General features: G+C 58.2%; 51 protein-coding genes (1 of these 51 running past the window's edge). 27 read left to right on the top strand and 24 right to left on the bottom strand.

Annotated features, from left to right (window positions below):
- The 5 genes in view from HBA26_RS02695 to iolB are tightly spaced (at most 12 nt apart) and all read left to right on the top strand, a layout consistent with a single transcriptional unit that may run on beyond the window.
- On the top strand, positions 1 to 656 hold the 3' portion of the coding sequence (locus tag HBA26_RS02695) for an ABC transporter permease (protein ID WP_010433895.1). Its footprint begins 373 nt before the window's first position; the window shows 656 of its 1029 coding nt (coding positions 374–1029); the start codon falls outside the window, past its left edge; the stop codon is at positions 654 to 656.
- Positions 657 to 664: 8 nt separating this feature from the next.
- On the top strand, positions 665 to 1798 hold the full coding sequence (locus HBA26_RS02690; protein ID WP_126345908.1) for a Gfo/Idh/MocA family oxidoreductase: 1134 nt from the start codon (positions 665 to 667) through the stop codon (positions 1796 to 1798).
- A 12-nt stretch (positions 1799 to 1810) separates the two neighbouring features.
- On the top strand, positions 1811 to 3715 hold the full coding sequence (gene iolC, locus HBA26_RS02685; RefSeq protein WP_063437010.1) for a 5-dehydro-2-deoxygluconokinase: 1905 nt from the start codon (positions 1811 to 1813) through the stop codon (positions 3713 to 3715).
- Positions 3716 to 3726: 11 nt separating this feature from the next.
- Positions 3727 to 4617, top strand: a complete 891-nt coding sequence (gene iolE, locus HBA26_RS02680) for a myo-inosose-2 dehydratase (protein ID WP_047368083.1) — start codon at positions 3727 to 3729, stop codon at positions 4615 to 4617.
- A 9-nt stretch (positions 4618 to 4626) separates the two neighbouring features.
- On the top strand, positions 4627 to 5451 hold the full coding sequence (gene iolB / locus HBA26_RS02675; RefSeq protein ID WP_126345909.1) for a 5-deoxy-glucuronate isomerase: 825 nt from the start codon (positions 4627 to 4629) through the stop codon (positions 5449 to 5451).
- An 89-nt stretch (positions 5452 to 5540) separates the two neighbouring features.
- Here iolB and HBA26_RS02670 read toward each other — a convergent pair whose 3' ends face one another.
- From HBA26_RS02670 to HBA26_RS02660, 3 genes are read right to left on the bottom strand one after another with little or no spacing between them, the layout of a single operon-like run.
- A complete protein-coding gene (locus tag HBA26_RS02670; protein WP_049136743.1) occupies positions 5541 to 6284 on the bottom strand; it encodes an alpha/beta hydrolase in 744 nt (247 codons plus the stop codon).
- Between the two features lie 11 nt (positions 6285 to 6295).
- Positions 6296 to 6763: a DUF6130 family protein gene (locus HBA26_RS02665; RefSeq protein ID WP_126345910.1), complete on the bottom strand. Its 468-nt coding sequence runs from the start codon at positions 6761 to 6763 to the stop codon at positions 6296 to 6298.
- A gap of 49 nt (positions 6764 to 6812) precedes the next feature.
- The gene (locus HBA26_RS02660) at positions 6813 to 8042 is read right to left on the bottom strand and encodes an MFS transporter (protein WP_126345911.1); all 1230 of its coding nucleotides are present in this window, start codon (positions 8040 to 8042) and stop codon (positions 6813 to 6815) included.
- A 97-nt stretch (positions 8043 to 8139) separates the two neighbouring features.
- Here HBA26_RS02660 and HBA26_RS02655 point away from each other — a divergent pair, with 97 nt between their 5' ends.
- Positions 8140 to 9030 carry a LysR family transcriptional regulator gene (locus HBA26_RS02655; RefSeq protein ID WP_045631007.1) on the top strand — a complete coding sequence of 297 codons (891 nt, stop codon included), beginning with the start codon at positions 8140 to 8142 and terminating at the stop codon, positions 9028 to 9030.
- On the opposite strand, the gene HBA26_RS02650 is transcribed toward HBA26_RS02655, so the two are convergent.
- Positions 9027 to 9197 carry a YfgG family protein gene (locus HBA26_RS02650; RefSeq protein ID WP_166720753.1) on the bottom strand — a complete coding sequence of 57 codons (171 nt, stop codon included), beginning with the start codon at positions 9195 to 9197 and terminating at the stop codon, positions 9027 to 9029. The two genes, HBA26_RS02655 and HBA26_RS02650, sit on opposite strands and share 4 nt — an antisense overlap.
- Positions 9198 to 9568: 371 nt before the next feature.
- On the opposite strand from HBA26_RS02650, the gene HBA26_RS02645 reads away from it, so the two are divergent.
- The gene (locus HBA26_RS02645) at positions 9569 to 11809 is read left to right on the top strand and encodes an EAL domain-containing protein (RefSeq protein ID WP_126345912.1); all 2241 of its coding nucleotides are present in this window, start codon (positions 9569 to 9571) and stop codon (positions 11807 to 11809) included.
- Between the two features lie 4 nt (positions 11810 to 11813).
- On the opposite strand, the gene ppx is transcribed toward HBA26_RS02645, so the two are convergent.
- The 4 genes from ppx to purM form a co-directional block, all read right to left on the bottom strand.
- Positions 11814 to 13352 (bottom strand): exopolyphosphatase, encoded by a 1539-nt coding sequence (gene ppx, locus HBA26_RS02640; RefSeq protein WP_028014034.1) that lies wholly within the window; start codon positions 13350 to 13352, stop codon positions 11814 to 11816.
- A 3-nt stretch (positions 13353 to 13355) separates the two neighbouring features.
- Complete coding sequence (gene ppk1 / locus HBA26_RS02635; RefSeq protein ID WP_028014033.1) at positions 13356 to 15416, bottom strand: polyphosphate kinase 1; 2061 nt, start codon at positions 15414 to 15416, stop codon at positions 13356 to 13358.
- A 183-nt stretch (positions 15417 to 15599) separates the two neighbouring features.
- Positions 15600 to 16241, bottom strand: coding sequence for a phosphoribosylglycinamide formyltransferase (gene purN, locus HBA26_RS02630; protein WP_028014032.1), 642 nt, complete (start codon positions 16239 to 16241; stop codon positions 15600 to 15602).
- Positions 16238 to 17275, bottom strand: coding sequence for a phosphoribosylformylglycinamidine cyclo-ligase (gene purM, locus HBA26_RS02625; RefSeq protein ID WP_008501643.1), 1038 nt, complete (start codon positions 17273 to 17275; stop codon positions 16238 to 16240). Before purM ends, purN begins: the two co-directional genes overlap by 4 nt.
- A 266-nt stretch (positions 17276 to 17541) precedes the next feature.
- On the opposite strand from purM, the gene HBA26_RS02620 reads away from it, so the two are divergent.
- From HBA26_RS02620 to HBA26_RS02605, 4 genes are all read left to right on the top strand, one after another.
- Positions 17542 to 18972 carry a 6-phospho-beta-glucosidase gene (locus HBA26_RS02620; RefSeq protein ID WP_126345913.1) on the top strand — a complete coding sequence of 477 codons (1431 nt, stop codon included), beginning with the start codon at positions 17542 to 17544 and terminating at the stop codon, positions 18970 to 18972.
- Positions 18973 to 19189: 217 nt separating this feature from the next.
- On the top strand, positions 19190 to 19816 hold the full coding sequence (gene upp, locus HBA26_RS02615; RefSeq protein WP_008501641.1) for a uracil phosphoribosyltransferase: 627 nt from the start codon (positions 19190 to 19192) through the stop codon (positions 19814 to 19816).
- A gap of 82 nt (positions 19817 to 19898) precedes the next feature.
- Positions 19899 to 21188, top strand: a complete 1290-nt coding sequence (uraA, locus tag HBA26_RS02610; protein ID WP_017692944.1) for a uracil permease — start codon at positions 19899 to 19901, stop codon at positions 21186 to 21188.
- A 96-nt stretch (positions 21189 to 21284) separates the two neighbouring features.
- Complete coding sequence (locus HBA26_RS02605; RefSeq protein ID WP_211438414.1) at positions 21285 to 21986, top strand: DnaA inactivator Hda; 702 nt, start codon at positions 21285 to 21287, stop codon at positions 21984 to 21986.
- An 86-nt stretch (positions 21987 to 22072) separates the two neighbouring features.
- On the opposite strand, the gene HBA26_RS02600 is transcribed toward HBA26_RS02605, so the two are convergent.
- From HBA26_RS02600 to celB, 3 genes are read right to left on the bottom strand one after another with little or no spacing between them, the layout of a single operon-like run.
- Complete coding sequence (locus HBA26_RS02600) at positions 22073 to 23491, bottom strand: leucyl aminopeptidase family protein (protein ID WP_126345925.1); 1419 nt, start codon at positions 23489 to 23491, stop codon at positions 22073 to 22075.
- Complete coding sequence (locus HBA26_RS02595) at positions 23491 to 24447, bottom strand: N(4)-(beta-N-acetylglucosaminyl)-L-asparaginase (RefSeq protein WP_126345914.1); 957 nt, start codon at positions 24445 to 24447, stop codon at positions 23491 to 23493. Before HBA26_RS02595 ends, HBA26_RS02600 begins: the two co-directional genes overlap by 1 nt.
- A gap of 3 nt (positions 24448 to 24450) precedes the next feature.
- Positions 24451 to 25770, bottom strand: coding sequence for a PTS cellobiose transporter subunit IIC (gene celB / locus HBA26_RS02590; RefSeq protein WP_045261167.1), 1320 nt, complete (start codon positions 25768 to 25770; stop codon positions 24451 to 24453).
- Between the two features lie 147 nt (positions 25771 to 25917).
- Between celB and HBA26_RS02585 the strand changes: the two genes are divergently transcribed.
- Entirely contained in the window at positions 25918 to 26742 is an 825-nt protein-coding gene (locus tag HBA26_RS02585; protein WP_126345915.1) for an XRE family transcriptional regulator, read from the top strand.
- Here HBA26_RS02585 and arsC read toward each other — a convergent pair.
- Together arsC and bepA are read right to left on the bottom strand one after the other, a co-directional pair.
- Positions 26739 to 27095, bottom strand: a complete 357-nt coding sequence (arsC, locus tag HBA26_RS02580) for an arsenate reductase (glutaredoxin) (RefSeq protein ID WP_063155449.1) — start codon at positions 27093 to 27095, stop codon at positions 26739 to 26741. The two genes, HBA26_RS02585 and arsC, sit on opposite strands and share 4 nt — an antisense overlap.
- 13 nt (positions 27096 to 27108) lie before the next feature.
- Complete coding sequence (bepA, locus tag HBA26_RS02575; RefSeq protein ID WP_126345916.1) at positions 27109 to 28572, bottom strand: beta-barrel assembly-enhancing protease; 1464 nt, start codon at positions 28570 to 28572, stop codon at positions 27109 to 27111.
- A 221-nt stretch (positions 28573 to 28793) separates the two neighbouring features.
- On the opposite strand from bepA, the gene HBA26_RS02570 reads away from it, so the two are divergent.
- Entirely contained in the window at positions 28794 to 29858 is a 1065-nt protein-coding gene (locus HBA26_RS02570) for an AI-2E family transporter (RefSeq protein ID WP_028014023.1), read from the top strand.
- A gap of 95 nt (positions 29859 to 29953) precedes the next feature.
- Here HBA26_RS02570 and bcp read toward each other — a convergent pair whose 3' ends face one another.
- Entirely contained in the window at positions 29954 to 30424 is a 471-nt protein-coding gene (gene bcp / locus HBA26_RS02565) for a thioredoxin-dependent thiol peroxidase (RefSeq protein ID WP_014171119.1), read from the bottom strand.
- A complete protein-coding gene (locus HBA26_RS02560; protein WP_028014022.1) occupies positions 30424 to 30993 on the bottom strand; it encodes a glycine cleavage system transcriptional repressor in 570 nt (189 codons plus the stop codon). The genes bcp and HBA26_RS02560 overlap by 1 nt, the downstream gene beginning before the upstream one ends.
- Before the next feature lie 145 nt (positions 30994 to 31138).
- On the opposite strand from HBA26_RS02560, the gene dapA reads away from it, so the two are divergent.
- The 6 genes from dapA (at position 31139) to ypfH (ending at position 37593) form a co-directional block, all read left to right on the top strand.
- Positions 31139 to 32017, top strand: coding sequence for a 4-hydroxy-tetrahydrodipicolinate synthase (dapA, locus tag HBA26_RS02555; RefSeq protein WP_028014021.1), 879 nt, complete (start codon positions 31139 to 31141; stop codon positions 32015 to 32017).
- Positions 32018 to 32033: 16 nt separating this feature from the next.
- Positions 32034 to 33068, top strand: a complete 1035-nt coding sequence (gene bamC, locus HBA26_RS02550) for an outer membrane protein assembly factor BamC (protein WP_028014020.1) — start codon at positions 32034 to 32036, stop codon at positions 33066 to 33068.
- Positions 33069 to 33177: 109 nt separating this feature from the next.
- A complete protein-coding gene (gene purC / locus HBA26_RS02545; RefSeq protein ID WP_023332985.1) occupies positions 33178 to 33891 on the top strand; it encodes a phosphoribosylaminoimidazolesuccinocarboxamide synthase in 714 nt (237 codons plus the stop codon).
- Positions 33892 to 34011: 120 nt separating this feature from the next.
- Positions 34012 to 34878 carry a neutral zinc metallopeptidase gene (locus HBA26_RS02540; protein ID WP_028014019.1) on the top strand — a complete coding sequence of 289 codons (867 nt, stop codon included), beginning with the start codon at positions 34012 to 34014 and terminating at the stop codon, positions 34876 to 34878.
- Positions 34878 to 36824, top strand: coding sequence for a GNAT family N-acetyltransferase (locus HBA26_RS02535; protein WP_126345926.1), 1947 nt, complete (start codon positions 34878 to 34880; stop codon positions 36822 to 36824). The genes HBA26_RS02540 and HBA26_RS02535 overlap by 1 nt, the downstream gene beginning before the upstream one ends.
- Before the next feature lie 73 nt (positions 36825 to 36897).
- A complete protein-coding gene (gene ypfH, locus HBA26_RS02530; protein ID WP_028014017.1) occupies positions 36898 to 37593 on the top strand; it encodes an esterase in 696 nt (231 codons plus the stop codon).
- Between the two features lie 38 nt (positions 37594 to 37631).
- Here ypfH and HBA26_RS02525 read toward each other — a convergent pair whose 3' ends face one another.
- The 3 genes from HBA26_RS02525 to HBA26_RS02515 are packed head-to-tail and all read right to left on the bottom strand — an operon-like array spanning position 37632 to position 39338.
- Positions 37632 to 37826 (bottom strand): YpfN family protein, encoded by a 195-nt coding sequence (locus HBA26_RS02525; RefSeq protein ID WP_094084945.1) that lies wholly within the window; start codon positions 37824 to 37826, stop codon positions 37632 to 37634.
- A gap of 24 nt (positions 37827 to 37850) precedes the next feature.
- Positions 37851 to 38978, bottom strand: coding sequence for a succinyl-diaminopimelate desuccinylase (dapE, locus tag HBA26_RS02520; RefSeq protein WP_028014016.1), 1128 nt, complete (start codon positions 38976 to 38978; stop codon positions 37851 to 37853).
- Between the two features lie 3 nt (positions 38979 to 38981).
- Positions 38982 to 39338 (bottom strand): ArsC family reductase, encoded by a 357-nt coding sequence (locus HBA26_RS02515; RefSeq protein ID WP_045261161.1) that lies wholly within the window; start codon positions 39336 to 39338, stop codon positions 38982 to 38984.
- 387 nt (positions 39339 to 39725) lie between these two features.
- On the opposite strand from HBA26_RS02515, the gene ypfM reads away from it, so the two are divergent.
- Entirely contained in the window at positions 39726 to 39785 is a 60-nt protein-coding gene (gene ypfM / locus HBA26_RS02510) for a protein YpfM (RefSeq protein WP_015572204.1), read from the top strand.
- A 108-nt stretch (positions 39786 to 39893) separates the two neighbouring features.
- Here the strand turns inward: ypfM and acrD are convergent, their stop codons facing one another.
- Both acrD and narQ read right to left on the bottom strand, forming a co-directional pair.
- Positions 39894 to 43007 (bottom strand): multidrug efflux RND transporter permease AcrD, encoded by a 3114-nt coding sequence (acrD, locus tag HBA26_RS02505; RefSeq protein ID WP_048999955.1) that lies wholly within the window; start codon positions 43005 to 43007, stop codon positions 39894 to 39896.
- 142 nt (positions 43008 to 43149) lie between these two features.
- Positions 43150 to 44844, bottom strand: a complete 1695-nt coding sequence (narQ, locus tag HBA26_RS02500; RefSeq protein WP_100169913.1) for a nitrate/nitrite two-component system sensor histidine kinase NarQ — start codon at positions 44842 to 44844, stop codon at positions 43150 to 43152.
- A gap of 236 nt (positions 44845 to 45080) precedes the next feature.
- On the opposite strand from narQ, the gene nudK reads away from it, so the two are divergent.
- Together nudK and HBA26_RS02490 are read left to right on the top strand one after the other, a co-directional pair.
- Entirely contained in the window at positions 45081 to 45671 is a 591-nt protein-coding gene (gene nudK / locus HBA26_RS02495; RefSeq protein WP_041908784.1) for a GDP-mannose pyrophosphatase NudK, read from the top strand.
- Between the two features lie 109 nt (positions 45672 to 45780).
- The gene (locus tag HBA26_RS02490) at positions 45781 to 46824 is read left to right on the top strand and encodes a DUF1176 domain-containing protein (RefSeq protein WP_048959908.1); all 1044 of its coding nucleotides are present in this window, start codon (positions 45781 to 45783) and stop codon (positions 46822 to 46824) included.
- 23 nt (positions 46825 to 46847) lie between these two features.
- Here HBA26_RS02490 and tkt read toward each other — a convergent pair whose 3' ends face one another.
- The gene (gene tkt, locus HBA26_RS02485; protein ID WP_028014010.1) at positions 46848 to 48836 is read right to left on the bottom strand and encodes a transketolase; all 1989 of its coding nucleotides are present in this window, start codon (positions 48834 to 48836) and stop codon (positions 46848 to 46850) included.
- A 19-nt stretch (positions 48837 to 48855) separates the two neighbouring features.
- Positions 48856 to 49806, bottom strand: a complete 951-nt coding sequence (gene tal, locus HBA26_RS02480) for a transaldolase (RefSeq protein WP_028014009.1) — start codon at positions 49804 to 49806, stop codon at positions 48856 to 48858.
- A gap of 246 nt (positions 49807 to 50052) precedes the next feature.
- Between tal and maeB the strand changes: the two genes are divergently transcribed.
- Positions 50053 to 52332: an NADP-dependent oxaloacetate-decarboxylating malate dehydrogenase gene (maeB, locus tag HBA26_RS02475; RefSeq protein WP_126345918.1), complete on the top strand. Its 2280-nt coding sequence runs from the start codon at positions 50053 to 50055 to the stop codon at positions 52330 to 52332.
- Between the two features lie 64 nt (positions 52333 to 52396).
- Here maeB and hemF read toward each other — a convergent pair whose 3' ends face one another.
- Together hemF and amiA are read right to left on the bottom strand one after the other, a co-directional pair.
- A complete protein-coding gene (gene hemF, locus HBA26_RS02470; protein WP_041908789.1) occupies positions 52397 to 53296 on the bottom strand; it encodes an oxygen-dependent coproporphyrinogen oxidase in 900 nt (299 codons plus the stop codon).
- Positions 53296 to 54171: an N-acetylmuramoyl-L-alanine amidase AmiA gene (amiA, locus tag HBA26_RS02465; RefSeq protein ID WP_028014006.1), complete on the bottom strand. Its 876-nt coding sequence runs from the start codon at positions 54169 to 54171 to the stop codon at positions 53296 to 53298. The genes hemF and amiA overlap by 1 nt, the downstream gene beginning before the upstream one ends.
- Positions 54172 to 54383: 212 nt before the next feature.
- Between amiA and HBA26_RS02460 the strand changes: the two genes are divergently transcribed.
- From HBA26_RS02460 to HBA26_RS02445, 4 genes are all read left to right on the top strand, one after another.
- A complete protein-coding gene (locus HBA26_RS02460) occupies positions 54384 to 54809 on the top strand; it encodes a GNAT family acetyltransferase (RefSeq protein WP_003861292.1) in 426 nt (141 codons plus the stop codon).
- Positions 54796 to 55245 carry a DUF2919 domain-containing protein gene (locus tag HBA26_RS02455; RefSeq protein WP_041908792.1) on the top strand — a complete coding sequence of 150 codons (450 nt, stop codon included), beginning with the start codon at positions 54796 to 54798 and terminating at the stop codon, positions 55243 to 55245. The genes HBA26_RS02460 and HBA26_RS02455 overlap by 14 nt, the downstream gene beginning before the upstream one ends.
- Before the next feature lie 63 nt (positions 55246 to 55308).
- A complete protein-coding gene (locus tag HBA26_RS02450) occupies positions 55309 to 55884 on the top strand; it encodes an RpoE-regulated lipoprotein (RefSeq protein WP_028014004.1) in 576 nt (191 codons plus the stop codon).
- Between the two features lie 92 nt (positions 55885 to 55976).
- A complete protein-coding gene (locus tag HBA26_RS02445) occupies positions 55977 to 56876 on the top strand; it encodes a Dyp-type peroxidase (RefSeq protein ID WP_126345919.1) in 900 nt (299 codons plus the stop codon).
- The last annotated feature ends 210 nt before the right edge of the window (positions 56877 to 57086 follow it).

The following is a 57086-nucleotide window of genomic DNA, read 5'->3' as shown; positions in this document are numbered from 1 at the left end:
CGATGGGCACGGCGATTGGCTTCCTGCACGGCCTGGGCGTCACCCGCCTGCGTCTGCCGCCGTTTATCGTCACCCTCGGCGGGATGACCATCTGGCGCGGCCTGACGCTGGTGATCAACGACGGCGCGCCGATTGCCGGTTTCGACCCTGGCTACCGCTGGTGGGGACGCGGGGAGTTGCTCGGCATCTCCATTCCGATCTGGATCTTCGCCATCGTCGCCATCGGCGGCTATCTGGCGCTGCATAAAACCCGCTGGGGCCGCTTCGTCTACGCCATCGGCGGCAACCCGGAGGCGGCGCGCCTGGCGGGGGTTAACGTCAAGCGCGTGCTCGTCAGCGTCTACGTACTGATCGGCTGTCTGGCCGGGCTGGCGGGCTTCATCCTGAGCGCGCGTCTGGGTAGCGCCGAGGCGGTGGCCGGGATCTCCTTTGAGCTGCGCGTCATCGCCTCGGTGGTGATTGGCGGCACCTCGCTGATGGGCGGCTACGGGCGCATCGGCGGCACCATTATCGGCTCCATCATTATGGGCATTCTGATTAACGGCCTGGTGCTGATGAACGTCTCGGCTTACTACCAGCAGATTATCACCGGGTTAATTATCGTTTTGGCGGTGGCGTTTGATACCTACGCCAAGAGCCGTCGCGGCGCACTGTGAGGATCGTGATGAAAGAGGTTCGTATTGGATTGATTGGCACCGGGTATATCGGCAAGGCGCACGCTATCGCCTATGCCCAAGCTCCGACGGTGTTCAACCTGCGCGGCAGGCTGGTGCGCGAGATGGTGGCGGAAGTCACGCCGGAGCTGGCGGCAGAGCGCGCCCGGGCGTTTGGCTTTAACCGTTCAACGGGAGACTGGCGGGCGCTGGTGGCCGACCCGGCCATTGACGTGGTGGATATTTGCTCACCCAACCACCTGCATAAAGAGATGGCGCTGGAGGCGATCCGCCACGGCAAGCACGTCTACTCGGAGAAGCCGCTGGCGCTTAACGCCCACGACGCGCGCGAGATGGTCGACGCCGCGAAGCGGGCCGGGGTGAAAACGCTGGTGGGGTTCAACTACATGAAGAACCCGACGGCGCAGCTGGCGAAGGAGATTATCGGCCGCGGCGAGATTGGCGATGTGATCCACTTCTACGGCACCCACAACGAAGACTATATGGCCGACCCGCTGTCGCCCATCCACTGGCACTGCTTTAAAGAGACCGCCGGGCTGGGCGCGCTGGGCGACCTCGCGGCGCATATCGTCAATATGGCTCAGTACCTGGTGGGCGATATCGAGCAGGTCTGCGGCGATCTGAAGATCGTGGTCCCGGCGCGCCCGGCGAAGGCCGGATCGTCAGAGATGATTGCGGTGGAAAACGAGGATCAGGCCCACGCGATGGTGCGCTTCGCGGGCGGGGCGCAGGGTGTCATTGAAACCTCCCGCGTCGCCTGCGGCCGCAAGATGGGGCTCTCGTACGTGATCACCGGGACGAAGGGCGCCATCAGCTTCACCCAGGAGCGCATGGCGGAGCTAAAGCTCTATCTGCATGACGATCCGGTGAACCGTCAGGGATTCCGCACGCTGCTCGTCGGCCCGGCGCACCCGGACTACGCCGCGTTCTGCATGGGCGCAGGCCACGGAATTGGCTTTAACGATCAAAAAACGGTGGAGGTGCGCGACCTGGTGGACGGGATTGCCGCCGACGCGCCGATGTGGCCGGACTTCGAAGAGGGCTGGAAGGTGTCGCGCGTGCTGGACGCGATTGCGCTCTCGCACCTGCAGGGCCGCTGGCTGAACGTGAACGACATTGTCTGATGAGGTATCAACGTGGAAAAGCAGTTTGATGTGATATGCATGGGCCGCGTGGCGGTAGACCTCTATAGTCAGCAGATTGGTGCCCGCCTGGAGGACGTGTCGAGCTTCGCCAAATACCTTGGCGGATCCTCCGGCAACGTGGCGTACGGCACCGCGCGCCAGGGCCTGCGCTCGTCGATGCTGGCGCGCGTCGGCGATGAACATATGGGCCGCTTCCTGCGCGAAGAGCTCAACCAGGTAGGCTGCGATACCAGCCATCTGATTACCGATAAAGAGCGCCTCACGGCGCTGGTGCTACTCGGCATTAAAGACCGGGACACCTTTCCTCTGATTTTTTATCGCGATAACTGCGCGGATATGGCGATTACCGCCAGCGATGTGGATGAAAGCTACATTGCCTCCGCACGTTGTCTTGCCATCACCGGGACCCATCTTTCTCATCCGCAGACCCGCGAGGCGGTGCTGACGGCGCTGGGCTATGCCCGCCGTCACGGCGTGCGCACGGTGCTGGACATCGACTACCGTCCGGTGCTGTGGGGGCTCACCTCCTTAGGCGACGGCGAAACGCGCTTTATCGCCGCCGACCAGGTCACCCGCGAGCTGCAGGAGGTACTGCACCTTTTCGACGTCATTGTCGGCACCGAAGAGGAGTTCCACATTGCGGGCGGCAGCACGGATACCCTGCAGGCGCTGGGGCGAGTGCGCACCGTCAGTGAAGCAACGCTGGTCTGCAAGCGCGGCGCGCTGGGCTGCTCGGTCTATACCGACGCCATTCCGTCCCGGCTGGACGACGGCCTGACGGTGACCGGCGTGCGCGTGGAGGTGCTGAACGTTCTCGGGGCGGGGGACGCGTTTATGTCTGGCCTGCTGCGCGGCTACCTGAACGACGAGGGCTGGGAGCAGGCGTGCCGCTACGCCAACGCCTGCGGCGCGCTGGTGGTCTCGCGCCACGGCTGCGCCCCGGCGATGCCGAGCAAAATCGAGCTGGATGACTATCTCTCCCGCGCTGCGGTTGTGCCGCGCCCGGATCTTGACCCGCGTCTTAACCATCTCCACCGGGTCACCACCCGCCGCCGCGAATGGCCGGAGCTGTGCGTCATGGCCTTCGATCACCGCAGCCAGCTTGAGGATATGGCTATGCAGTGCGGCGCGTCGCTTAAGCGCATTCCGGCGCTGAAGCAGCTGATCCTGCAGGCCAGCCGCGAGGCGGCGAGCCGCGCCGGGCTTGAGGGCAAAGCCGGCCTGCTGTGCGACGGCACCTTTGGTCAGGACGCGCTGAACGCGATCACCGGGGAAGGGTGGTGGATTGGTCGCCCCATTGAGCTGCCGGGCTCCCGGCCGCTGGAGATGGAGCACGGCAACATCGGCACCCAGCTTATCAGCTGGCCGCAGGAGCACGTGGTGAAGTGCCTGGTCTTCTTCCACCCGGAAGACGCCCACGGCCTGCGCCTGGAGCAGGAGCAGAAAATCGCTGAGGTGTACCACGCCTGCTGCCGGTCCGGGCACGAGCTGCTGCTGGAGGTGATCCTGCCCGCCAGCATGCCGCGCAGCGACGAGCTCTACCTGCGCGCCATTTCCCGCTTCTACAACCTGGGCATTTACCCGGACTGGTGGAAGCTGCCGCCGCTTTCCGCCGACGGCTGGACGGCGCTCGGCGAGATTATCGAACGCCGGGACCCGCACTGCCGCGGGGTAGTGATCCTCGGTCTGGACGCTCCGGCGGAACAGCTGCGCGCGGGCTTCAAGGCCGCAGCGGGGCAGCCGCTGGTTAAAGGCTTCGCCGTGGGGCGCACGCTGTTTGGCGACGCCTCCCGCGCGTGGCTGAAGCACGATATTGACGATGCGCAGCTGGTGGCGCGCATCCGGGACAACTACCTGCAGCTTATCGCCTGGTGGCGCGAGCGCGGACACGCATAATGGAGATAACAATGAGTGTGCAATTAGGCATTAACCCGCTGACGTGGACGAACGACGATCTGCCTTCCCTCGGCGCGGAAACCTCGCTGGAGACCTGCCTGAGCGAAGGGAAAGAGGCCGGTTTTGCCGGCTTCGAGCTGGGCAACAAATTTCCGCGCGAAGCGCGCCTGCTTGGCCCGATTTTGCAGCGCCACGACCTGCAGCTGGTCTCCGGCTGGTACTCCGGCCGCCTGCTGGAGCGCAGCGTGGAGGCGGAGATCGCCGCCGTGCAGCCGCACCTGACGCTGCTGCGCGAGCTGGGGGCGAAGGTGCTGGTCTTTGCGGAAGTGAGCGGCTGCATTCACGGCGAGCAGCAGACCCCGGTGCATCTGCGTCCGCGCTTCCCTCAGGCGCGCTGGAAGGAGTACGGCGAGAAGCTCACCGAATTTGCCCGCTACACGCAGCAACAGGGAGTCCAGATTGCTTACCATCATCACATGGGTACGGTGATTGAGTCCGACGAAGACGTGGACAACCTGATGACCCACACCGGAGAGGCGGTGGGACTGCTGCTGGACACCGGTCACCTGACCTTTGCCGGGGCCGATCCGCTGTCGGTGGCGCAGCGCTGGGCGTCGCGCATCAACCACGTTCACTGCAAAGACGTGCGCGCCGACGTGCTGGCGGACGTGAAAAACCGCAAAACCAGCTTCCTCGATGCGGTGCTGAGCGGCGTGTTTACCGTGCCGGGCGACGGCTGCGTCGATTACCCGCCGATCATGAGTCTGCTGAAGGCGCAGGACTATCGCGGCTGGCTGGTGGTGGAGGCCGAGCAGGATCCGGCGATTGCCCATCCGCTGACCTACGCTCGTCTGGGGTATAACAACCTGAGCCGCCTGGCGCGCGACGCCGGGCTTATTTGAGGAGGTGACATGTCACGTCTGTTATCACGCTGGCAGCAGCCGAACGCGGAGGGGCGCACTCAGTCCGTCACCCCGGAACGCGCAGGGTGGGGGTACGTCGGGTTTGAGGCGTATGAGCTGCAGGAGGGGCAGACGCTGACGCTGCCCGCCGTCAGGGAAGAGCGCTGCCTGGTGCTGGTCGCCGGGCGCGCCTCTATCACCACTCCTTCCGCGCAGTTTAACGATATCGGAGAGCGGATGAGCCCCTTCGAGCGCATCAAACCGTGGGCGGTATACGTCACCCCGCAGGAGACGGTGCAGGTGAAGGCGCTGACGGGGCTGGAGCTGGCGGTCTGCGCCGCGCCGGGCAAGGGCTCGTACCCGACGCGGCTGATTGCCCCGCAGGATATCGACGCTGAAGCGCGCGGCAAGGGGCACAACCAGCGCTACGTGCACAACATTCTGCCGGAAGACAAGCCCGCCGACAGCCTGCTGGTGGTGGAGGTCTGGACTAACGAGGGCTGTACCAGCTCGTACCCGAGCCACAAGCATGACACGGATAACCCGCCGCAGGAGACCTACCTGGAGGAGACCTACTACCATCGCCTCAACCCGGAGCAGGGGTTCTGCATGCAGCGCGTCTACACTGACGACAGAACGCTGGATGAGTGTATGGCGGTCTACAACCGTGACGTGGTGATGGTGCCGAAGGGGTATCATCCGGTGGCGACGATGGCCGGGTATGACAGCTACTACCTCAACGTGATGGCCGGTCCGGTGCGCAAATGGATGTTCACCTGGGAAGAGGACCACGCGTGGATTAATCGCGATTATCCCGCAGAGAGGGGGGGCTGAGACGGCCTTTCTTGTCGGGTGGCGCTGCGCTTACCCGGCCTACGAAATCGTAGGTTTGTGCAAGCGTAGCGCCGCCGGGCGAATTGTCCTCAGTGCGTCCGCCTCGCCTGCTCAATCGTCCGGGCGATGGCCTCCGGCTGACTCACCATCGACACGTGGCTCGCGGCCACCTCGGTGGTTTTCGCATGTATCGCCTTCGCCATCGCACGTTCCAGGTCGGGGTTGATCATCCGGTCATGCTTGCTGACCACAAACCAGCTCGGTTTATCATGCCACGCCGCGTGAGTCACCTTTTCACCAAACGCATCGGCCTTAATGGGCCCCTGCGTGGCCGCGATAGCGTTTTGTTCACCCGGCTTCACGTCAGGCGCGAAGTCCTTCCTGACGGCTTCTGTCGGCAGGTATAAATAGCCGTCCGCCGTTTTAGCGATGCCCGCGCTACCCGGCGGCGGAGGGAAGCTACCTGCCAGATCCGCCGTCGACTGGCCGGAATCCGGCGCGAACGCCGCCACATAGACCAGCGATTTTACCCGTGCATCGTTGCCCGCCTCGCTAATCACGGTGCCGCCCCAGGAGTGGCCTACCAGCACCACGTCGCCATGCGCCCGGGCGATGGCCCGTTTTGTGGCGGCAACATCATCCTTAAGGGAGGTGAGCGGGAGCTGGACGGCAATGACCTCTGCGTGCTGTTTCTGCAGAAGGGTTATCACCTTATTCCAGCTGCTGCCGTCGGCAAACGCGCCGTGCACCAGCACGACACTGGTTTTATTTTCCGCGAAGGCGCTGGCAGAAAGCGCCAGCAGGCCCGCCGTCAGTACAGACAGTGCTTTCATGTTCAGACTCCTTAAAAATGGTGGATCGCCGCGTGGGGCGGGACGGTAAATTCAATGGTTTTGTGGTCGAGCGGCTTGTGCGTCGGGTCAGCCAGGATGATCGTTACCTTGTGCTTGCCGGCGGGCAGCCCCACAAGGATCACCGGCTCGCCGCTGGCGTCAGCCCAGTGCCACGGCGCGCCGTCCACCACCACGTGAATGTGCCCGATGCGCGGGGTCACCTTGAGCGCCTCGGGGCCGAATACCGGCTCGATGCGCAGGTTTTCGGCCCGGTACTGAATAAACACCGCGCCTTTGCTCAGCGGGCCCGGGAGCGGGGGATCGACGATCAGCCTGGCGGGCGGCTGCGGGTGTTCCACCGGCGCAACGGCGGCAGGGCCGTTAACGTCCGCGGCGCTCAGGTTGTCCAGCGGCGTGGCCTGGGCATGTGTTACAGAGGCCAGGACGAGCAGGGGTAAAATTGCGTAACGACGAATCATGGTTCTCTCCTCATCAGTTCTGAATGACGACAGGGAAAGAAAACCATTTTTATGTATCGGAGATATTTGCCGGAGGGGGCGTTTTGTACCCGTTTGTCAGCGCGTCGCGCGGGATACAGTGCGATACAGTTTGCCTACCGGGATGTCGCACGATCGCTATCGCCAGCCCGGCAATCACCAGCGTTAACCCCGTCGACACTCCCATTGCACCCGCGATCCCCAGCGTTTTGTTCAGCCACGCATAGGCAAACGGTGCGGCTGCGGCCATCAGCTGGCCCGGGATAAGCAGCATACCCGTGCGGCGGGCATAGCTTTCCGTGCTAAACAGCTCCAGTGGCAGCGTGGCTTTTACTATGGTGACCAGCCCGTTGATGGCGCCGTAGCCCAGCACAAACCCGGCCGCACACCACGCAAAGAGGGGGCTGCTCATCCCCAGAATAAAGCAGAGCGGCATGGCGAGGGCGGTGAAGAGCGTGAGTTTGAAGGGGGTTAAGCGGCCGCCTGCCAGCACCTCCAGCGAGCGCGCGCCCGTCTGGCCGATCCCCCACAGCATGCCGATGGCGACCGGCAGGCCAAAGTGGGCAATAAACTCCGGCAGATGGGTGGAGGTGCCGTTAGAGACAAAGGTGATAAGGGCGATGAAGGCCGCATAAAGCCAGGCGTTACGCCGCTCGTTGCGCAGGGGCGGCGCGATGGCCTTCGTGTTTTCCGTCAACCGCTGCCGGGGAAGCGTGCGGATCAGCACTGCGCTCAGCAGGCCAAGCAGGGCATAAATGCGTAACGCGTCCTGCCAGCTCATGATGTGCAGCAGGCAATCGCCCAGCGGCCAGAAGACGGCAGACGCCAGCCCGCCCGCCAGCGTGACGCGTGAGATCGTTCTTCGCGCCTGCTGCCCGTAGAGGTTGACCAGCGCGGCGAACAGCGCATCGTACAGCGACAGACGCATCCCGATGCCGCACAGTAGCCAGGCGCCGTACCAGCCAGACAGCGTCCGGGTATACGCCATACCGGCGCAGCTTGCGGCGATCAGCAGCGTTCCGCCCATTACCACTTTCTGTCCGCCAAAGCGTGCCAGCAGACGGGCGACGAAAGGGGAGACCGCGGCCATCACCAGCATCGCCAGCGTCAGGCCGAGGTAAATCTGCGGCGCTGACCACCCCCGGTCGGCCGAAATTGCCCGCGCAAAGGTGCCGGGCAGATAAAACGAGATCCCCCAGTTGATAAGCTGATTACATCCGGCAGTAAGGGCAAGGCGACGAGGCAGGGCAGGTGTTTCCATTGTTTTTCATTCCGTTATGCAGTTGTCCTGAGCATAGCGAGCGCGGTATTGTGCTGGCAGGCCTGCAACCTTATGCGCTGTATAAGAGAAACTTTGAATGACGACGCTTAACCTTGGCTATCTCGCGACGTTCCGTCTGGTGATCCAGCGCGGCAGCTTTTCGGCGGCGGCGGATCTGCTGGGCATTTCCCAGCCCGCCGTTAGTCTGCAAATACGTCAGCTGGAGCAGTTTCTGCAAACGCGGCTGGTGGAGCGTACCGGGCGGGGCATTAAGGCCACGGCGGCAGGAGAGTCACTGCTGGTTCACGGAGAGCGCATTCAGCAGGTTGTGGACGAAACCCTGCGGTCCGTGAGCGCGTTCAGCCACGATGTCAGCGGGACCATTACTCTTGGCACGGGGGCGACGGCCTGTATCCACCTTCTGCCGCCCCTGCTGGAGCAGCTGCGCCGCGACTATCCGCTCCTGCGGGTGGGCGTAACAACGGGCAACACCCTCGATATCGTCAGGGCCATTGAAGAGAACCGTCTCGATATGGGGCTGGTGACGCTGCCGGTCAGCGGCAGAGCGCTGGACGTTATGCCGGTGATGGACGAGGAGTTTGTTTTTATCGCGTCGCGGGAACAGCAGGATGCTTTCAGGGAGTTAACCCCGGAGGCGCTCCATGCCCAGCCGCTGATCGCCTTTGAGTCTGGCAGCGGTACCCGGGCGCTCATTGATGGCTGGTTTGCGGCCAATGGGTTAGCGATCGCGCCGGTGATGCAGCTTGGCAGCATTGAGGCGATTAAGCGTATGGTTCGGGTGGGGCTCGGCTACAGTATCGTTCCGCGAATGGCGGTTGAGCATGACGCTGACCGTGAAGGGCTCTGCGTCATGTCGCTCACGCCCGTGCTGCAGCGCCAGCTCGCCATCGTGATGCGGCAGGACAAGATCCTCAGCAAAGGGATCGCGGGGATTATTCGGCTGGTGCAAAACCCATCGCAGGGCTAGCGGTCAGCGGCGTCGACGTTCAGGCTGGACTGCTGCGACTGGATTTTGTCCTGATGGTGATACCAGGCGCCGATGGAAGAGTAAACGAAGCGGCCAAAGAAAAACAGAAAGCTGATGAGCAGTATAATGCGGGTCATCCGGGTGTTAAAACGTTGTCGTTTGCGCATACGCGTGGCCTGACTCACTCTTCTTTTTCCTGGGCATGCCCTTCTGGGCGACGGGGATATTAAGGCACAGCGGAAAGAGAGGGTCAATTGCGTCATGTGTAAATAACCGTCAACGTTTACATTAATTATTGTTATTGAAATTAATATTTGCATTTACCATATTGATAATATGAAGAAAATTATTTCAAAAAAACGCTGTTCAAAGCTTATTTGCGTAAAATAGTTTGATTTATGTCAACGGATTCCCGGCCCTGATATTTAAAATCCCTCCTCCATACCGTTCGCCCCGCACGTCGTCGGGCGGCGCCAGGTCAGGTTGGATGCCTGTCATTATTTTCCTTCTGGAGAAAAAGGGGTTTAACCGGGCATCTATGAACATTTTTGCTTTCCTGAAAAAGAATCAACACCGCTGGTGGGTATTGCCGCTTATTTTACCGGTGGTTTTACTTCCCGTACTGAGCGTGGCGAATACATTCACGCATCTGGGCGACGGGATAGCGGCACTTTATTATTTACCGCTCTCGTTTTTGCTTTCGCTGATGATGTTTTTTGGTCTGGAAGCCCTTCCCGGGATCGTGTTGTCGCTGTTTATCCGCTATTACCCGTCGGTCGGGATGTTTGAAACTGTCGCCGGCGTGCTCCATTTTATTATCCCTATAGTGCTTAGCTGGGGCGGCTACCGGGTGTTTGCGCCCAGACGCAATATGACGGCGTATGGCGACGTACGGTTGATGGCGCAGCGCATCTTCTGGCAGGCCTTCTGCCCCGCGACGCTGTTTCTGCTGTTGTTTCAGTTTGCGGTGTATCTGGGCGTGTATGAAAGTCGCCAGAGCCTGGCAGGGCTTAACCCCCTCAACATTCGCACGCTGATCAACTATCAGGCCTTGCTGGTCAGCGGTCTGACGGGCGTGCCGTTAAGTTATCTGCTGATCCGCCTGATTCGTCATCCGCGCTATCTCAAAAGCCTCATCTCGCAGATCCGTACCCAGATAGACAAAAAGGTGACGCGCGCTGAGTTTCTGATTTGGGCCATTGCGCTTGCCGGGCTGCTTTCGCTCCTGCTGCTGCCGATGAATGAAAACAGTTCGATTTTCACCACTAACTACACCCTGTCGCTGCTGATGCCGGTGATGCTCTGGGGAGCGATGCGCTTTGGCTATAAGCTGATTTCGCTTATCTGGATCCCGATACTGCTGGTGTCTATTCACTATTTTTACCGCTATATCCCCGTGAACCAGGGGTACGACATTCAGCTGGCAATCACCTCTTCCAGCTATCTGGTCTTCTCGTTTGTGGTGATCTACATGTCGATGCTGGCGACCCGGCAGCGGGCGGTGAACAAACGCTCCCGCAGGCTGGCGCTGCTCGACCCGGTTCTGCATATGCCTAACCTGCGGGCGCTCTCGCGCGATCTGGCGAAAAACCCGTGGTCGGCGCTCTGTTTACTCCGCGTTCCGGAGCTTGAAATTCTGGGCCGTAACTATGGCGTGTTACTGCGCATTCAGTACAAACAGCAGCTGGCGCAATGGATTAACGGCACGCTCCAGCCCAATGAGCAGGTCTATCACCTGACGGGCTGTGACATGGCGGTTCGCCTTAACGCCGAATCGCACCAGCAGCGGATTGAAACCCTGGACGAGCACATCAAGCAGTTCCGCTTTGTCTGGGACGGCATGCCGCTGCAGCCGCAGGTGGGGGTGAGCTACTGCTATGTGCGTTCGCCGGTTAACCACCTCTATCTGGTGCTGGGTGAGCTGGGGGTGGTGGCCGATCTATCGCTCTCCTCTAACCACCCGGAAAATCTTCAGCAGCGCGGCGCCGTCCATCTGCAGCGTAGCCTGAAGGATAAAGTCGCGGTGATGAGTCGCCTGCAGCGTGCGCTGGATAACAACGCATTCACGCTGCTCGTTCAGCCCGTACGCGGCCTGCGTGGCGATAGGTATCATGAGGTCTTGCTGCGGATGACTGATGCAAACGGGCTGTTGATCTCCCCTGAACAATTCCTGCCGATAGCCCAGGAGTTTGGCCTCTCTTCGCGGGTAGATTTGTGGGTGCTGGAGCATACGCTGCGCTTCCTCGCCGCGCATCGCGAACGGCTGCCCGGCCAGCGCTTTGCCATTAATCTGGCCCCTTCAACGGTGTGTCGGGTGCAGTTCCCGCTTGAGGTGAGTCGCCTGCTGGCGAAATATGCCATTGAGCCGTGGCAGCTGATCTTTGAAGTGACGGAGTGCAGCACCTTCTGCAACGCGGAGCAGGGGCTCCACATCCTGCGGCAGCTGCAGAAAATGGGGGTACGCATTGCGATCGATGATTTTGGTACCGGCTATGCGAGCTATGCGCGGCTGAAAAGCGTGGATGCGGACATTCTCAAAATCGACGGCGATTTCATCCGCAATATCGTCAACAACAGTCTGGATTACCAGATTGTGGCCTCTATCTGTCATCTGGCGCGCATGAAGAAGATGCTGGTGGTGGCGGAATATGTCGAGACCGAAGAGATACGTAGCGCGGTGCACGCGCTAGGGATTGATTATGTGCAGGGCTATCTGATTGGCAGACCGGCACCGCTTGAGTCACTGCTGGAAGCAGAGGCGTCCACGGCGGACGCCTGAGCCGTTACGCGGCGACGTCGGCGCTATCTTCCTCGATTTTGAGCATCCAGCCGGTGACCGCTTCCCAGTACTGCTGCTCTTTTTCCAGGTCCAGCAGGACCAGCGCGTTCTGGCTGAACCAGTCGTGCGGGAAGCTCAGCGTCCAGTGGTGATCGTCGGTTTTCAGCTTCAGCGTCGGCGGTGTGGTGGTGGCCTGACGCTGATTGTTCAGCAGCACGCCCAGGCGCAGCAGCTGAATAAGCGGCAGGAACTGCTTTTTCTTAAACAGCGTGAAGCGCGGCAGATCGTCGAGCTTGATGGCTTTACGGTGATAGCGCACCAGGGTCGCCATCATGGTTTGCTGCTCCTGGTTGAAGCCGGGCAGATCGCTGTTTTGCAGAATATACGCTGAATGGCGGTGCATCCCGCTGTGGTTGATGTTCAGCCCCACCTCGTGCAGCATCGCGGCCCATTTCAGCAGCGCGGCAAGCTGCGGGTGCGCCAGCTTGGGGTTCTGCTCCTGCCACTGCTCGTACATCTGCACCGTGGTTTCCAGCACGCGCTTCGCCTGCTCGCGGTCGATGTTGTACTGGTTGGCCAGGCTCTGCGCGGTGCGGCTGCGAATGTCCTGATGGCGGAAGCGGCCCTCCATTTCATACAGCACCCCCTCACGCAGCGCGCCGTCGGAAAGGCGCAGCTCTTTAATCGCCAGGGCGTCAAACACGCCGCAGAGAATAGCCAGGCCCGGCACGAAGACTGCCTTACGCTCGTCGGAAAGCCCCGGCAGGCTTAGGGCGTCAAAACTTTTATGCTTCAGCACCTCTTCGGTCAGCAGGGTCAGGCGTTCAGGCGTGATAAAACCGTCTTTTTCACCCATCGCCAGCAGCACTTCATGCGCCGCCTTGATGGTGCCCGACGCGCCCAGCGCCACGTTCCAGCCCTGAATGCGGTACTGCCAGGCCAGATTCTCCAGCTTCTGGATCGCAGCCATTTTCGCCCGCTGGAAGTTTTCACGGGTAATGGTGCCGCCGGGGAAGTACATCTGCGCGAAGCTGACGCAGCCCATGCGACGGCTCTCCACCAGGCGCGGCTCAAAGTCTTCGCCGATCACCAGCTCCGTAGAACCACCGCCGATGTCGATCACCAGCTTGCGCCCTTTTTCCGGCTGGGTATGTTCAACACCCATGAAAATCAGACGCGCCTCCTCGTTTCCGGAGATGATCTCAATCGGGTAGGGGATCACTTTTTCGGCCCGCTTGAGGAACTCCGGCGCGTTCAGCGCCTGGCGCAGCGTGTGGGTGCCCACGATGCAAACGCTGGAGGGCGAGAAGCCCTGCAGGCGTTCGGCAAACAGCGACAGGCAGTTTAAACCGCGCTCCATCGCCTCTTCGCTGAGCATGCTGCGCTCATCAAGCCCATCCGCCAGGTGTACGCGCTGCTTCAGACGACCGATGATCTGCAGCGCGCCATCCACCTCACGGGCGATGACCATGTGAAAACTGTTAGAGCCAAGATCGACCGCGGCGTATTCCTGCGGGCGTGGGGTCTTATCATTTATCGGCATAGGTTAATCGGGTTGCTCGAGTGATTTGATATAGTCGTAAATCGCCAGCTGTGACCGCACTTTACGGCGGTTGCCGCGCGGTACGTAGCGGTTACTGAGTTCTTTGTCGATATAGCGCGCCTTCACCGTATCGCTGAACAGGATCTCGATAATATCGAGGATACGCTGTTTCAGACGCGGATCCAGCAGCGGCGTCGCGACTTCAATTCGATAGTCAATATTGCGCGTCATCCAGTCTGCCGAAGAGAGATAGACCTGCTTATCGCCCGCATTATCGAAAATATAGACCCGATCGTGCTCCAGGTAGCGGTCAACGATGCTGATAACGCGAATATTGTCGCTGATGCCTTCCAGTTCCGGAATAAGCGAGCACATGCCGCGGATCAGCAGGTTTACCGGCACGCCGGAGCTGGACGCCGCGTACAGCCTGTCCACCAGCCCTTTATCGACCAGGTTGTTAAGCTTCAGCGTGATGCCGGACGACAAGCCTTTCTGGGCATTGGCGATCTCTTTATCGATCATATCGTACAGCAGGCGGCGCGAGTTCTGCGGTGAGACCAGCAGATAGTCGAAGCTCACCGGGCGGTACGGGTTTTCGATAAAGTTAAAGACCCGGCGCACTTCGTTGGTAATGCGGGCGTCAGCGGTTAAGAGCGAGTAGTCGGTATAAATCCGCGCAGTTTTTTCGTTAAAGTTCCCGGTGCCGATGTGGGCATAGCGCACCACGTCATCACCCTCTTTACGCGAGATCAGGAACAGCTTGGCGTGAATTTTCAGACCCGGCGCGGAGAAGATCACGTGCACGCCCGCTTCCGTCAGGCGGCGCGCCCAGTGAATGTTCGCCTCTTCGTCGAAGCGCGCCTGCAGCTCAACCACCACGGTGACTTTTTTGCCGTTGTGTGCCGCGTGGATCATCGCGTCGATGATGCGGGAATCTTTTGCCACGCGGTAGATGTTGATTTTGATCGCCAGCACGTTCGGGTCGAACGAGGCCTGACGCAGCAGCTCCAGCACGTGTTCAAAGGTGTGGTACGGGTAGTAGAGCAGCACGTCGCGCTCGCGGATGGCGTCGAATCCGTTGCGGAACTTATCGAACCAGATATGACGCAGGCGCGGCAGCGGTTTGTTCACCAGATTGGCTTTGCCAACGTTCGGGAAGCCAATGAAGTCTTTAAAGTTGTGGTAACGGCCACCCGGCACGATGGAGTCATAGCGCGAAATGGTTAGCTTCTCGCGCAGCATCTCCACCATGGCGTCCGGCATGTCGCGCTGATAGACAAAGCGCACCGGCTCGGCCGTCAGGCGCTGTTTCAGGCTGGAGGACATCAGCTCCATCAGGCTGGCTTCCATCTCGTGCACCAGGTCATATTCGGCGTCACGGGTCATCTTCATCGAGTAGGCGTTTAACGCATCGTAATCGAAGAAGCCTTTGAAAATGTCGTCCAGACAGTAGCGCAGGATGTTATCCAGCAGGATCATCGGCTTGCGTCTGCGCGGGGTTTCCGGCGGCAGGTTCACAAAGCGCGGCACCTTGTCGGACGGGATCTCCAGCAGGGCATAACGGATGGATTCACCGCGAATAATTTCCACCGCCAGGTAGGTGTAGTCATCCTTCAGGAACTGCACCAGATCGGTTTCGCGGTTGATGAGAATCGGGGTAATGTGCTGGCGCAGGTACTGTTTAAAGTAGTGGCGCAGCCAGTTTTGTTGGTTAACGGAAAGCTGACGTTCGTTAATCAGGAAGATTTGATTGCGCGCCATCTCCAGCAGCAGTTCGTTATACAGGCCGTCAAATTCCTGATCGGCTTTCAGCACGCGGGACTGGATTTTGCCCAGCAGATGCCGCGAGTGCGAGTTTAAGCCCTGTTCTTCGCTGATGATGATTCGTCTTTTCAGCTCGGCAAAGCGAACCTTGTAGAACTCATCCAGGTTGTTGGAATAAATGCCTAAAAAACGCATGCGTTCGATCAGCGGGTTACTTTTGTCTGCCGCTTCCTGGAGTACACGTTCGTTAAATGCTAACCAGCTTAGCTCTTTCTCGATATATAACTTTTCCTGACCCATTACAGCTCACACTCCAGTTCAATCACAGGACGTGGTAAATCCGTCTCGTCCTTATTATGGCGAGCATTTCCACGATATGTCCAACAGTGCCAGAAAAGTATGACAGTTATTTTTTTTGTTGGGGAATTTAGCGGGTTGGGGGAGGGAATATCGGGTAAGCGAAGCGCCACCCGACATAGCAAACTACTCTTCGGCCGCATAACCCTGCGGGGGCAACTTCACGCCATCCAGCCAGGCTGCGCCGTCGCGCATTTCGAGACGCCCGTCGACAAACCAGCTTACCACCAGCGGGTAAATGGCGTGCTCCTGCGTCTGCACGCGTTCGGTCACGTCGTCTTCGTTGTCGCCGTCAAAGACCGGGACTTTCGCCTGCAGGATCACCGGGCCACCGTCCAGCTCGTCGGTCACGAAATGGACGGAGGTACCGTGCTCCTCGTCACCGTTTTCCAGCACCTGACGATGGGTATGCAGGCCGGGATATTTTGGCAGCAGGGAAGGGTGAATATTCAGCAGTCGACCGGCGTAGTGTTCGACGAAGGCCGGGCTCAGAATACGCATATAGCCCGCCAGCACCACGAGGTCGGGCGCGTAGGCGTCAATCTCCTGCACCAGCTCGCGGTCAAAGGCTTCACGTCCGGCGAACTGGCTGGCTTCCAGCGCGTGAGCGGGAATGTTCGCTTCCCGCGCGCGCTCAAGGCCGAACGCGTCGGCCTTGTTGCTGAAAACTGCCCGAATGGTGCCATTGATTTTCTTCTGTTTGCAGGCGTCAATGATGGCCTGCAAATTGCTTCCGTTGCCGGAAATGAGCACCACGATGTTTTTCATTCAATGACCACACGCTGTTCGGAATCGGAGGCTTTAATCGTACCGATTTTCCACGCGTTTTCACCTTTCTCGGTCAGCAGCTTAACCGCTTTATCCGCTTCGCTTGCCGGCAGGGCGATAACCATGCCCACGCCGCAGTTAAAGGTACGGTACATTTCGTGAGAGCTCACGTTGCCTGCAGTCTGCAGCCAGTTAAAGACGGCTGGCCACTGCCATGAGGATTCGTCGATCACCGCCTGGGTGTTGTCCGGCAGCACGCGCGGGATGTTTTCCCAGAAGCCGCCGCCGGTCAGGTGAGCAATAGCGTGAACGTCAACGTTCTCGATAAGCTCCAGCACGTTTTTCACGTAGATGCGGGTTGGGGCCAGCAGATGGTCGGCCAGCGGTTTACCGTCCAGCTCGGTGGTCAGCGGGTCGCAGCCGCTTACTTCGAGGATTTTACGCACCAGAGAGTAGCCGTTAGAGTGCGGGCCGCTGGAGGCCAGCGCGATCAGCACATCGCCATCGGCCACTTTGCTGCCGTCGATAATTTCTGATTTTTCTACTACGCCGACGCAGAAGCCCGCGACGTCATAATCTTCGCCGTGGTACATGCCCGGCATTTCAGCGGTTTCACCGCCCACCAGCGCACAGCCGGACTGCAGACAGCCTTCGGCGATACCGTTAATGACGCTGGCTGCGGTATCCACATCCAGTTTGCCGGTCGCGTAGTAATCGAGGAAGAACAGCGGCTCTGCGCCCTGAACCACCAGGTCGTTCACACACATCGCAACCAGATCGATACCGATCGTGTCATGACGTTTTAAATCCATCGCCAGGCGCAGCTTGGTGCCTACGCCGTCAGTACCCGAGACCAGAACAGGTTCACGATATTTTTGCGGCAGCGCGCACAGTGCGCCGAATCCACCCAGACCACCCATCACTTCCGGGCGGCGGGTTTTCTTCACCACACCTTTGATTCGGTCAACCAGCGCATTACCTGCGTCAATATCAACACCGGCATCTTTGTAGCTGAGAGAAGTTTTGTTGGTCACGGCTTAAATCCCCACGCGATTGCATAGCTAGTAAGAAAAATCGGCGCAATTCTAACAGTCCAGGCAAACGTTTGCGAGCCTATTCTGGACGTGGGGATCTTTTTTTCTGTATAGCCCGCAAATGCAGCCAAACTTGACTCCGTTCACGAAAATGAAACCGGTTTCGGCGTTCTGCTTGCAACGAATATCCCCTTTGCACATCATCGAACTGAAACCGGTTTCTGTAATTGTTTTTGCAGAAAATAACGCAGAATGAGGGAAAGCGAATGTCAGGATTCAAAGCAGATTTTCTGTGGGGTGGGGCCGTTGCGGCGCACCAGCTTGAGGGCGGCTGGAAAGAGGGCGGTAAGGGCGTAAGCGTTGCCGACGTCATGACCGCGGGCGCCCACGGCGTGCCGCGTGAAATCACCAACGGCGTGCTGGAGGGGAAAAACTACCCTAACCATGAGGCTATCGATTTCTACCACCGTTATAAAGAAGACATCAAACTCTTTGCCGAGATGGGGTTCAAATGCTTCCGTACCTCCATCGCCTGGACGCGTATCTTCCCGAAAGGCGACGAGCTGGAGCCGAACGAGGCGGGCCTGAAATTCTATGACGATCTGTTCGACGAATGCCTGAAGTACGGCATCGAACCGGTTATCACGCTTTCCCACTTTGAGATGCCGTTCCACCTGGTGACGGAATACGGCGGCTGGCGCAACCGTAAGCTGATCGACTTCTTCGTGCGTTTTGCAAAGGTCGTTTTTGAGCGCTACCAGCATAAAGTGAAGTACTGGATGACCTTTAACGAGATCAACAACCAGGCCAACTTCCACGAAGACTTTGCGCCATTTACCAACTCCGGGCTGAAGTACGCGCCAGGTGAAGACCGCGAGCCGGTGATGTTCCAGGCGGCGCACTACGAACTGGTGGCCAGCGCCCTGGCGGTGAAGGCGGGCCGCGAGATTAACCCGTCGCTGCAGATCGGCTGCATGATTGCCATGTGCCCCATCTACCCGCTGACCTGTGCGCCGGACGACATGATGATGGCGATGAACGCTATGCACCGTCGCTACTGGTTTACCGAAGTTCACGTGCGCGGCAAATATCCGCAGCATCTGCTCAACTACTTCGAACGTCGCGGCTTCGCGCTGGATATCACCGAAGAAGATAAGGCGGCGCTGAAGCAGGGTTGCGTGGATTACATCGGGTTCAGCTACTACATGTCTTTCGCCACCAAAGCGACGGCAGATAACCCGGCGCTGGACTACGACGAGAGCAAGAGCCTGGTCTCCAACCCGTACGTGCAGAAATCCGACTGGGGCTGGCAGATTGATCCGGTCGGGCTGCGCTACTCCCTGAACTGGTTCTGGGATCACTACCAGCTGCCGCTGTTTATCGTTGAGAACGGCTTTGGCGCGATCGACGTGCAGGAGAGCGACGGCACGGTGAACGACCAGTACCGCATCGATTACCTTTCCGCACACATCCGCGAGATGAAAAAAGCGGTGGTGGAGGATGGCGTGGATCTGATGGGCTATACCCCGTGGGGCTGTATCGACCTGGTGTCTGCCGGAACGGGCGAAATGAAAAAACGCTACGGCTTTATCTTTGTCGATAAAGATAACGAAGGTAACGGCACCCTGAACCGCAGCAAGAAAAAATCGTTCGACTGGTATAAGCAGGTGATTGCGAGCAACGGCGATAACCTCTAATTGTCGGGTGGCGCTAACGCTTACCCGACCTACAATACACGTAGGCCCGCGTAAGCGCAGCGCCACCGGGCAAGACCCCGCACCCAAGCCGGAGCCCAGCCTCCGGTTTTTTTGTTTTTGATTGATGCACGTCAAGCAAGTTGGGTATGGCGCAATCCGAAAAAAGCGGTATAATCCCGCGATTTTTTTGCGGATGCCACCTCAGAGGAGAAAGAGAATGAAGATTGTGGAAGTGAAACACCCACTCGTTAAACACAAGTTGGGCCTGATGCGTGAGCATGACATCAGCACGAAGCGTTTTCGCGAACTGGCTTCTGAAGTGGGCAGCCTGCTGACCTACGAAGCAACCTCCGATCTGGAAACAGAAAAAGTGACCATCGAAGGCTGGAACGGTCCGGTGCAGGTTGAGCAGATCAAAGGTAAGAAAATTACCGTAGTGCCTATCCTGCGTGCCGGTCTTGGCATGATGGAAGGCGTGCTGGAGCACGTACCGAGCGCGCGCATTAGCGTGGTCGGTATCTACCGTAACGAAGAGACGCTGGAGCCGGTACCTTACTTCCAGAAGCTGGTCTCTAACATCGACGAGCGCATGGCGCTGGTGGTTGACCCAATGCTGGCGACCGGCGGTTCAATGATCGCCACCATCGATCTGCTGAAAAAAGCGGGCTGCAGCAGCATTAAGGTGCTGGTTCTGGTTGCTGCTCCGGAAGGGATCGCGGCGCTGGAAAAAGCGCACCCGGACGTTGAGCTGTACACCGCCTCTATCGACCAGGGGCTGAACGAGCACGGGTACATCATCCCGGGGCTCGGCGATGCCGGCGATAAGATCTTTGGTACCAAATAATCGAATAACGATAAATAAGCCGACTTTGATAGTCGGCTTTTTTTTGAATAAAAACCAACAATACTACACAGAGGAAAACACTATGACGCGCCGTGCTATCGGGGTGAGTGAAAGACCGCCGCTTTTACAGACTATCCCGCTTAGTTTGCAGCACCTGTTCGCTATGTTTGGCGCAACCGTGCTGGTGCCAATCCTGTTTCACATTAACCCGGCTACCGTGCTGCTGTTCAACGGCATCGGGACGCTGCTGTACCTCTTTATCTGTAAAGGCAAAATCCCGGCGTATCTGGGGTCGAGCTTTGCTTTTATCTCGCCGGTGTTATTGCTGCTGCCGCTGGGGTATGAAGTGGCGCTGGGCGGCTTTATCATGTGCGGCGTGCTGTTCTGCCTGGTTTCCTTCATTGTGAAGAAAGCCGGTACCGGCTGGCTGGACGTGATGTTCCCGCCTGCGGCGATGGGTGCCATCGTTGCCGTTATCGGCCTGGAGCTGGCGGGCGTGGCGGCTAATATGGCCGGCCTGCTGCCTGCGGACGGCCAGTCACCGGACTCCAAAACCATTATCATCTCGCTGGTGACGCTGGGCGTGACGGTATTTGGCTCCGTGCTGTTCCGCGGTTTTATGGCGATTATCCCGATCCTGATCGGCGTGCTGGCGGGCTACGCGCTCTCCTTCGTCATGGGCGTTGTGGATACCACCCCGATTGCCGAGGCGCACTGGTTCGCGCTGCCAACCTTCTACACCCCACGCTTTGAATGGTTCGCCATTTTCACCATTCTGCCTGCCGCGCTGGTGGTAATTGCGGAGCACGTTGGCCACCTGGTGGTGACGGCGAACATCGTGAAGCGCGACCTGATCCGCGACCCGGGTCTGCACCGCTCCATGTTTGCCAACGGTTTCTCCACCATCATCTCCGGTTTCTTCGGCTCCACGCCAAACACTACCTACGGTGAAAACATCGGCGTGATGGCGATTACCCGCGTCTACAGTACCTGGGTTATCGGCGGCGCGGCGATCATCGCCATTCTGCTCTCCTGCGTGGGCAAGCTGGCGGCAGCGATCCAGATTATCCCGGTCCCGGTAATGGGCGGCGTTTCCCTGCTGCTGTACGGCGTGATCGGTGCCTCCGGTATTCGCGTTCTGATTGAATCCAAAGTGGATTACAGCAAGGCGCAAAACCTGATCCTGACCTCCGTTATCCTGATCATCGGCGTGAGCGGCGCGAAGGTGCACATCGGTGCGGCCGAGCTGAAGGGCATGGCGCTGGCGACCATCGTGGGCGTGGGCCTGAGCCTGATTTTCAAGCTGATCTCGGTGATCCGCCCGGAAGAGGTGGTGCTGGACGCTGACGAAAGCGAAAAAGCCCCACACTGATCCATTAACTGGGCGAAGGATCGCCCGGTTCTCTCCTGGCGGGTTCCGTGTTAAACTCATCGCCGATTTTATGTAAGATCTCTGGTTGAGGTATTTCTGAACGGACCGGCACAGCTCTCTCTGCCACTCTATCTCCCTGACGACGAAACTTTTGCGAGTTTCTGGCCGGGTGATAACCCCTCTTTACTGGCTGCACTGCAAAACGTGCTGCGTCAGGATCACAGCGGATACATCTATATCTGGTCACGCGAAGGCGCGGGGCGCAGCCACCTGCTGCATGCGGCCTGTGCCGAGCTTTCTGCGCGCGGCGATGCGGTCGGCTATGTGCCGCTGGATAAACGTACCTGGTTTGTGCCTGAAGTGCTTGAGGGCATGGAACATCTCTCGCTGGTCTGCATCGATAATATCGAATGCGTGGCGGGGGACGAGCCGTGGGAAATGGCGATCTTTAACCTCTACAACCGCATTCTGGAGTCGGGCAAAACCCGGCTGCTGATCACCGGCGATCGTCCGCCGCGCCAGCTTAATCTTGGGCTGCCGGATCTGGCGTCTCGTCTGGACTGGGGACAAATCTACAAGCTCCAGCCGCTATCAGATGAAGATAAGCTGCAGGCGTTACAACTGCGAGCAAAGCAGCGCGGCTTTGAGCTGCCGGAAGACGTGGGCCGTTTCCTGCTCAAGCGTCTGGACCGCGAGATGCGCACCCTGTTTGATACGCTCGATCAGCTCGATCGCGCCTCCATTACCGCCCAGCGCAAGCTGACCATTCCGTTTGTGAAAGATATTCTTAAGCTTTGAGTTTTTTGCCCGGTGGCGGCTACGCCTTACCGGGCCTACGAAAACCGCTCCCCTTGTAGGCCGGGTAAGGCGCAGCCGTCACCCGGCTAAAGATCCCCCAGCAAGTGCTCCACCAGCAGCGGAATCGGCCTTCCCGACGCCACGCTCCTGCCATTCTCGCGCCACAGCGCCGTGCCGCTGATGTCCAGATGCGCCCACGGGATCGTCTGCGGGCAAAAATGGTGCAGCAGCCACGCCGCCGACGCGCTGATTGCCGCATTGTTGGTTGGCGTGTTGCACAGATCGGCAATCGCGCTGTCGGTCTGCTTTTTCAGCCGCGCGTCCAGCGGCAGGGACCACACTTCGTCACCGCTCCGTTTTCCCGCCCCCGTCAACGCTTCGCGCAGCGGTTCATCCTGCGTCATCAGCCCGCTCAGCTCATACCCCAGCGCTTTCACCACCGCACCGGTTAAGGTCGCCATATCAATGATATAGCGCGCCTGCGGATGGCGCTGGCTGGCCCAGGCGATGGCATCCGCCAGCACCAGTCGGCCTTCGGCATCGGTGTTGTTGATTTCAACCGTCATGCCGTTGCAGGCCGTTGCTACCGAGCCGGGCTGCATGGCGTCCGGGCCGATGGCGTTTTCCGCCAGCGCCAGCACGCCCATGATGCGTACGGGCAGCGCCAGCTCTGCTACGGTCAGCATCAGCCCCAGCACGTTGGCCGCACCGCACATGTCGTATTTCATGGTGTACATGCCTGCGCCTTCCTTCAGCCACAGGCCGCCGGTATCGAAGGTGATGCCTTTACCTACGTAGCAGCGCACCGGGCCGTCAGAAACGCCGTCATAATGAATAGCCAGCAGACGTGGCGGACAGGTCGCCCCTTTGCCGACGGCGTTCAGCAGCCCAAGACCTTGCTCAACAATAGCCTTTTCGTTCAGCACCTCGCAGCGCAGGGCAGGGTAGGCGGCACACAGTTTTTGCGCCTCTTCGACCATAAACTGCGGCGTACAGCGATCGGAGGGTATATCCGCCAGGCGACGCGCTGCGACCATGCCGTGAGCGATGGCCTGCTGCTGGCGGAAAATTGTTTCCAGCTTCGCCTGCTGTTCCGGCAGGCAGAGGGCGGTGATGTGCTTAATACGAACGCACTCACTGGTTTTTTTCAGCTGTAAATCGCTCAGCCTGTGCGCCTGATTAAAGAGAAAACGCAGCACCTGCGCCAGCACGACGTCGTCGATATTTGTTGCGTCCAGCACGATATCTGCGCTGACGGGAGAGGCAAACAGCGGTCGCAGGGCGGCAAGCAGGCCTTCAGTGAGCGCGTCATGCCAGAGCGCATCCGGCAGCAGGGTGATGCGCGCAAAGGGCGCGCAGCCAAAGCGGGTGTCCGCGATGCCGTCAGAGTCACGCATTTCCGCAACAAGCGCGGTTTGCGGCAACTGCGCACAGGAGACGCGGGCGATTAAATGGCTTCGCGGCTTCGCGTCAGAAAGTGCGGTGATAAACTGATACGCAATCATCATGACTCCTCAATCGGTGCGCGGATCCGCGCGGCGTAGGCCTGCATCCACTCTTCGTCCACGGCGTGATAGTGCGTTTTCTCCCGCAGGCGCTCGGTACGAAAAACGGTGAGGGGCTGACGGGCCGTCGCCACCACAAACGAGAAGGTTTTGATGTTAGTGGCGGCGCCAAATTCGCCCCTGCTGTTCATGCACACCACGGAGAGATCGCCCACGCGACCGAAGCGCGACATCAGCTTGTCTTCCAGCTCGAACACCACGGAGTCTGCCGCCTGCTGCGGCGTCATACCCTGCGCCATGCGACGAACGATTTCGTAGCTCGTGCAGCCTTTCATCAGATCTTCACCGACGCCCGTAGCGGTGGCCGCGCCGGTTTCGCTGTCGCAGTAAAAGCCGGAGCCGATAATCGGCGAATCCCCAATGCGGCCGCGTTTTTTCATAAACAGGCCGCTGGTGGAGGTGGCAACGCTCATCGACCCCTGTTTATCGAGGCCGATAATGCCGACGGTGTCGTGTCCGTCGTACGGGCTTAAGCCTTTATCCAGCGTCTCGCGGCAGCGTTTGCGGTAGTGCTGCATAGCCCGTTCGGTGAGCATGCTTTTGTCGGCAAAGCCCTGACTTAGCGCCCATTCACGCGCGCCCTGGCCGACCAGCAGGCTGTTGTAGCGCTGGCGGCTGAGCGCGTGTGCCACGCGCACCGGGTTGGCGATATCCACCAGGTTCCCCACGGCACCGAACGCCAGCGTGTCGCCGTCCATGAATGCCGCGTCCAGCTCGACTTCGCCGTTTTCGGTCGGCAGCCCGCCGTAGCCGACGGATTTATAAAACGGAAAGTCTTCGACGGCGGCGACGGCATCAACCACCGCCGTAGCGACCGGTTTTCCCGCCGCCAGGGCAGACGCAGATTCCGTTACCCCTTCAAGCGCCATTCGCCAGGTTGCGATAATTCCCCACATGCTTTACTCCTGTTTTGCAAGGGTGGTGTCGGTTTGCGTAACGGTGGCAATTTCCGCCGCGCGGTACTGTTTGTCCACGATACGCATGAAAGGCAGGTACAGCATGGCGCCAATCAGCAGGTTGATTAGCTGCATCACGCTGCCGCTCAGGTGTCCGGTGACGATAAAACCGCTGATCACCGGCGGCAGCGTCCAGGGAATAAACACCCCGGTGGTGACAGCGACCGCGCCAATCTTCATCGCCGCATACTGCACGGTGACCAGCACCAGCGGCACCAGGTTGAACGGAATAAGCATGATCGGGTTCATGATCACCGGCAGGCCAAACAGAATCGGCTCGTTGATGTTAAACACCGACGCCCCGGCGCCGAGGCGCGCCACTTCGCGCATGTTTTTACTGCGCGCGAAAATCAGCATCGCAATTACCAGCGACAGCGTAGCACCCGCGCCGCCCATCCAGATCATGTCAAAAAACTGTTCCGTGATAATGTGCGGCGGCGTCGTTCCCGCCTGGATCGCGGCGATGTTGTCGGTCTGATTTTCCATCCACAGCGGACGAATGATGCCGTTAATCATCGAGCCGGAGTTAATGCCCACTGACCAGAGAATGGTGATGCTGAATACCGTCATCAGCGCACCGAAATAGGAGGTACCGTAGTGGCGCACCGGGGTAGCAACCACTTCATAAATAAACTGGTGGATGGTGTTGTAGTGAGTGTTTTCGAAGACGATGCGGATACCCAGCACCAGAATCATCACCAGCAGGGCGGGGATCAGCGCCGCGAACGACTCCTGCACCGCAGGAGGCACGCCATCCGGCATTTTAATGACCAGATTTTTGCGCTTCAGCCAGCAGAACAGCTCCGTCCAGAGCAGCGAGCCGATCATCGCCACGAACAATCCTTTGCTGCCAATCCACTCCACCGGCATCACGGTAATACCGCCGTTTTCCGCCACCTTAATAAATGGCGTCAGGATCAGAAACGCGACCAGCGCCAGAATGCCGCAGGAGATGCGGTCCTCGCCGTAGTGTTCCGCCAGGCGGAAGGCGACCAGAAAGCTGATGAACAGCGACATGGTGGAGAACACCGCGTTGAATGGAATTTCAATAATCGCGCTCCAGCTCTCGCCAAAGGCCTGAGACATAAACTGCTGATAGGCCTGGTTAGGGAAGGAGGAGATAACCAGCAGAATGGAGCCGACGATAATAAACGGCATGAATGACACGTAGGCACCGCGAATGGCCCCGAGATGACGCTGCTGGGCCGTTTTCGCCGCCAGGGGCATCAGTTTTGCTTCAAGAAATCCCAGAACATTGTTCATTGTGAACTCCGTACAAGATTGAGGGGTGTTGTTTATGTTATGTCTGTGGATTATCAGTGAAGCGCGGCGAGCGAAAGGTGAAATCGGTCACAAAGCAATCGCCTGTGTTATATAAATCTCATATGATTAGTTAACGGAATTGTTGCGATGGAAATTAAACTGCATGCCAATGCGACCACCACGCCGCGCATCCGCCGCTATCTGCAACAGTCAGATAAAAGCGACAGAGAGCTTGCCATTGAGCTGGGGATCTCGGTCACGACCGTCAGGCGCTGGCGCAACCGCGACCAGGTTTCGGATAACCACACCACGCCAAAAGTGATACACAAAGCATTGAGACAGGAGCAGGTGGCGCTGGTGAATGCGCTGCGCGACATCTCAGGGGCGCCGTTAGATGAACTGCTGCAGATGGTTAACGACGTGCTGGGGATCCGCGTTTCAAGGGCAACGCTGAATCGCTATCTCAAACCGGCCTCCGCGAAGCTAAAAGGGGGGCCATTGCAGGGAATAAAAGCGCTGAAGGCTGGCATGCGGCCGCATACGCTGATGCTCCATCATCTGCCTCTATCCCTGCACATGGACGATGGGGGTGAACAACACCTGCTCTGGGCGCGCGAACCAGTGAGCGGCTGGTGTTATGCCCGGCTCTATGCGGGACTGTCGCCCCAGTTGCTCAATACCTGGACGCGGGCGCTGCTTGATGACTGTCCGGCTAATATACAATCTATTGAGACTTTTGGTTTTGAGCTGACGGAGGCTGCAAAAGATGTGGCTGTCAAAACGCATCCCCAAAAACACAACGCGCTTCAGGTAGCGGTGCCATTAGGCGATGTTATTCCTCGCGTGAATGATGAACCGGCGGGAGGGGTGTTGATCGCGCTGTGCGAGTTTTATAACCGGGGCAAAACGCAGAAAAAGCTGGGAGAGAGTACGCCGCAGGCGTTTCTGGAAGCGCTGCGGCGTAGGGACTAGAGAATTTCGAGCACATCTTCCGGCGGACGGCCAATGCGCGCCTTGCCGTTCGCCACCACAATCGGGCGCTCAATCAGCTTTGGATTGTCGACCATCGCCTGTACCAGCTCAGCCTCGGTGAGGCGGTTGTCATCCAGATTAAGCGATTTATACAGATCCTCTTTCTGACGCATCAGTTCGCGCGCGCTGCCCATCCCCAGCATGTGCAGCAGCTCGCGGATCGTCTGCGCGTCCGGCGGCGTCTCCAGATACAGCACCACTTCCGGGTCGATGCCGTTAGATTTCAGCAGGCTGAGGGTGTCGCGGCTCTTGGAGCAGCGAGGGTTATGGTAAATTTTTACCGCGTCTGTCATGACTTCTCCTTTATTACATCTTCTCGTACGGCTTAAAGCGTTGTTGCAGGCCGCGCAGCTGGTCGATACGCGCGTCGTAGCGGGCCTGCTGCAGGCTGCCGAGCTTCACCTGCGAGCTGGCGCTGCTGAGCAGGGAAATAGCCTGATCGAGACGGCCCGCCAGCGCCAGCCCTTCAGCACGCGCCGCCAGTTCCTGATCGCGGTTACCCAGTTGCCCCTGCGCCTGAGCGAGCAGCTCCCAGCCGTTCTGGTCGTCTTTATTGTTAAACGTGTAGCGGTTCAGAATGGTCACGGCCTGCGCAGGCTGACCGCCCTGCAAATAAGCGTTCGCCAGGTTAAGCTGCAGCACCGGGTTGGTCCGTATGTCTTTCGCCCCTTTCAGGCGGTTAATCGCATCAGTGGCTTTCTTCTGCCCCAGATCGATATCCGTCGTGAGATCGAGATACCACGGATTGTTCGGGTCGGCTGCCAGCAGCGGCTGCAGCGCTTTACGCGCCTCGTCGTATTTACTGGCTTCCATCGCCTGTAGCGCCTGACCATACTGCGCGGCATTTTTTTCCCGCACGTTGCCTTTCGCCAGGGTATCCAGCAGATCGCTGGTGAGCTGGTTACGTCCGGAGTTGTACATGCCGAGCGTTCTTACTTTCGCCATGTAGAAGTCCTGCGAAGACTGCACGACCACCGGGCGCATCTGGTTGGCACGGTTGCGTGCGTCCGAGAGACGGCTTTCCGGCAGCGGGTGGGTGAGCAAAATTTCCGGCGGACGGGAAGAATACCGTGCCTGGTCGAGCAGTTTTTCCAGGAAGCTCGGCATGGCCTGCGGGTCAAAGCCGGAGCGCTGTAAAACCTGAATGCCGATGCGGTCAGCTTCCTGCTCGTTTTGCTGGGTGAAGCTGATCATCCCCTGACGCGTTCCCGCAAGCGTACCGGTCAGGGCCGCCATCCCGGCCTGCGGGCTGGCCATCGCCAGCAGAATAGAGCCCAGTGCGCCCACCCAGGTGAGCGGGGCGTTACGCTTCTGGTCTTCCATTGCACGCGCGAGGTGGCGCTGGGTAACGTGCGAAATTTCGTGCGCCATTACCGAAGCCAGCTGGCTTTCGTTGTCTGAGTAACGGAATAACGCCGAATGCAGCACCACGTTTCCGCCGAAGAAGGCGAAGGCGTTGATTTCGTCGTTATTAATCAAATAGAAGTGGAAGGGCGTTTTTACCGAGTCGGCGTGCGCCACCAGGCGCATCCCCAGCCCGTTAATGTACTGCACCAGCAAAGGGTCGTTGATCAGCGGGGCGCTGCCGCGCAGCTGGCGCACATAGTAATCACCCATCTGCATCTCTTGCCCGATAGAGAGCGTGCTTCCTGCCGTGGTGCCCATGTCCGGCAATGAATCGGACGAGTCAGCGAAAGCGGGCAACACCTGACCGACCGTCACTGCGGCAATCAGTGTTGCAACCAGTGTTTTTCTCAACTGCCTGAACATAACCACTGTCCTGTATGTTGGAGGTGCTAATTTGACCGATGAACCGGCATATCGTTCATCTCTGCTGCCCTGCGAGTGTAGCCGTGTTACCGCATGAAGAAAATCCCATTCATCAGGCTTTTGCGGATTGTGACAGGGATACAAAAAGCGAAAGTCTTTTTTGTGACAGTTAGATACAATTCACCGTCTCACTCCCGCCAATCGATTCAGGGAAGGGTTGTATGCTCGAAATGTTAATGCAGTGGTATCGGCGTCGGTTCAGTGACCCGGAAGCCATTGCTTTGCTGGTTATTCTGGTTGCCGGGTTCGGTATTCTGTTCTTCTTCAGCGGCCTTCTCGCCCCTCTGCTGGTGGCGATTGTGCTCGCATACCTGCTGGAGTGGCCAACGGCGCGCCTGGAACATATCGGCTGTTCGCGCCGCTGGGCGACCAGCATCGTGCTGGTGCTGTTTGTCGGCATTCTGCTGCTGATGGCATTTGTGGTGATGCCGGTTGCCTGGCAGCAGGGGATCTACCTGATCCGCGATATGCCCGGCATGTTGAATAAGCTGTCTGATTTCGCCGCCACGCTGCCGCGTCGTTACCCCGCGCTGATGGATGCGGGGATCATAGATGCGATGGCCGAAAACATGCGCGCCCGCATCATGACGATGGGCGATTCGGTGGTGAAATACTCTCTGGCCTCGCTGGTGGGTCTGCTGACGCTGGCCGTCTATCTTGTGCTCGTGCCGCTAATGGTGTTCTTCCTGGTCAAGGACAAAGAGCAGATGCTGAACGCGGTACGCCGGGTGCTGCCGCGCAATCGCGGGCTGGCCGGGCAGGTCTGGCAGGAGATGAACCAGCAGATCACCAACTACATTCGCGGCAAGGTGCTGGAGATGATAGTCGTGGGGGTCGCCACCTGGATTGGCTTCCTGATCTTCGGCCTGAACTACTCGCTGCTGCTGGCGGTGCTGGTCGGATTTTCGGTTCTGATCCCGTATATCGGCGCGTTTGTGGTAACCATTCCGGTGGTGGGCGTTGCGCTGTTCCAGTTTGGGCTGGGTACTGAGTTCTGGAGCTGCTTTGCGGTATATCTCATCATTCAGGGGCTGGACGGTAACCTGCTGGTGCCGGTGCTGTTCTCCGAGGCCGTGAACCTGCATCCGCTGGTGATTATCCTGTCGGTGGTGATTTTCGGCGGGCTGTGGGGGTTCTGGGGCGTGTTCTTTGCCATTCCGCTGGCGACGCTGATTAAAGCGGTGGTGCACGCGTGGCCGGATGTGCCTGCGGTGGAAGAGAAGTAGTTTTTGTGCGGCCTGATGCCCTCACCCGACCCTCTCCCGCAGGGAGAGGGGGAAAACACTAAAAACGGCAACCTGGGTTGCCGTTTTGCTGTTTATCAGGCGCTTTGTTTCAGCCAGTTCAACACCACGTCGTGGTGGTTGCTGGTTTTGAAGTCGTCAAACACATGTTCAACTTTACCGTCAGCGTCAATCAGGAAGCTGATGCGGTGAATGCCGTCGTAGGTTTTACCCATAAAGGTCTTTTCACCCCAGACGCCGAACTGCTCGCAGACCTGGTGGTCTTCGTCGGAAAGCAGCGTGAAGTTCAGCAGCTCTTTTTCCGCAAATCGTGACAGCTTTTCTGGTTTATCCGTGCTGATTCCCAGCACTTCCACGCCGACTTTCTTCAACTCGTCCATGTTGTCGCGTAAGCCGCAGGCCTGTACGGTGCAGCCGGGGGTCATGGCTTTCGGGTAGAAATAGACCAGAACACGCTGTCCCTGGAAGTCGGTCAAATTTACTTGCTCACCGTCTTGATCCGGTAAGCTAAATTTCGGTGCGATGTCACCGGCTTTCAGTGGATTCATTACTCAACTCCATCCTGTTCGTGCTGCGAATAATTGACGACGCTTATACTGCCCTGCGCGTTTAATTCTGTACAGAGGGCTTTGAACGCTTGCTCGATATTTGACGCATCCTGCGAGGCAGGGCTGTGTGCGGTAATTTGAATAAAGAGCGTGGGAACGGTGCTTTCGTCGCCCGGCTGCGTGCGGGAGACGAGTTCGGCAATGTTCATCTGATGGCTGTCGAACAGCGCGGTAAAGCGCTCAATCAGATGCGGAGAATCAGGGACTTCAACCTGCACCCAGACGGTCGCGGGCATGGCCGGACGCGGGCGCGCGGTGGTGCGCTTCATGACGATCAGCAAATCCAGCTCCGCGCCTTTCAGCGGCAGGGTGGATTCAATAAGGGTAATGGCATTCCATGTTCCGGACAGCAGCATGATAAACGTGAACTCTTCGCCGAGCATCGCCAGGCGGCTGTCTTCGATGTTACAGCCGCAGCTGCTCACGTGACGGGTGATGGTGTTCACGATACCCGGCCTGTCGGCACCCAGCGCGGTGATAACCAGGTAATGTTGTGATGAGGTTGTCAAACCTGTTCTTCCTTTGCATGGTTAAGTCTTCCTAAGGAAAGCATAAAAAAAACGTGCATACAACCGCCAGAGGGCCTCAGGTCGCTTGCTTTTATTACAGTTCCAAACGTACCATTGAGGCTCTTGTTCGCACAGAGGATGGCTCATGTTCACGGGAAGTATTGTCGCGCTTGTTACACCGATGGATGAAAAAGGTAATGTCTGCCGGTCCAGCATGAAAAAGCTGATTGATTACCATGTCGCCAATGGAACCTCGGCGATCGTTTCGGTAGGGACTACCGGTGAATCTGCAACGCTGAGCCACGAAGAGCACGGCGATGTGGTTATGCTGACCCTGGAACTGGCTGACGGACGTATTCCGGTCATTGCGGGGACAGGTGCTAATGCGACCGCAGAAGCGATCAGCCTGACCAAACGTTTTAACGACAGCGGCATCGTGGGCTGTCTGACGGTCACCCCTTACTACAACCGTCCTACTCAGGAAGGTTTGTTCCAGCACTTCAAAGCCATCGCTGAACATACTGACTTGCCACAAATTCTGTATAATGTGCCGTCCCGTACCGGCTGCGATATGCTGCCGGAAACCGTTGGTCGTCTCTCGGAAGTAAAAAATATTATCGGTATTAAAGAGGCGACAGGGAACTTAAGCCGCGTTCATCAGATCAAAGAGCTGGTTTCAGACGACTTTATCCTGTTGAGTGGTGATGATGCGACCTCGCTGGACTTTATGCAGCTTGGTGGTCATGGCGTGATCTCCGTAACGGCGAACGTTGCGGCGCGCGATATGGCTGAAATGTGCAAACTGGCCGCAGCCGGTCACTATAATGAAGCGCGTGTCATTAATCAGCGTCTGATGCCGTTGCACAATAAATTATTTGTCGAACCCAATCCGATCCCAGTGAAATGGGCGTGTAAGGAGTTGGGGCTTGTAGCATCCGATACGCTGCGTTTGCCAATGACACCGATTACCGACCACGGTCGCGACATCGTCAGGGCAGCGCTGAAGCATGCCGGTTTGCTGTAAAGTTTAGGGAGATTTGATGGCTTATTCAGTACAGAAGTCGCGCCTGGCGAAGGTTGCGAGTGTTTCGCTTGTTATGCTGCTCGCTGCCTGTAGTTCAGACTCGCGCTACAAGCGCCAGGTGAGCGGTGATGAATCCTATCTGGATGCGACCCCGCTTGCTGAACTTCATGCACCGGCTGGTATGATCCTGCCGATTCAAAACGGCGATTATAATATTCCCGTGACCAACGGCAGCGGCCTGGTTGGTAAAGCGCTTGATATTCGTCCGCCAGCACAGCCTCTGGCGCTGGTAAGCGGGGCGCGTACCCAGTTCACCGGTGACACGGCGTCTCTGCTGGTTGAAAGCGCGCGCGGAAGCAATCTGTGGCCACAGGTCGTCAGCGTTATTCAGGCGAAGAATTACACCATTGATAAGCGCGATGACGCCAGCCAGACGTTAACCACCGACTGGATCGAGTGGAACCGTCTTGATGAAGATCAGCAGTACCGTGGACGCTATCAGGTCTCCGTGAAACCACAGGGTTACCAGCAGGCAGTTAACGTTAAGCTGTTGAACCTGGAGCAGGCGGGTAAACCGGTTGCGGATGCCGCCTCTATGCAGCGTTACAGCACTGAAATGCTGAACGTGATCGCCGCAGGTCTGGATAAGACCGCTACCGATGCTGCCAACGCCGCGCAGAACCGTAACGGCGTCACTTACGACGTTCAGAGCGGCGCGGATGACACCGGCCTGCCAATGCTGGTGGTGCGTGCACCGTTTAACCAGACCTGGCAGCGCCTGCCAGCGACGCTGGAAAAAGTGGGCATGAAAGTGACCGACAGCACCCGTTCAACCGGCAGCATGACGGCGACCTATAAGCCGCTGTCCGACAGCGCGTGGCAGGAACTGGGCGCCAAAGATCCTCAGCTTGCCTCCGGTGATTACAAGATTCAGGTAGGTGACCTCGATAACCGCAGCAGCCTGCAGTTTATCGATCCAAAAGGTCACACGCTGACCCAGGCGCAGAACGATGCGCTGGTCGCTGTCTTCCAGGCAGCATTCAGCAAATAAATACGAGGGCGGGTTAATCCCGCCCTTTTTATTTTCGTGCCACGCAAACGTGTGCGTGGCATAATATACCCCGTTTTGAACGCAAATTATCACACCAGGAGTAATGAAGATGCAGAAGCAAGCTGAGTTGTATCGTGGCAAAGCGAAGACCGTATACAGCACGGAGAACCCGGATCTGTTGGTGCTCGAGTTCCGCAATGATACGTCAGCAGGGGATGGCGCACGCATTGAGCAGTTCGATCGTAAAGGCATGGTGAACAACAAGTTCAACCACTTCATTATGACCAAACTGGCCGAAGCGGGTATCCCGACCCAGATGGAAGCGTTGCTGTCCGATACGGAATGTCTGGTGAAAAAACTGGATATGGTTCCGGTTGAGTGCGTGATTCGTAACCGTGCGGCAGGCTCCCTGGTGAAGCGTCTGGGCATTGAAGAAGGTATCGAGCTGAATCCACCGCTGTTCGACCTGTTCCTGAAAAACGATGCCATGCACGACCCAATGGTCAACGAATCCTACTGCGAAACCTTCGGCTGGGTGAGCAAAGAGAACCTGGCGCGCATGCAGGAACTGACCTACAAAGCCAACGACGTGCTGAAAAAGCTGTTTGATGACGCGGGCCTGATCCTCGTCGACTTCAAGCTGGAGTTTGGTCTGTTCAAAGGTGAAGTGGTGCTGGGCGACGAGTTCTCCCCGGACGGCAGCCGCCTGTGGGATAAAGAAACCCTGGATAAAATGGACAAAGACCGTTTCCGTCAGAGCCTGGGTGGCCTGATTGAAGCGTACGAGGCGGTAGCTCACCGTTTAGGCGTTAAGCTCGACTAAGTTCCTCAGTTGCCAAAGGATGTTCTCATCCTTTGGCGTCTTACCTTTGTTTCCTATGGTAATCTTGCCGTTAACCGCCTACGATCATAGCTATTATTAATGGAATAGTTCGAGGTGGTTATGCGCTGGCAAGGGCGTCGTGAAAGTGACAATGTAGAAGACAGACGCAGTGATGGTGGCGGCGGTCCTTCAATGGGCGGGCCCGGCTTCCGCTTACCCAGCGGCAAGGGCGGTATCATCCTGCTGATTGTGGTGCTGGTCGCAGGGTATTACGGGGTCGACCTTACCGGTCTGATGACCGGTCAGCCGCTGCAACAGCAACAGTCTCAGCACTCCATCAGCCCGAACGAAGATGAAGCGGCCAAATTTACCTCCGTTATTCTCGCCACAACTGAAGACACCTGGAGTCAGCAGTTCGAGAAGATGGGGCGCACCTACCAGCAGCCGAAGCTGGTGATGTACCGGGGGGCAACCCGCACCGGATGCGGTACCGGGCAATCTGTGATGGGGCCGTTCTACTGCCCGGCAGACGGCACCGTCTATATCGATCTCTCTTTTTACGATGACATGAAACGCAAGCTTGGCGCTGACGGTGATTTTGCCCAGGGCTACGTTATCGCGCATGAAGTCGGCCATCACGTGCAAAAGCTGCTGGGGATTGAGCCCAAAGTGCGCCAGCTTCAGCAGAACGCGTCTCAGGCCGAAGTGAACCGCCTTTCCGTCAAAATGGAACTGCAGGCGGACTGCTTCGCGGGCGTCTGGGGCCATAGCATGCAGCAGCAGGGCGTGCTGGAATCCGGGGATCTTGAAGAGGCATTAAACGCGGCTGAGGCCATCGGCGACGACCGTTTGCAGCAGCAGAGCCAGGGTCATGTCGTGCCGGACAGCTTCACTCACGGTACGTCACAGCAGCGCTACAGCTGGTTCAAGCGCGGCTTTGACAGCGGCGATCCGGCCCAGTGTAATACCTTCGGCAAAGCCATGTGATGGTGTCGTTTGAACATCTGACGCGCGAGCTTGAGCGTACCGGGCACCGCCGTCTGGTGGTGCTCACTGGCGATGAACAATGGACGTTGAGCCAGGCGGCTGGCCTGCGTGATGCCTTGCCGGGAGACTGGCTGTGGCTGGAGGAGAATCCCTCAAAAGCCGTTAGCGGGCTGCTGGGGCGAGAATACCTGCACGCCGTTTTTGACGCGCGTGCCGGGTTTGATGTTTCAGCCTTTGCCGCACTCAGCGGGACGCTGCGCGCCGGAAGCCTGCTGGTGCTGCTGGTGCCGCCTCTCGCTGACTGGGCCGACAAGCCCGACGGCGATTCCGTGCGCTGGAGCGACAGCGCGGAACCCATCGCCACCCCGCGCTTCGTTCACCATTTTTGCCGGACGCTTGCCGCCGATGCGGATGCGATCGTCTGGCAACAGCATCTTCCTCTCTCTCTTCCCGCTGCGCCGGATTCGCCCGCCTGGCAGCCAGCCAGCGGCGAGCCGAAGCGCGAGCAGGCGGAGATCCTCGACGCGCTTCTGACCATGCCTGCGGGCGTCGCTGCCGTGACGGCACCGCGGGGGCGCGGAAAGTCAGCCCTCGCGGGGATGCTGCTCAACAGCATTCAGGGGAGTGCGGTGGTCACTGCACCGGCCAAAGGGGCAACGGATGTCATTGCGCGCTTCGCTGGCAAGCGTTTTCACTTTATGGCCCCGGATGCGCTGCTGGCCTCCACGACAGAAGCCGACTGGCTGATTGTTGATGAAGCCGCAGCCATCCCCGGCCCGCTTCTGGACAAGCTGGTGTCGCGCTTTCCCCGCGTGTTGCTGACCACCACGGTCCAGGGTTATGAAGGCACGGGCAGGGGGTTTCTGCTTAAGTTCTGCGCCCGGTTCAGCGGGCTACGGCGTTATACCTTATCCACCCCCATTCGCTGGGCGTTCGGGTGTCCACTTGAGCGGATAGTGGCGAATACGCTGCTGTTTGACGACGCGCTTATTGACCGCAAACCGGAAGGTGACGTGCGTATACGGTTGCTGGAGCCGCAGATGTGGGAGAGCGACCCGGCGCGCGTGGCAAGCGTGTATGAACTGCTGTGTGCCGCGCACTACCGGACGTCCCCGCTCGATTTACGCCGGATGATGGACGCCCCCGGCCAGCACTTTGCGGTTGCACACGCGGGGGCGGATATGGCGGGCGCGCTCTGGCTGGTGGAAGAGGGGGGATTGCCCCCCGATCTGAGCCGCGCGGTGTGGGCGGGCTTTCGTCGTCCTCGCGGGAACCTTGTGGCGCAGTCACTGGCGGCGCACGGCGGGTCGCCTCTTGCGGCGACGCTGAAGGGGCGGCGGATTAGCCGTATTGCAGTGCATCCCCACCGTCAACGGGAAGGTATCGGCCAGCGGCTTATTCGCAGCGTCAGCGGTGAAGATTATCTCTCGGTAAGCTTTGGCTATACCGACGAGCTGTGGCGTTTCTGGCGGCAGTGCGGCTTTGTGCTGGTGCGAATGGGCAGCCATCGGGAAGCCAGCAGCGGGTGCTACACGGCGATGGCCTTACTGCCGCATAGCGAGGCCGGGCACCGCCTGTGCGCGCAGGAGCACCAGCGCCTGTGTCGTGATATGCGCGTTCTTTCAGCCTGGAACGGCGAAAAGATCCCGGTGACCGATGCCTGGGAAGCTACCCTTAATAGTGACGACTGGCTGGAGCTGGCGGGGTTTGCCTTTGCGCACCGGGCATTTTCAACCTCGGTTGCTGCCCTGACGCGGCTGGTGTTAGCTACAGACATGCCGCTCCCGGCGCTGCGCGGGAAAATAGAGGGTAAGACGGAGGAGAAGGGGCGAAAAGCGCTGCTGGCTAAACTGCGGAGTGAAACCGCGCAAGCGCTTGAGAGCCTTGATTATTCCCGCTGCCAGCAGCTGAAAGCCGACATTTTGCAATGGCAATTTTTTCAATGACTTCTTCAGTAAAGTGGCATGGTCATTACCCCGCAGAGGCGTAAAATCCTGCTCATCAATTAAGGAGACCGCCATGAAACACGACCATTTTGTTGTTCAAAGCCCTGACAAACCGGCTAAACAGTTACTGCTCCTGTTTCATGGCGTGGGCGATAATGCCGTCAATATGGGACAGATTGGCCGCTGGTTTGCGCCCGTTTTTCCGGAAGCATTGATCGTCAGCATCGGCGGCGTGGAGCCGTGCGGTCCAGACGGACGGCAGTGGTTCCCGGTTCAGGGCGTGACGGAGGAGAACCGTCAGGCGCGCATTGATGCGATCATGCCCACGTTTATCGACATCGTGCGCTACTGGCAGCAGCAGAGCGGCGTAGGCGCTGACGCAACGGCGCTGATTGGCTTCTCGCAGGGGTCAATCATGTCGCTGGAAAGCGTAAAAGCGCAGCCCGGTCTGGCTTCACGCGTCATCGCCTTTAACGGGCGTTATGCAACGCTACCGACAAGCGCGACCACGCAGACCACCATCCATCTCATTCACGGTGGTGAAGATCGGGTGATTGAGCTTTCGCATGCGGTAGCTGCCCAGGAAGCGCTGGTGCGCGAGGGCGGGGATGTGACGCTGGATATTGTTGACGATCTGGGCCACGCGATCGACGACCGCAGCATGCAGTTTGCGCTCGACCATCTGCGCTATACCGTGCCGAAGCACTACTTTGATGAAGCGCTCAGCGGCGGTAAGCCGAATGATGATGATATTGTTGAATTTATGTGAGGTTATCCCCTCTCCACAGGAGAGGGGATACAGACCGATTACTTCTTCTGGTCTTTCTTCGGCCAGTCGTCATCGTCCCACTTGTCGTTAAAATCACGGTGCGGCGGGAGATCCGGCTTATTCGCGAGAAACTTTTTGTGGTCAACGCGCTTAAGGTCTTTAATCACGTTCAGCAGTACGCCGACCAGAAACACCAGCACCAGAATCCACCAGTACTTTGCAAGCCAATCCATTCGCTATTCCTCTCTGAGCGCTCGTCAGGCGACGAGTTGCTCCATAATACGTTGATACATGCGGGCCAGCAGTTGTAAATCGGCTGCGTTCACACACTCGTTGATTTTGTGAATCGTCGCGTTAACCGGACCCAGTTCGACAACCTGTGCACCCATGCGGGCGATAAAGCGTCCGTCTGAGGTGCCGCCCGTCGTCAGCAGCTGCGGCTTAATTTCATTATAGTGCTCAATGGCGTTCACCACCGCATCCACCAGCTTGCCGCGCTGCGTCAGGAACGGCTGGCCGGAAAGCCACCAGTCAACGGTGTAGCGCAGGTTGTATTTTTCCAGCAGAGCGACAACGCGCGCTTTGATCGTCTCGTCGGTCAGTTCGGTACTGAAGCGGAAGTTGAACTGGACGAAGAAATCTCCCGGGATGACGTTGTTACTGCCGGTTCCGGCCTTGACGTTGGCGATCTGCATGCTGGTCGGCGGGAAGAACTCGTTGCCTTTATCCCACTCGATGCCTACCAGTTCGTTCAGCATTGGCGCGGCGCGGTGGACCGGGTTATCGGCCAGATGCGGGTAGGCCACATGCCCCTGAACCCCATGTATGGTCAGGTTACAGGTCAGCGAGCCGCGGCGACCGTTTTTGACGACATCACCCACCACTTCGGTACTGGACGGCTCGCCGACCAGACAGTAGTCAAGACGTTCATTGCGCGCCATCAGCGCCTCAACGACCTTCACGGTACCGTTATGGGCGCTGGCTTCTTCATCGGAGGTGATCAAGAACGCGAGACGGTTTTTGTGGTTCGGATGCTGAGCCACAAAGCGCTCTGCCGCCACAACCATCGCCGCCAGCGAGCCTTTCATGTCTGCCGCGCCGCGGCCGAAGAGCATGCCATCGCGGATGGTCGGCTCAAACGGCGGATTAATCCAGCGATCAGCGTCACCCGCGGGAACGACGTCAGTGTGCCCGGCAAAGGCCAGCGTTTCGCCCTGGCCACGCCACGCCCAAAAGTTCTGGGTGTCGCCAAAATCCATGCGCTCAACGGTAAAACCGATGGCGCGCAGGCGCTCAATCATTAATGCCTGACAACCTGCGTCGTCCGGGCTAAGGGAGGGACGGCGAATAAGCTGTTGAGTCAGCTCAATGACCGGGCATGACATACACTACACCTCTACGAAAAAGTCAGAATAAAGGGTTTCACTGAAACCCAGCAGCATAGGCTGACCTGGCTTGCAGAGCAATGGGCGTTTGATAATTGCCGGCATGTCGAGCATCAACTTTGCCGCGCTGTCAGCGTCAACGATGCTGGCGCGCACGGATTCGTCCAGCTTACGCCAGGTGGTGCCGCGGGTGTTCAGCAGTGCTTCCCATCCCAGTTCGTTAATGGCGGTATGCAGAAATTCTGCATCAAGCCCGTCGGCACGATAATCGTGGAAGCGGTACTCGACGTTATTAGTTTCCAGCCAGCGGCGTGCTTTTTTGATGGTGTCGCAATTTTTAATGCCGTACATCACAACCATGTTGAATCCTTTTGCTCTTATGGCGATTAAACGTTCAGTAAATTCGAAGATATATCTTTAGGTGGAATATAACACACTCAGGAATGCTCTGGATTTACACTTCTTCTTAATTCAACTCACACTTGTACGCTGAATATACTTTCACCATTTAAGCATAGATGTCCACCGTGTTTAAATTCTGAATAAACTCAGCGCGTAAAATAAAACTCACCCGTTCGTAGGGTTATTTCAAAATATTGCTGGCCGTCACACAAAATTTAAACTCCTCCGTTCATATTTATCATAAATCCCCAACGGTGGCGGGGTACAATCACAGCGATTGGTTAAACAGTCTTCACAATGATGATACGTTTTCGTAGAATGCACATAATAATAAGAGAGGTTGTTATGATTGAACGTGAACTGGGGAACTGGAAAGATTTTATCGAAGGCATGCTTCGTAAATGACATTCAGTAAGAATTGCAAGAGCACTAAAATAAGTAAAATAACCATAGTGTGAATTAATCACACAATAAAAAGGCGGCCGATTAAGCCGCCTTTTTTATGACTGCGGGTTATTCCTGTCGCTCCCGGAGCGGGAAGCGACGACGCACCAGCACAAAGAACAGCGGCACAAAATAAATCGCCAGGATGGTGGCCGAAATCATCCCCCCCATGACGCCGGTACCCACCGCATGCTGGCTGCTTGAGCCTGCACCCGTGCTGGTTGCCATCGGCAGTACGCCAAAAATAAACGCCAGTGAGGTCATCAGGATCGGACGTAGGCGCTGGCGGCAGGCGTGCAGCGTGGCGGCCATCAGCTCGTGGCCTTTGGCATTCATCTCGTTGGCAAACTCAACGATCAGAATGGCGTTTTTCGCCGACAAGCCGATCACCGTAAGTAGCCCCACCTGGAAGTAAACGTCGTTCTCCAGGCCGCGCATCCAGGTCGCCAGCAGCGCACCGATAACCCCAAGCGGCACCACCAGCATGACCGAGAACGGAACCGACCAGCTCTCATACAGCGCGGCAAGGCAGAGGAAGACCACCAGCAAAGAAAGCGCATAGAGGGCAGGGGCCTGCGCCCCGGAGAGACGCTCCTGGTAAGACATGGCCGTCCATTCCAGACCAAAACCGGCAGGCAACTGCTGCACCAGTTTTTCCATGGTGTCCATGGCGGTACCGGTGCTGACGCCCGGCGCGGCTTCCCCGACGATCTCAACCGCGGAATAGCCGTTATAGCGCTCCAGACGCGGCGAACCGCTCTCCCAGCGCGATGTGGCAAAGGCGGAGAAGGGGACCATTCCGCCAGAATTATTGCGTACAAACCAGCGGTTAATATCATCCGGCAACATGCGGAACGGCGCGGCTGCCTGGACATACACTTTTTTCACGCGGCCGCGATCCATAAAGTCATTTACGTAGCTTGAGCCCCATGCGGTTTGCAGGGTGTCGTTGATATCCTCGATCGACACACCCAGCGCCTGAGCCTTACGCTGGTCGATATCCACCTGAAGCTGCGGGCTGTCGTCAAGACCGTTGTGACGAACGCGGGTCAGGCCGGGATCTTTCCCTGCTAGTTCTAGCAGCTTATCGCGCGCGGCCATCAGGGCCGAGTGGCCCGCGCCGGCGTGATCCTGCAGCTCCATATCAAACCCGGCGGAACTGCCCAGGCCGCTGATCGCGGGCGGGCTGCTGGCAAAGACGCGCGCCTCTTTAATGCGGGCAAACGCTTTGGTTGCGCGCTCAATGATGGCGAACGAGGTTCCCGTTCTGGCGTCGCGTTCGTCCCAGTCTTTCAGGCGGACAAACATGCGGGCGACGTTCTGCCCGTTCCCGCCCGGGCCGGAGCCGACGGTAGAGAAGACCGAAACAACGTTATTTTTCTCTTTGGTGAAGAAGTACTGCTCAACGTTCTGAACCACCTTCAGCGTCTGCTGCTGGGTGGATCCGCTCGGGAGCTGCACCGAGGTGATGAACATCCCCCTGTCTTCCTGCGGCAGGAACGAGGTGGGAAGATGCAGGAACAGCCACACCATGCCGCCCAGCAGCACAACGTAAATCATCATCCAGCGCAGGCTGCGGTGTAGCACTTTGCCGACGGCAGATTCATACCGCTCGGCGTTGCGGTTGAACATGCGGTTAAACCAGCCGAAGAACCCTTTCTGGCCGTGATGTTCCCCTTTGTGCAGCGGCTTAAGAAGGGTGGCGCAGAGCGCAGGGGTGAGGATCAGCGCCACCAGCACGGAGAGCACCATCGCCGAGACGATGGTGATTGAGAACTGACGGTAAATCGCCCCGGTTGTACCGCCAAAGAAGGCCATCGGGATAAAGACCGCCGACAGCACCATCGCGATACCGACCAACGCCCCCTGAATTTGTCCCATCGATTTACGCGTCGCCTGACGCGGGGAAAGCCCCTCTTCGCTCATGATGCGCTCGACGTTTTCGACCACCACAATGGCATCGTCCACCAGCAGGCCAATCGCCAGCACCATGGCAAACATCGTCAGGGTGTTGATGCTGTAGCCGAACGCGTAAAGCACCGCAAAGGTGCCCAGCAGCACCACCGGGACGGCAATGGTGGGGATCAGCGTGGCGCGGAAGTTTTGCAGGAACAGGTACATCACCAGGAACACCAGGGCGATCGCTTCCAGCAGGGTTTTGACTACGTCCTCAATCGAGGCTTTAACGAAGGAGGTGGTTTCATAGGCGACCTTGTACTCCAGCCCGTGCGGGAAATACTGCGACAGCTCATCCAGACGGTCCAATACCAGCTTCGCCGTCGCCATTTCGTTTGCGCCGGAGGCCAGCTTAATTCCCAGTCCAGAGGCCGGGTTGCCGTTAAAGCGGCTCAGGTAATCGTATTTCTCCGCACCCATTTCCACCTTAGCAACGTCGCCCAGACGCACTTCTGAACCATCCTGATTCACGCGCAGGGTGATGTTGCGGAACTGGTCCGGGGTCTGAAGCAGAGATTGCGAATTAATGGTGGCGTTCAGGGCCTGTTTATCGACGGAAGGCGTGCCTCCCAGTTGTCCCACGGCAATTTGGGCGTTCTGTGCTTTGATGGCGTCCGTCACGTCGGTTGCCGTCATCTGATAGCTGTTCAGCTTGTTGGGATCCAGCCAGATACGCATCGAGTACTGTGAGCCATAGGCGTCGATATCCCCCACGCCGTTAATACGGCTGAGCGGGTCCTGAATATTACTGGCGACGTAGTCCGCAATGTCCTGTTTATCCATTGAGCCATCGGTGGAGACAAACGCGATGGTCAGAATGTTGGTATCACCGGTTTTACGCACGGTGACGCCCTGGTTCTGCACGGCCTGGGGCAATTTACGCATGGCCGACTGCAGCTGGTTTTGTACCTGCTGCACCGCTTCGTCCGGGTCGGTGCCCGCCTCAAAGCTCAGGGTAACCGTGGCCTGTCCCGTGGCGCTGCTTTGGGAGGACATGTACATCAGATTATCCAGACCCGTCATGTTCTGCTCGATAACCTGCGTCACGGTATTTTCCAGCGTTTGTGCGGACGCGCCGGGGTAGTTTGCTGTGACACGCACGTTAGGCGGTGCCAGATCGGGATATTGCTCAACGGGAAGAGAAGTAATCGCCAGGACACCTGTCAGACACAACAGGATGGCAAGCACCCAGGCAAAAATGGGGCGATCGATGAAAAAATTCGCCATGAAAGTGTGACCTCGTTTTGCTGCACGTCATTATTGTTTATTGCCCGCATCACTTTAGCGGTAAGGCCCAGGCCAAACGTGGAGAAATAAAGGAGATAATGTAAATTATCATGCGCTTTTCCCGGCGCTTCCCCCTTTACCGTTATTTACCTGTTAACGGCGCGGGTGCGGGGAACGTCACGCTGACCTGCGTGCCGCCGTTTTGCGGCTGCGAGAAGTGCAGCATTCCGCCGAGCCGTTGCGCGCGTTCTCGCATAATGTTCAACCCGTAGTGTCCCGGCGGCTCGCTGGCCTCGCCAATCCCGATGCCGTTGTCGCGAATGCTGACGCTGTGCGTGCCGTCCACGGCGGTCACGCAGCTGACGGTGATCTCGCTGGCCTGCGCGTGCTTAATCGCATTCAGGACGGCCTCCCGCACGATCTGCAGCAAATGCACCTGCTTCTGCGCGTCAAGCGCCAGGGTGGAGAGGCGGCAGTCGAGGTGCAGCTTCGCCTGCGTCTGGCTCTGCAGGGCATCGAGGGACTCCTGCAGCGCCGCGGGTAAATTCGCATGGTTTAGCGTCAGGCGGAAGGTGGTCAGCAGCTCGCGCAGCTGCTGCCAGGCGTTGTTCAACTCGCGGGAGAAGTCGGTGATGATCGTCTGCGCGGAGGCATTTTCCGCCGGCACGGCGTGTTTAAGCAGCGTGAGCTGGATCCGCAGATAGGAGAGTACCTGCGCCAGCGAATCATGCAGCTCGCGGGCGATGGTGGCGCGCTCCTCCATCAGCAGCAGTTGCTGGTAATGCTTCTGCGCCTGGTTAAAGTACAGCCCACGTCCGAGCATGGTCGCCACGCTTCTCATCAGCGGAAGAGGAACGCTGCTCGTCTCGCTTTGCCAGCGCAGCTCGCCGTAGAGGGTATCCTGCATCAGCACCGGCAGGGTTTGCAGAGAAATGCCGCTCACCTCTGTTCCTTCACACAGCCGCCAGTCGTCGCTGGTGCGTAGCTCCAGGTAATTCATCTGCGTGTATTCATGCACAATCTGCAAAATATGCCGGAAGCACAGGCTGTCTATCTGCCCGGTATTCAGCGCCTGGGAGCATTTGAACAGCATGTCGAGCTGCTGGTGGGCTTCATGCAAATGCCGCGTCTTTTCCGCGACGGAGGCTTCGAGCGACCGATAGAGAGTATGTAGCTCGCCCGACATATGGTTGAAGGCGCGGGAGAGCTGGCCCAGCTCGTTGGGGAGCGCGGTGTCCGGCGCCGGGGTGGTAAATTCCCCTCGCTCAATGCGTTCGCTGGCGGCCACCAGGTTGTTCAGCGGCAACACCACCTGGCGACGGATGCGCCGCAGGGTAAACAGCGTCAGCAGCAGGATCCCGAGCGCGCCAGCCAGAGAGAGGAGGGTCACCGTCTGGATTTTATTTTCGGTGTAGTGCTGGAGGGCGAGCACAAAGGCATCAATACGGCCGACAAAATCCTCAATGTGAGCGTCATACCATGCGCTGTCGCCGCGGGCGATGTGCTTGTCCATGTCCAGCCAGGCCACATGCAGCTGCTGATAGCGCGCCTTGACGTTGTCCGGGACGTACCAGCGGTTCAGCTTCTCCAGGGAAGGCGCGCTTAACGTTCGCTGCCAGTTCTCACGATGCGCCATAAGGGAGGGGCTGTTGCGCTGCATCTCGTAGCCGAGGCGGTAGCTCTGCATGCGCAGCGATCCCGCAATGTTGATAGCTTCGGCGTCACGCTGGCTGCTGGCAAGCGTCAGCAGCGCGACGGTGCTGGTCAGCACGGACAGGGCAATGATCGAAAAGAAAGCCCAGGCAAGGCTTCCGGAAACGGGGCGTTTAACGGTCACGGAACGGATCTCTGCATAAAATGGCTCAGCCACAGGTCATGGGCAGTTGTACATTGCCTGATAACGCGGTAGCGAGCAAATAGCTTATTCATACTAAAGATAAGGTTATTGATCCAAAAGCCGCTTTGGGCATTAACCTGAAATCTGGCGAGAAGTAACGCGCCGCCTGAGCCGACGGAGGACAAAGCGGGCTTCACGGGGTAGTATAAACAGACTCATTTAGCCGTGGAGCTCGTATGTCCCTGAACATTACCGTTATCAAAGACAAAATCCTTTCTGAAAATTACTTTGTCCTGCGTAACATCACTTACGATTTAACCCGTAAGAACGGTGACGTGATTCGCCACAAACGCGAAGTCTACGACCGGGGCAATGGCGCAACCATTCTGCTGTATAACCGTGAAAAGCAAAGCGTGGTGCTGATTCGCCAGTTTCGGGTCGCGACCTGGGTCAACGGCAACGCGGACGGGCGCCTGATTGAAACCTGCGCCGGCCTGCTTGATGACGATGAGCCGGAAGTCTGCATCCGCAAGGAGGCCGTTGAGGAGACCGGTTTTGAAGTGGGCGAGGTGCAAAAAGTCTTTGAGCTTTTCATGTCCCCTGGCGGGGTGACCGAGCTGGTCCATTTCTTCATTGCGGAATACACCGATGCCCAGCGCACGCATCGCGGCGGCGGCGTGGAGGATGAAGACATTGAAGTGCTGGAAATGCCTTTCACCCAGGCCGTTGAGATGGTGAAAAGCGGCGAGATTCGCGACGGTAAAGCGGTGATCCTGTTACAGTATCTGCAAACCAGCGGCTTAATGAACCCTAAACCGATGTCGTGATAACGTGTATTTCAGATAAATCTATCCGATAAATCCGATTGAGCCCGCCCGCCCTGGGCACGAAGATACGCCCCAGATTGACCTTTTCGTTTCCGGGGCTGTACCATTCATGCGCTACTGCGTTTTGCTTCTCTTCTTTTTCTGCGTGCTACCCGCACCTCTGGTGTGGGCTGCGCCCGCGCAGCAGTCTTTTTCAGACTGGCAGGTTACCTGCAATAACCAGAATTTTTGTGTTGCCCGGAATACCGGCGAGCATCGCGGTCTGGTCATGACGCTGAGCCGTAGCGCAGGCGCGAAAACGGACGCCAGCCTGCGCATCGATCTCGGCGGGCTTTCGGCCCCGCCGGTTAAAGAGCCTGACATTGCCCCGCGCCTGCTGCTCGACAACGTTCCGTTAAAGCTCAATTCGCAGCACTGGCAGTTAACCCCTTGGCATCTCAAAACTGAAGATGCGGGTACCATCACCACGTTTCTGAAAAACATTCAGGAAGGGCAGGCGCTGACCCTGCGCGGGGGGAAGCAGACGATCTCGCTGGTCGGTCTGAAGGCGGCGCTGCTGTTTATCGACGCCCAGCAGAAGCGCGTTGGCAGCGAAACGGCATGGATTAAAAAAGGAGATAGCCCGCCGCTGAGCGTGCCTCCTGCACCGGCATTAAAAAAGGTGGCCGTGGTGAACCCGACGCCGACGCCGCTGACGCATAGCGAGCTGAACGATCTGCTGGATTATGGGACGTGGCGGATGAACAACAGCCAGTGCTCGCTGGATCCTAACCGTCGTGAAGTACGCGTCACTGCATTAACGGATGACAAAGCGCTGTTGATCGTCAGCTGTGAAGCGGGGGCCTATAACACGGTCGATCTGGCGTGGCAGGTCTCACGTAAAAAACCGTTCGCCGCCCGTAGCGTCAGGTTACGTCTGCCGTTCACCCCCTCCAGCCAGAGCAGCGACATGGAGCTGATGAACGCCCGCTTTGATGAGAAAACGCGCGAGTTGACGACGCTGGCGCTGGGACGCGGTATTGGAGACTGCGGGATCCAGACGCGCTGGCGTTTTGACGGCCAGCGCTTCCGCCTGGTGCGCTACGCGGAAGAGCCAAGCTGCGATAGCTGGAATGGGCCAGACGCCTGGCCCACGCTGTGGATCACTCGCTAGTTTTGCCGGATGGCGCTGTCGCACTACAACACGCTCAGCGCTTTCTCCACCACGTTCTCAACGGTAAAGCCGAAATACGGGAACAGTTTGTCGGCAGGAGCGGATTCACCGTAACCCCGCATGCCCACAATTGCCCCTTTCAGCCCCACGTACTTATACCAGTAGTCGGCAATACCCGCTTCCACCGCCACGCGCGCCGCAACGCTGGAAGGCAGCACCGATTCCCGATACGCCTCGTCCTGGGCGTCAAAAATATCCGTTGAAGGCAGAGATACCACGCGCACCGCGTGACCTTCGGCGGTCAGCTTCTCCGCCGCTTTCACCGTGATTTCCACCTCGGAACCGGTGGCAATCAGGATCACGTCCGGCTTGCCGCCGCTGTCTTTCAGGATGTAGCCGCCACGGGCGATGTTTTTTACCTGCTCCGGCGTGCGCTCGATCTGCGCCAGGTTCTGGCGCGACAGGATCAGCGCCGTAGGTCCGTTATGACGCTCAACGGCCAGCTTCCAGCCCACCGCGGCTTCGACCTGATCGCACGGACGCCAGGTGCTGAAGTTTGGCGTTAAGCGCAGGCTCGCCAGCTGCTCTACCGCCTGGTGCGTCGGACCATCCTCACCCAGCCCGATGGAGTCATGGGTGTAGACCATAATCTGCCGGGCCTTCATCAGCGCCGCCATACGCGCCGCGTTTCGGGCGTACTCGACGAACATCAGGAAGGTGGCGGTGTAGGGCACGAAGCCGCCGTGATGGGCGATGCCGTTAGCAATCGCGGTCATCCCAAACTCGCGCACGCCGTAGTGGATGTAGTTCCCGGCAATGTCTTCCTTCAGGGATTTAGAGCCTGACCAGATGGTCAGGTTGCTTGGCGCCAGATCCGCTGAGCCGCCGAGCAGCTCAGGCAGGAGAGGGCCAATCGCGTTCAGGGTGTTTTGCGACGCTTTACGGGTAGCGATTTTCGCCGGGTTGGACTGCAGATTTTCTATCAGCGCCTGGGTTTTATCGTCCCAGTCTTCCGGCAGGCCGCCGCTCATGCGGCGGGAAAACTCGGCGGCCAGCTCCGGGTGCGCTTTTTTGTAGGCGGCAAATTTTTCGTTCCAGGCCTGCTGCGCTTTTTCACCCGCTTCGCGCGCATCCCATGCTCTGTAGATCTCTTTCGGGATCTCAAACGGCGGATATTTCCAGCCCAGTTTCTGGCGGGTTAACGCCACTTCCTCTTCGCCCAGCGCCGCGCCGTGCGCCTCTTCTTTGCCCGCTTTGTTCGGCGAGCCGAAGCCAATGGTGGTACGGCAGATAATCAGGGACGGTTTGTCCTTCACGCTCTGCGCTTCCTGAATCGCTTTTTTCACCGCTTCCGGATCGTGGCCGTCAATCTCGTGCACCACGTGCCAGTGATAGGCCTCAAAGCGTTTTGCCGTGTCGTCGGTAAACCAGCCCTCGGTTTCCCCGTCGATGGAGATGCCGTTGTGGTCATAGAAGCCAATCAGCTTGCCGAGACCCAGCGTGCCCGCCAGCGAGCAGACCTCGTGGGAGATCCCCTCCATCAGGCAGCCGTCACCCATAAAGACGTAGGTGTAGTGATCGACAATCTCGTGGTCGGGCTGGTTGAACTGCGCGGCCAGCGTACGTTCGGCAATTGCCAGGCCGACGGCATTCGCCAGCCCCTGGCCCAGCGGGCCGGTGGTCGTTTCCACGCCCGGTGTATAGCCGATCTCCGGGTGGCCCGGCGTTTTGGAGTGCAGCTGGCGGAAGTTTTTTAACTCCTCAAGCGGCAGGTCGTAGCCGGAAAGGTGCAGCAGGCTGTAGAGCAGCATCGAGGCGTGGCCGTTGGAAAGAATAAAACGGTCGCGGTCGTACCAGGTTGGGTCAGTGGGGTTGTGCTTCAGGAAGTCGTTCCACAGCACTTCGGCAATATCGGCCATCCCCATCGGGGCGCCAGGGTGGCCGGAATTGGCTTTTTGTACGGCATCCATGCTGAGGGCGCGAATGGCGTTAGCGAGCTCTTTACGGGACATAGTTCACTCCGTGGCAAGGTTAAAGTTTGGCGGCGAGAAGATCTTCGAGTTTTCGCTGGTCGACGGCGAACTGGCGGATGCCGTCCGCCAGTTTTTCCACGGCCATAGGGTCCTGATTATGCTCCCAGCGGAACTCTGCTTCGGTCATGGCTTTCGGTTTTGGCAGGACGGTAGAGGTCGGCACCAGCTTGCGGATCACCGTTTCGTCGCTCTCCTGCAGCTTTTTCAGCAGGTCAGGGGAGATGGTCAGACGGTCACACCCTGCGAGCGCCAGGATCTGCTCGGTGCGGCGGAAGCTGGCGCCCATCACGATGGTTTCGTAGCGGTGCTGCTTGTAATAATCGTAGATATTACGCACCGACTTCACGCCAGGGTCTTCCTCTACCACGTACGGGTCCATCGGCTGTTTCGCCTGATACCAGTCGTAGATGCGCCCGACAAAAGGCGAGATCAGGAACACGCCCGCTTCGGCACAGGCGCGCGCCTGGGCAAAGGAGAACAGCAGCGTCAGGTTGCAGTGGATCCCCTCTTTTTCCAGAACCTCTGCCGCGCGGATCCCTTCCCATGTGGACGCGAGCTTGATCAGAATGCGTGACTTATCAATCCCCTGTTCCTGGTAGAGCTCCACCAGGCGGCGCGCTTTGTTAATACTCTTTTCCTGATCGAATGAGAGGCGGGCATCCACTTCGGTCGACACGCGCCCCGGAATGCTTTTCAGAATTTCCGCACCAAAATTAACCGCCAGCTTGTCGCTGGCTTCAGCAACCTGCTGCTCCTGCGTTTTCCCGCGCTGTTTACCGTAGGCAATCGCGTCGTCAATCAGATGGCTAAAATGGGCAAGCCCCGCCGCTTTCAGAAGCAGCGAAGGGTTGGTGGTCGCGTCCTCTGGCTGATAGTGGCGAATCGACTCGATATCGCCGCTGTCTGCAACCACGGTGGTGAATTGTTTGATGCCGTCTAGCTGGTTCATAAATAATTACTCCTTGGAAATAAAAGAGTTAGATGAGTGCGTTAGTTCACACTTCTGAGAAAATCATGATGGACTTAACAAAAAAGCATAGCAGACGGGGCAGGCATTGCTTTTGAGACGGGTAACATGGCTGTTATAAATTGATAACAATTTTTAATGTGTGATGGTGAGAGTTTGGCAGCCTTCAAAGTTTATGCGCTGCTCAGCGGCGATACTATCTGACCGATACGTAAAAGGAATAACAAGATGGACGATCAGTTAAAACAGAGTGCCCTCGATTTTCACGAGTTCCCTGTCCCCGGTAAAATTCAGGTCTCCCCAACCAAGCCGCTGGCGACCCAGCGCGATCTGGCGCTGGCCTACTCGCCGGGCGTGGCTGCGCCGTGTCTGGAGATCGAAAAAGATCCGCTGGCGGCCTACAAATACACCGCGCGCGGCAACCTTGTCGCCGTTATCTCTAACGGTACGGCGGTGCTGGGCCTGGGCAATATTGGTGCCCTGGCCGGTAAACCGGTGATGGAAGGGAAGGGCGTACTGTTCAAGAAATTCGCCGGTATCGACGTGTTCGATATCGAAGTGGACGAACTCGATCCCGATAAGTTCATCAACGTGGTGGCCGCGCTGGAGCCGACCTTCGGCGGGATCAACCTGGAAGACATCAAAGCGCCGGAATGTTTCTATATCGAGCAGAAGTTGCGCGAGCGTATGAACATTCCCGTGTTCCATGACGACCAGCACGGCACGGCGATTATCAGCACCGCTGCCATTCTCAACGGCCTGCGCGTGGTGGAGAAAAATCTGTCTGACGTGCGCATGGTGGTCTCCGGCGCGGGCGCGGCGGCCATCGCCTGTATGAACCTGCTGGTGGCGTTGGGCATGCAGAAACACAATATCGTGGTCTGCGACTCTAAGGGCGTTATCTACAAAGACCGCGAGCCGAACATGGCGGAAACCAAAGCGGCGTATGCCGTGGAAGATGACGGCAAGCGCACGCTTGAGGACGTGATTGACGGCGCGGATATCTTCCTCGGCTGTTCAGGCCCGAAAGTGCTGACCCAGGAAATGGTGCAGAAAATGGCGCGCGCGCCGATGATCCTGGCGCTGGCGAACCCGGAACCGGAAATCCTCCCGCCGCTGGCGAAAGCGGTGCGCGAAGACGCCATTATCTGTACCGGCCGTTCGGACTACCCGAACCAGGTGAACAACGTGCTCTGCTTCCCGTTCATCTTCCGCGGGGCGCTGGACGTTGGCGCGACGGCGATCAACGAAGAGATGAAGCTTGCCGCCGTTCACGCCATCGCCGAGCTGGCGCACGCTGAGCAGAGCGAAGTGGTCGCCTCCGCGTACGGGGATCAGGATCTGAGCTTTGGCCCGGACTACATCATTCCAAAACCGTTCGATCCGCGCCTGATTGTCAAAATTGCGCCAGCCGTTGCCAAAGCGGCGATGGACTCCGGCGTGGCGACGCGTCCGATTCAGGATTTCGACGCGTACGTCGATAAGCTCACCGAGTTCGTCTACAAAACTAACCTGTTTATGAAGCCGATCTTCTCTCAGGCTCGCGCAGACGCGAAGCGCGTGGTGCTGGCGGAAGGGGAAGAGGCGCGCGTGCTGCACGCCACGCAGGAGCTGATCACCTTAGGGCTGGCAAAGCCGATCCTGATTGGTCGTCCGAGCGTGATCGAGATGCGCATTCAGAAGCTGGGCCTGCAGATTAAGCCGGGCGTGGACTTCGAGATCGTTAACAACGAATCCGATCCGCGCTTCAAGGAGTACTGGAACGAATATTACACGATCATGAAGCGTCGCGGGATCACCCAGGAGCAGGCGCAGCGGGCGGTGATCAGCAATACTACGGTCATCGGCGCGATTATGGTCCATCGCGGCGAGGCGGATGCGCTGATCTGCGGCACCATCGGCGATTACCACGAGCATTTCAGCGTGGTGCAGGAGATCTTCGGCTATCGCGACGGCGTCCATACCGCCGGGGCGATGAACGCGCTGCTGCTGCCGAGCGGCAACACCTTTATTGCGGATACCTACGTGAACGACGATCCAACCCCGGACGAGCTGGCGGAGATCACCGTGATGGCGGCGGAAACGGTGCGTCGCTTTGGTATTGAGCCGAAGGTGGCGCTGCTGTCGCACTCAAACTTTGGTTCCTCTAAATCCGCGGCGGCGTGCAAAATGCGCCAGACTCTGGAACTGGTGCGCGAGCGTGCGCCGGAGCTGATGATTGACGGGGAAATGCACGGTGATGCCGCGCTGGTGGAGAGCATCCGCAACGAACGTATGCCGGACAGCCCGCTGAAGGGATCGGCGAACATACTGATTATGCCGAACGTGGAAGCGGCGCGTATCAGCTACAACCTGCTGCGCGTCTCCAGCTCTGAAGGGGTGACCGTAGGACCGGTGCTGATGGGCGTGGCAAAACCGGTGCACGTGTTAACGCCGATTGCCTCCGTGCGCCGTATCGTGAACATGGTGGCGCTGGCGGTGGTTGAGGCGCAGACGCAGCCGCTGTAAGGGCGCGTGTGCTTACCCGACCTGAGGATGGAGTAGGCCGGATAAGCGCAGCGCCATCCGGCAGTTAAATCCAGTCGCGTACTTTAAGGAACTCACTCAAGGCAGCCTCCGGGCTGCCTTCTTTTGGCTCGTAGCTGTACTCCCAGCGCACCAGCGGCGGCATCGACATCAGAATCGACTCCGTGCGTCCGCCGGTCTGCAGGCCGAACAGCGTCCCGCGATCCCACACCAGGTTGAACTCCACGTACCGCCCGCGACGATAAAGCTGGAACTCACGCTCGCGCACGCCGTAGTCGGTGTTTTTACGGCGTTCGACAATCGGCAGGTACGCGTCGGTGAACCCTTCGCCCACCGCGCGCATAAAGCTAAATGCCGTATCAAAATCCGGCGTGTTGAGATCGTCAAAGAACAGCCCGCCGATGCCGCGCTGCTCGTCGCGGTGCTTCAGGTAAAAGTAGTCGTCGCACCACTTTTTATATTTCGGGTAAACGTCTTCGCCAAACGGCAGGCAAAGGTTCCGCGCGGTGGTGTGCCAGTGCACGGCATCCTCTTCGAAGCCGTAGTAAGGCGTCATGTCGAAACCGCCGCCAAACCACCAGACCGGATCGGCTCCTGGCTTCTCCGCGATGAAAAAGCGCACGTTGGCGTGGCTGGTCGGAACAAACGGGTTATGCGGGTGGATCACCAGCGAGACGCCCATCGCTTCGAAGCTGCGGCCCGCCAGCTCAGGGCGGTGCGCGGTAGCGGACGCGGGCATGGCGTCGCCGTGAACGTGGGAAAAATTCACGCCCGCCTGTTCGAAGATGCCGCCGTTACGCAGCACGCGGCTGCGCCCGCCGCCGCCCGCTTCGCGCTGCCAGCTATCTTCCTGGAATTCACCGCCGTCTGCGGCGGCCAGTTTCTGGCAAATCTCATCCTGCAGCTGCAGCAGGAACGTTTTGACCAACTGTGCATTGGGTTTCATCAGCGTTTCCTGGAGTGCGCTTTCTGGTTATCGAACCAGTTGAAGTAACTGATAATGCCGGAGGCGATGGCGTTGGCGATCTTCTGGCGAAACGCCGTGGTACCGAGCAGGCGCTCTTCTTCCGGGTTGGTAATAAAGGACGTTTCCACCAGCACGGACGGGATAGACGGTGACTTCAGCACCACAAACGCCGCCTGTTCGGTGCTTTTACTGTGCAGACGGTGCACCGGCTTAATCCGCTTGAGGATATGCGAGCCGAGCGTCAGGCTGTTTTTGATGGTGTCCGTTTGCACGAGATCGAACAGCACCTGCTGCAACAGATGATCTTTATCCGTGGCTTTCTTCCCGGCTACTTCATCCGCCCGGTTTTCGCGATCGGAAAGGTATTTCGCCATAGCGCTACTGGCGCCGCGGTTGGAGAGGGCAAACACCGACGCGCCCGCGGCGGAAGGGTTTGTGAAGCCATCCGCGTGGATCGACATAAACAGATCCGCGCCGTGCTTGTGGGCGATCTCGACGCGGTCATACAGCGGAATAAACGTGTCGCCCGTGCGCGTCAGGCGGGCGTCAATGCCGTTGCTGCGTAAAATCGATCGCACATTTTTTGCAATTGCCAGCACGACGTGTTTTTCTTTCGAACCGTTTCTGCCGATGGCGCCGGTATCAATACCGCCGTGGCCCGGATCGAGCATCACCAGACGCTTTGCGCCCGGCTTTTTGGTTTTCGGTTTGCTGTGTCCGTTACTGGTTTTGAGCGTGCTCTCGTCTTTTGCCTGAGCCTGCTTAGCGATGCCCGTTAACGTTAAGGCCGCCAGCCCCGCTTTGAGAACCTGACGACGCGATGTGAGTGCTTTTAATGGTTTGAATGTGCTCATGCGGCCTGAATACTGAAAAATGGGGTCCTGGTGTTATATCGTATCGTGTTTCCCGTTACGACAGTCCTTATTGAGAATTGTTTTACTTTTCATTTCAATACGTGACAAAGTGACATTATGCCAAATTTTGGCGAGATTTTCCCCGGTTATTGGCTAAACGCCCCGTTCACGCCATAATCACTGTTTTTAAACCCGAAAAGGCGGTTAATACCATGGAGATACGCGTTTTTCGCCAGGAAGATTTCGAAGAGGTGATCACCCTTTGGGAGCGCTGCGATCTGCTGCGTCCGTGGAACGATCCGGAAATGGATATCGAACGTAAGGTGAATCACGACGTTAGCCTGTTTCTGGTCGCGGAAGTGAACGGCGAGGTGGTCGGGACGGTAATGGGCGGCTACGACGGCCACCGCGGCTCGGCCTATTATCTGGGCGTCCACCCGGAATACCGGGCGCGTGGCATCGCCAACGCGCTGCTCAATCGTCTGGAAAAGAAACTCATCGCCCGCGGCTGCCCGAAAATCCAGATCATGGTGCGGGAAGATAACGACGTGGTGCTGGGCATGTATGAGCGTCTGGGCTACGAGCACGCCGACGTGCTGACGCTGGGTAAGCGCCTGATCGAAGATGAAGAGTACTGAGATCCACCCGGCTGACTATGACGCGCAGGGCCGCGTCAGGCTGCCGTTTTTATTCTGGTGCGTTTTGCTCCTCCAGGCCCGTACCTGGGTACTGTTTGTGATGGCCGGTGCGTCGCGCGGGCAGGGCGATACGCTGCTGAATCTCTTTTATCCCGACCACGATGCCTTCTGGCTCGGCTTACTGCCGGGCGTACCGGCGGTGGTGGCTTTTTTGTGCAGCGGTCGACGGCATGTAATCCCGCGTCTGTGGCGTGCGCTTCGCTGGCTGCTGATCCTCGCCCAGATTGCGCTGCTGTTCTGGCAACCCGTGCTCTGGTGGCTGGGTGAACCGCTTTCCGGTATCGGCATCGCGCTGGTGGTGGCGGATATTGTGGCGCTGATGTGGCTGCTGACGAATCCCCGCTTACGTGCCTGTTTTACGCAAGAGTCAGATTAGCGCGGCACTTTTTGCCGATGCCGCACTCCAACAAGCGTTGATTTAATTAGAAAGGACGTTTCAATGAAATCGCTGCGTTTACTTTTATGCGCTCTCCCGCTGGCGTTAACCGGCTGTTCGACGCTCTCCTCCATTAACTGGTCCGCCGCGTATCCGTGGAACTGGTTTGGCTCTTCCACCGAAGTGACCGAGCAGGGCGTGGGAAAAATTACCGCGTCAACGGCGCTCGATCAGGACGCCATTCAGGATGCCCTGAGCAGTGACTATCGCCTGCGTAGCGGGATGAAAACCGAGAATGGCAACATTGTGCGTTACTTTGAAGCGCTAAAGGGCGACAAGCTGGCGCTGGTGATTAACGGTGATAAAGGGACGGTGAACCGCATTGCCGTGATGGACGAAGATATTCCGACCGCCAGCGGCGTAAAGGTGGGCACCCCGTTTAGCGATCTTTATAAACAGGCCTTTGGTAACTGCAGCAGCGCCCCTTCAGACGATGGCGTGGCGGTGGAATGTAAGGCGGAAGGCAGCCAGCACATCAGCTATGTCTTCACCGGAACCTGGAGCGGTCCGGAAGGATTGATGCCCTCTGACGACACGCTGAAGAGCTGGAAAGTGAGCAAAATACTCTGGAAGCAGTAATTTGCGCCTGAACAAACCGCCTCGCTGAAATCCGGGTATAATAGCCGCCATCAATGCCACGCTGACGTGGCATCTTTATTTCAGGAGGAGCGATGTCTCAGGTTCAGAGTGGCATTTTGCCAGAACATTGCCGCGCGGCGATTTGGATTGAAGCCAATGTTAAAGGGGACGTGGATGCCCTGCGCGCGGCCAGCAAAGTTTTCGTTGATAAACTGGCCACCTTCCAGGCCAAATTCCCGGACGCCCATCTGGGTGCCGTTGTCGCTTTCGGCAATAACGTCTGGCGTCAGCTGAGCGGCGGCGAAGGCGCGGAAGAGCTGAAGGACTTTATCCCTTACGGCAAAGGCCTGGCGCCAGCCACCCAATACGACGTGCTGATCCACATCCTCTCTCTGCGCCACGACGTGAACTTCTCCGTTGCTCAGGCGGCGGTTGAAGCGTTTGGCGACAGCATCGACGTGCAGGAAGAGGTTCACGGCTTCCGCTGGGTGGAAGAGCGCGATCTGAGCGGCTTCGTTGACGGCACCGAAAACCCGGCGGGTGAAGAGGTTCGTCGCGACGTGGCGGTCATCAAAGACGGCGTGGACGCGGGCGGCAGCTACGTGTTCGTCCAGCGCTGGGAGCACAACCTCAAGCAGCTTAACCGCATGAGCGTGCAGGACCAGGAGATGATGATTGGCCGCACCAAAGAAGCCAACGAAGAGATCGACAGCGATGCGCGCCCGGTGACCTCGCACCTGTCCCGCGTTGACCTTAAGGAAGACGGCAAGGGGCTCAAAATTGTTCGTCAGAGCCTGCCGTACGGCACGGCAAGCGGCACGCACGGCCTCTACTTCTGCGCCTACTGCGCGCGGCTGCACAATATTGAGCAGCAACTGCTGAGCATGTTCGGTGACACTGACGGCAAGCGCGATGCCATGCTGCGCTTCACCCGCCCGGTCACCGGCGGCTACTATTTTGCGCCGTCCGTTGAGCGCCTGCTGGCGCTGTAAAACGCTCCCCATACGTAGGCCGGGTAAGCGTTAGCGCCACCCGGCAATTTTCCCCGCACCCTTATTCCCTTTTCTGCTTGTAAATCACCAAACGGTATATAAAACCGTTACTCCTTTCATCCCCGTTATAAATATTATGACTATAAGATAGACATCACATTTATAAGGGTGCGCAATGGCCGTTACTGCTGTCTCTTATACACATCTCCT

This window comes from Enterobacter sp. 725m/11 (genome assembly GCF_011683705.1).
Classification (GTDB): domain Bacteria; phylum Pseudomonadota; class Gammaproteobacteria; order Enterobacterales; family Enterobacteriaceae; genus Enterobacter; species Enterobacter bugandensis.
This window is presented reverse-complemented; position numbering and strand designations above follow the sequence as displayed.

What these genes read in the sequence shown, in the direction of transcription:
- ppx (WP_028014034.1), bottom strand. Translation starts at nt 13,352, where the DNA reads ATGCCGATAAATGATAAGACCCCACGCCCGCAGGAATACGCCGCGGTC.
- HBA26_RS02515 (WP_045261161.1), bottom strand. Translation starts at nt 39,338, where the DNA reads ATGGTTGTGATGTACGGCATTAAAAATTGCGACACCATCAAAAAAGCA.
- HBA26_RS02585 (WP_126345915.1), top strand. Translation starts at nt 25,918, where the DNA reads ATGGAAATTAAACTGCATGCCAATGCGACCACCACGCCGCGCATCCGC.
- HBA26_RS02450 (WP_028014004.1), top strand. Translation starts at nt 55,309, where the DNA reads ATGAAATCGCTGCGTTTACTTTTATGCGCTCTCCCGCTGGCGTTAACC.
- HBA26_RS02600 (WP_126345925.1), bottom strand. Translation starts at nt 23,491, where the DNA reads ATGATTGCGTATCAGTTTATCACCGCACTTTCTGACGCGAAGCCGCGA.
- iolB (WP_126345909.1), top strand. Translation starts at nt 4,627, where the DNA reads ATGTCACGTCTGTTATCACGCTGGCAGCAGCCGAACGCGGAGGGGCGC.
- tal (WP_028014009.1), bottom strand. Translation starts at nt 49,806, where the DNA reads ATGAACCAGCTAGACGGCATCAAACAATTCACCACCGTGGTTGCAGAC.
- HBA26_RS02650 (WP_166720753.1), bottom strand. Translation starts at nt 9,197, where the DNA reads ATGCGCAAACGACAACGTTTTAACACCCGGATGACCCGCATTATACTG.
- HBA26_RS02445 (WP_126345919.1), top strand. Translation starts at nt 55,977, where the DNA reads ATGTCTCAGGTTCAGAGTGGCATTTTGCCAGAACATTGCCGCGCGGCG.
- HBA26_RS02525 (WP_094084945.1), bottom strand. Translation starts at nt 37,826, where the DNA reads ATGGATTGGCTTGCAAAGTACTGGTGGATTCTGGTGCTGGTGTTTCTG.
- HBA26_RS02665 (WP_126345910.1), bottom strand. Translation starts at nt 6,763, where the DNA reads ATGATTCGTCGTTACGCAATTTTACCCCTGCTCGTCCTGGCCTCTGTA.
- ypfH (WP_028014017.1), top strand. Translation starts at nt 36,898, where the DNA reads ATGAAACACGACCATTTTGTTGTTCAAAGCCCTGACAAACCGGCTAAA.
- arsC (WP_063155449.1), bottom strand. Translation starts at nt 27,095, where the DNA reads ATGACAGACGCGGTAAAAATTTACCATAACCCTCGCTGCTCCAAGAGC.
- dapA (WP_028014021.1), top strand. Translation starts at nt 31,139, where the DNA reads ATGTTCACGGGAAGTATTGTCGCGCTTGTTACACCGATGGATGAAAAA.
- tkt (WP_028014010.1), bottom strand. Translation starts at nt 48,836, where the DNA reads ATGTCCCGTAAAGAGCTCGCTAACGCCATTCGCGCCCTCAGCATGGAT.
- maeB (WP_126345918.1), top strand. Translation starts at nt 50,053, where the DNA reads ATGGACGATCAGTTAAAACAGAGTGCCCTCGATTTTCACGAGTTCCCT.
- purC (WP_023332985.1), top strand. Translation starts at nt 33,178, where the DNA reads ATGCAGAAGCAAGCTGAGTTGTATCGTGGCAAAGCGAAGACCGTATAC.
- HBA26_RS02490 (WP_048959908.1), top strand. Translation starts at nt 45,781, where the DNA reads ATGCGCTACTGCGTTTTGCTTCTCTTCTTTTTCTGCGTGCTACCCGCA.
- ppk1 (WP_028014033.1), bottom strand. Translation starts at nt 15,416, where the DNA reads ATGGGTCAGGAAAAGTTATATATCGAGAAAGAGCTAAGCTGGTTAGCA.
- HBA26_RS02535 (WP_126345926.1), top strand. Translation starts at nt 34,878, where the DNA reads ATGGTGTCGTTTGAACATCTGACGCGCGAGCTTGAGCGTACCGGGCAC.
- celB (WP_045261167.1), bottom strand. Translation starts at nt 25,770, where the DNA reads ATGAACAATGTTCTGGGATTTCTTGAAGCAAAACTGATGCCCCTGGCG.
- HBA26_RS02460 (WP_003861292.1), top strand. Translation starts at nt 54,384, where the DNA reads ATGGAGATACGCGTTTTTCGCCAGGAAGATTTCGAAGAGGTGATCACC.
- HBA26_RS02620 (WP_126345913.1), top strand. Translation starts at nt 17,542, where the DNA reads ATGTCAGGATTCAAAGCAGATTTTCTGTGGGGTGGGGCCGTTGCGGCG.
- bamC (WP_028014020.1), top strand. Translation starts at nt 32,034, where the DNA reads ATGGCTTATTCAGTACAGAAGTCGCGCCTGGCGAAGGTTGCGAGTGTT.
- HBA26_RS02455 (WP_041908792.1), top strand. Translation starts at nt 54,796, where the DNA reads ATGAAGAGTACTGAGATCCACCCGGCTGACTATGACGCGCAGGGCCGC.
- nudK (WP_041908784.1), top strand. Translation starts at nt 45,081, where the DNA reads ATGTCCCTGAACATTACCGTTATCAAAGACAAAATCCTTTCTGAAAAT.
- uraA (WP_017692944.1), top strand. Translation starts at nt 19,899, where the DNA reads ATGACGCGCCGTGCTATCGGGGTGAGTGAAAGACCGCCGCTTTTACAG.
- HBA26_RS02690 (WP_126345908.1), top strand. Translation starts at nt 665, where the DNA reads ATGAAAGAGGTTCGTATTGGATTGATTGGCACCGGGTATATCGGCAAG.
- acrD (WP_048999955.1), bottom strand. Translation starts at nt 43,007, where the DNA reads ATGGCGAATTTTTTCATCGATCGCCCCATTTTTGCCTGGGTGCTTGCC.
- hemF (WP_041908789.1), bottom strand. Translation starts at nt 53,296, where the DNA reads ATGAAACCCAATGCACAGTTGGTCAAAACGTTCCTGCTGCAGCTGCAG.
- purN (WP_028014032.1), bottom strand. Translation starts at nt 16,241, where the DNA reads ATGAAAAACATCGTGGTGCTCATTTCCGGCAACGGAAGCAATTTGCAG.
- HBA26_RS02660 (WP_126345911.1), bottom strand. Translation starts at nt 8,042, where the DNA reads ATGGAAACACCTGCCCTGCCTCGTCGCCTTGCCCTTACTGCCGGATGT.
- amiA (WP_028014006.1), bottom strand. Translation starts at nt 54,171, where the DNA reads ATGAGCACATTCAAACCATTAAAAGCACTCACATCGCGTCGTCAGGTT.
- dapE (WP_028014016.1), bottom strand. Translation starts at nt 38,978, where the DNA reads ATGTCATGCCCGGTCATTGAGCTGACTCAACAGCTTATTCGCCGTCCC.
- bcp (WP_014171119.1), bottom strand. Translation starts at nt 30,424, where the DNA reads ATGAATCCACTGAAAGCCGGTGACATCGCACCGAAATTTAGCTTACCG.
- bepA (WP_126345916.1), bottom strand. Translation starts at nt 28,572, where the DNA reads ATGTTCAGGCAGTTGAGAAAAACACTGGTTGCAACACTGATTGCCGCA.
- upp (WP_008501641.1), top strand. Translation starts at nt 19,190, where the DNA reads ATGAAGATTGTGGAAGTGAAACACCCACTCGTTAAACACAAGTTGGGC.
- HBA26_RS02645 (WP_126345912.1), top strand. Translation starts at nt 9,569, where the DNA reads ATGAACATTTTTGCTTTCCTGAAAAAGAATCAACACCGCTGGTGGGTA.
- HBA26_RS02540 (WP_028014019.1), top strand. Translation starts at nt 34,012, where the DNA reads ATGCGCTGGCAAGGGCGTCGTGAAAGTGACAATGTAGAAGACAGACGC.
- HBA26_RS02595 (WP_126345914.1), bottom strand. Translation starts at nt 24,447, where the DNA reads ATGTGGGGAATTATCGCAACCTGGCGAATGGCGCTTGAAGGGGTAACG.
- iolE (WP_047368083.1), top strand. Translation starts at nt 3,727, where the DNA reads ATGAGTGTGCAATTAGGCATTAACCCGCTGACGTGGACGAACGACGAT.
- HBA26_RS02570 (WP_028014023.1), top strand. Translation starts at nt 28,794, where the DNA reads ATGCTCGAAATGTTAATGCAGTGGTATCGGCGTCGGTTCAGTGACCCG.
- HBA26_RS02655 (WP_045631007.1), top strand. Translation starts at nt 8,140, where the DNA reads ATGACGACGCTTAACCTTGGCTATCTCGCGACGTTCCGTCTGGTGATC.
- HBA26_RS02670 (WP_049136743.1), bottom strand. Translation starts at nt 6,284, where the DNA reads ATGAAAGCACTGTCTGTACTGACGGCGGGCCTGCTGGCGCTTTCTGCC.